This is a genomic window from Nocardia sp. NBC_01730 (assembly GCF_035920445.1).
Classification (GTDB): Bacteria; Actinomycetota; Actinomycetes; order Mycobacteriales; family Mycobacteriaceae; genus Nocardia.
This window is the reverse complement of record NZ_CP109162.1, coordinates 6,262,883-6,320,553: the sequence shown is the minus strand read 5'-3', so window position 1 is coordinate 6,320,553 and position 57,671 is coordinate 6,262,883. Positions and strand designations below refer to the sequence as shown.

Below are 57,671 nucleotides of genomic sequence, written 5' to 3'. Positions count from 1 at the left end.
AAAAGAGATAGCGGAAGGCCCTGCCCTTATCAAGCTTTCGAGGTGCAGGGCCTTTGCGTTGGTTGAATCAGCAGACGGCATGCACTGTCCTGTTCGGAGTTGGTTTGCGGTGTTCGGGGATAGGTTGCGGAGTTCGGACGTACCTTGCCGGTTCTCAGGACGTGGGCCATGTCGGGGAGAATGCGGTGGTGACGCTGTCTCGACTCAACCGGTTCAACCAGCGACATCCGTGGAGCCACAACGACCACTACGGCCCGTGGGTCGTCGGCCAGGTGGCAGCGTCGGGGGCTCGTCATGTCCTTGATGTCGGATGCGGCACAGGCAATCTCATCGCCCGGCTCCGCCGCCGAGCCATTACCGTCACCGCGCTCGAACCCGACTCCGCGACCGTCCGCGTGGCGGCGCAGCGCTTCGCCGACGACCCTGCGGTGACCATAGCGCAAGCCGACTTCGCCGGGCGCGACCCTCAGCGGCGCTGGGATGCTGTAACCCTCGTCGCCGTCCTGCATCACCTCCCCTTGATGCCGACCTTGCGCGAGCTGCGCCACTGTCTCGCCCCGGGCGGGCGACTGGTGGTCGTCGGCTGCTACCGCGGGGCCGGACCCATCGACCTGCTCACCGGCTTGACTGCCATGCTCGTCAACCCTGTCATGGGACTGGTCAAGCACCCAGCCCGCGCTGATGTGCCGCCCCAGCACATGACGGCACCCACCGCCGATCCAGAGGAGACACTGGCAGATATCCGGGCCGCTGCCGCGCTGGCACTGCCGGGCGCCCGAATCCGGCGTCGCCTGTTCTGGCGATACACCCTGGTCTACGACGCACCCTCCGGACGTGGCGCCGATTCCGCAAACTAGGGCCGAACAATCCGCATGTCCTTCGTCCGCACCTGCCTTGCGGGCCGCAGGTCAGCCGCCCCTCGCTCCGCAAGGTTCGCGAAACAGTTCGAAGAACCCAGCTGGGTCGGCCTGGTCTTCACCGCCGGTGAGTGGAATGCATTCACCGGTGTTGCGTTGCGAGGTCTCAAAAGTCTTGGCGGAATCTCAGAACGTTTGGCGAGGACGTGGCGGTTCGACAGCCCCGTAATACCGATGAGCGAGCAGTTTCCGATGCTCGATAACCCGCAGGCTGATCCGAGCCTGGTACTCCGGTCTGATGTGCTGCAATACTGCAATCCGATGTGTTTGCCGAGGTTCAGTCCCTATTGTCGGATCATGGGTATACGAGCCTTCGTTCTCCCGATCTGCACAGCCGCGATGGTCCTGTCTGCCTGCACGACGAGCTCGGTCGAGCCCGCCCCCGTACCTTCAGTTGCCCCCGCCCGCGTGGACAGGGTGCAAGGCGACCTCGACGCGGTGGTCCGCGCGGGTGCTGTCGGGGCCATTGCCACGCTCACCGAAAACGGCGCCACCACCGTCGTGACCTCCGGCCTCGCCGATATCGCCGCAGGGACCTCGATCCCTACCGATCCTCCCCAGCATGTCCGGGTCGGTAGCATCACCAAGGCTTTCACCGCCGCGATTGTGCTGCAGCTGGTGGCGGAACACCGGATCGACCTCGACCAGTCGATCGACACGTATCTGCCCGGTCTGCTCACCGGTGACGGGGTGGACGGGCACGCCATCACCGTCCGCCAGATCCTTGGCCATCGAAGCGGACTGCCCGAACTGACCGAATCCCCGGAGACGAACGAGTACGAGGCGGCACAGGAAGGCCGCACCTACACCCCAGCACAGGAGATCGCAGTCGCCTTGCGGCATCCCGCGCAGTTCGCCCCCGGCACCCAATTCAAATACACCAACACCAACTACATCGTCACCGGCATGCTGATCGAGGCGGTGACCGGACATCGCTACACCGATGAGCTGCGCGACCGCATTCTCACTCCGCTGGCCCTGTCGGACACCTACCTGCCGGCCACCGGCGAAACCGGTCTGCGCGACCCGCATCCGACCGGCTACGCCACCGTCGACGGCACGATTACCGACGAGACGCGGGTGGAGCCGTCGCTGCCGTGGGCGGCTGGCGGGCTGGTCAGCACCGGCGCCGACCTGAACCGGTTCTTCCTCGCGCTGCTGGCCGGTCAGGTGGTGCCGCAGACCCAACTGCAGCAGATGCTCGAAGGGATCGACATGGGCCACGGTGACGGCATGTCCTACGGGCTCGGCATTGCGTACACCCAACTATCTTGCGGCGCACGATATGTCGGCCATCTCGGTAGTGTCCACGGCTTCTCCGCCATCTCCGGTGGCACCACGGCCGGGCTCGCGGTCACCTTCTCCTACACCGGTACACCCTCCACCGTGGATGTCCGCAACTTGCTCACGCACGCACTATGTGGGTGAACAACCCAGTCTGCCTCTCCCTCACCCAGCCAGTAGCATCACGATGCATGCTGTGCCGAGCAAACGACTCCTCGGCACCGGACACGACACCACTCATCGGGCCCGCCGGCTCGACTGTCGGGCAACGCATCGAGTCCCGCGGTTCGTGACGGCGCTGAGGAGGTCCGGCCGTTTCCGGATGCTACGGCAGAATCAGGTCCGGGCTGTAGATACGAGCAATCCCTTGGCCGTCTTTGGTGATTTCGGTGAAGCTGCGATAGCGATGCCCAGGCTTGGCCAGTGCCTCGTCCACAGTCAACGGCGGGGAGGGATACCTCCCGTTCATGCAACGAAATGGGCCACTGATCGCGACCTCTTCGTTCGCCCCGGTCTCATACGCGTTGTAATCCACAACCTTCACAACCATGGTGCAATCAGTTTCGAGCGTGATGGCCCCATCTTTGATGGTGAGGCCGCCAAATGCCCTGGGTACCCCATTCTCGGCGTAAATACATGACTCTACTTCCGCGGAGCCATCACTCGACAGAAATGAGCCCGAGCAGCTGTAAGGGCTATCCGGAGCTGCGAGAGCGGCGGGTGCGATCAAGAGCAGTGGTGCTGCACTGGCCAAAACGCAAGACAGGACACGTGATAACGAACCGATGGGCATATGAGACCTTTCGATACAGATTTATCAGATTCCCGATGAATGACCTTGTACCAGCCTACGTGTGCCACCGGCAGGCCACATGACCCTAGCAGTCGAGGCACCTTGCCGTGCTCGGCTATGCACCATCCCACCAGTCTCCACACCCTCCCTCCGCGACAGAGGCGTACCCCTGCGCGACAACGAATTTCGGCCCAGCTCCACGCACAATGCTTGACGCGCAACGTGTTCGTTCGGTGCAGCCACCGCCGCAGCTCGAGTCACGACCGACACCGAAGCGCATGGCCTTCTGTGTTGGTTGAATCAGCGCAAGATGTCGACGACCACCTTGGCGGTGTCGGCAAGAAGGGCGTTGTCCGCCTCCGCGTTCGGCGCGGACTTGCGGGTTTGGATGGCGATCACGATCGGCGCGTGCCCGCCGTCCGGCCAGGTGATGGCGACGTCATTGGCGGTTCCGTAGTCGCCGGTGCCGGTTTTGTCACCGGTGGTCCAGCCGGCGGGCAGCGCAGCACGAATTCGCTTGTCTCCCGTGGTGTTCGCTTTCAGCCAGGCGATGAGCCGGTCGCGCTCCGGCGCGCCGAGCGTATCGCCGAGCACCAGCGCGCGGTAGTCGGCCCCGAGCGCGGCGGGGGTGGTCGTGTCCCGCTCGTCACCGGGAATGGCGGTGTTGAGCTCGGTCTCCCAGCGGTCCAACCTGCTCACCTGGTCGCCAAGCGTGCGCAGGAAGACCGTAAGTTTTTGGGGGCCACCGAGTTCGCGGAGCAGAAGGTTGCCCGCGGTGTTGTCGCTGCGGGTGATCGCGGCCTCGGCGATTTCGGAGACCGTCATGCCGTCTGCCACCCGGGTGCTGGTGACTGGTGAGTTGGCGACGAGGTCCGCCTCGGTGAAACGGATAACCTGGTCGAAGTATCCGGTGTCGAGTGGGTGCGCCTTCAGCAGAGCGGCAGCCGCAAGCGTCTTGAAGGTGGATAGCAAGGGGAATCGTTCGTCGGTACGGTTGCCGAGCGTCCTGCCGGTGCCGGTATCGACAGCGAACAGTCCCACCTGTGCGTCGTACTGCTTCTCCAAGTCGACCACCCGCGCCGCGGCGGCATCCACCGCCTGCACACCGGTGGTCGAAGTCGCGCGAGCCGCATCGGAATCAGTGCCACACGCCGCGAGCGACGGCACCACGAGAGCGACTGCCACAGCCATTCGGTAATCACGCCACAGGTGAGTCATCCCATCACTCTGCCAGGCCGTCGCACCCAGTCCAGTCGTAGATCGTGATGATCACGGCGTGGTGGCGGATCGGCGCTGGGACTGGCTTGCGCGGGAGCGGTATCGGTGTTGATCCTGGTGTTCGGGCCGGTCTCCGGCGCACATTTCAATCCGGTCGTGTCCGTGGTGGACTGGTTGGCTGGGCGCCGCCACGGCACCGGCCTGTCCGGCGGCGCCGTCGGCGGGTATATCGGCGCGCAGACCGTCGGCGCGGTCGCCGGGGCCATCTTGGCCAACGCTATGTTCGACCAGGCCGCGATCCAGCTCGCGACGCACCATCGGATCACCGGTGGGCACCTGCTCGGTGCGAGCGTAGCCACCGCGGGACTGATCACCGTCGTCTTCTGCTTGGCCCGCACCGGTCGCGCCGCGTTGTCGGCGGCCGCGGTCGCGGCGTGGATCGGCGCGGCCTACTGGTTCACCAGCTCGACCTCCTTCGCCAACCCCGCCGTCACCATCGGGCGCATGTTCTCCGACACCTTCGCCGGAATCTCCCCCGCCTCGGTGCCCGGGTTCGTCGCCGCCCAGATCGCCGGAGCCGGGCTCGGTCTGGGCCTGGTCGCGCTGCTCTACCCCACTGCCGCGGTAGCGGTCGCCGACGACATCGTCGTGCCCCACACCACCGACAATCCCGCCCGATGACCCGAAAGGTGCCCGCGCTCATGGCTTCCGCACCGAGTGTGCTGTTCGTCTGCCTTCACAACGCCGGACGCTCCCAAATGGCCGCAGCGTTCCTCACCCACCTCGCCGGCGACCGCATCCAGGTCCGCTCCGCCGGATCCACACCCGCCGACCAGATCAACCCGGTCGCCGTCGACGCCATGGCCGAGGTCGGTATCGACATGTCCACCGAACTGCCCAAAGTACTCACCGCCGAGGCCGTGCAAACCTCCGACGTCGTGATCACCATGGGCTGCGGCGACGCCTGCCCCTACTTCCCCGGCACCGACTACCGCGACTGGAAAACTCGACGACCCCGCCGGACAAGGAATCGATGCGGTGCGACCGATCCGTGACGAAATCCGCACACTCGTCGAAAACCTCGTCGCCGAATTCCTGCCCACCGGCTAGGAACCGGGCGACCCCACCCGGACGCGGTGTCTCGTCAACGTTCGCGAGACACCACGGGCGACAGGACGTCTGCGCGGGTGGAGGCTGTTCCGCAACCCGGCGATGGCCATGGTCGCCGTGCCGAGCACGGCGATACCGCAGAGCTGCGCCGAAGTTGTCATGGCTGCGGTGGCGGGCTGTTGTGAGCAGTGGGGGCCGATCCCCACCTGCAGCATCCCGGCTCCATCCCCTCAGCGCACTGGAGCTGGGGGCCAGGGGTCGGGTTTGATGTTGGCGGGCTTGCGCGCGGGGTTGTCGTCCCAGTCGAAGTGGGTGCCGACCCATGCCGTCGGGTTGTCGAAGCGGATTTCGCCGGCCGCGAAACGGGTGGTGGCGAAGGAGATGTCACCGAAGAAGTCGGCTTCGGAGAAGTCGACGGTGCGACCGCCGAATATGGTGGCGGCAAAGGTCACCGTGCCATGGAATTCGGCACGCGTGAAATCCGATCCGCGGGTTCCGGTTGCGCGCCAGCGTTGCTGCGCGCCGATTCGAGCGCGGTCGAATTCGGTCGTGGTGGCGTAGAGTTTGGCGTCGCTGAAGGTTATTCGCGGGCTGATGAACTCGGTGCCGTGGAACGAGGTGTGCTCACCGTCGAAGATCGCATTCTCGAAGGTGGTGAGCGCGGCACGGAATGTGGCCCCGCGGAACGATGTTCGGGCACCGACCAATCGAGCGCCGAGGAAGGTGGTGCGACCTCCCGAGTAGCGGGTGTCGGTGAATGAGCTGTGTGGGCAGTCGACGGTCATCCCGTCGAATGTTGTGCGGTCGCCGCGGAACTCCGCACGGTCGAAGTCGACGAAGCGGCTGGTGAACGTGGCATCCCGGAAAGTGACGTGCTCGCCGGTGAAGCGAGCGTTTTCGAAGGTGGTGTGCCCATCGCCGACGAACCGCGCCCTGTGGAACGTCGTGCGCCGACCACCGAATTCGACGTTCTTGAAGTAGGCGTTGACGAACAGCGCTCCGGTGAAATCGAAATCGCAGTCCGACCAGGACACCTCGGCGGGACGGCGCAAGCGTGCCGTGATCACCTCCAGAATCGTCCGGCGCACCTCATGATCGTTCTGGCGGAATTGGTAGACCCGCTCGACCTTGGTTCCGAACTCTTCCGACGATTCGGCCCGCGACACAAGATGATTCGTCCCGGCATCGGGATCATAGGGCAGCCGAATGTAGCCGCACAGCACATCGACGCACTGCTGTCGGTGACCTGGTGCCGAGAACTCGTCAGCCACCCCGGCCATCGCGTATACACCGGCGATCCGCACAGCCACGTCGGTATCACCCAACTGCCGCGCCGCCGCCCCGAACAGGTCGGCGAACCTGCCGCGTTCCAGATCGCGCTGCCGACGATAGGCCACCACCAGTCCGACCGCGCCGCCGACGCCCGCCGCCACCGACAGCGCAATCTTGGCGAGTTCCACCTGATTCGGCGTCTCGGTCTTCGCCCCCAGCACGGACCACAGCAGCCACCAGGTCAGCGCCGCGATCCCGAGCCCGCACACCACGATTGTCAGCACCGACAGCAACAGCGCCGCGCGGTGTAGCCGGTCGCCCAACCACCCCCATCGCATGAGGTGCATGGTAGCTCGGACGATCCGTCCGAGCCCACCGGACAACCCACGGCCGCCGCGCTGCCCCAATCTATTTCACCCGTCGCATGACACCGACCGAGTGGCACGGCACACCGGGCACGCCCGCGATTCGCCGCCCTTTTGCCGATCGGCGAGCAGCCGAAAAGCGTGGTGCGAGTCGCAGGGATGCGCGAATGCTTGCGAAGGCGACTGGTCAAAGAACACCATCGCAGCCAACTCGCCACGGATCGGGCGGACCAGGCGGCGCCGTGTCACATGCGGATGCGTCGTCATTGAGGTGCCGGATTCCGTGTGTCGATCGCGACGCCCAGCGCACCGGGAAGCCGGGGGATCCAGCGTGGCACGGCGCGCCGATACTCCTCGTAGGGCCGGCCGAACCTGGTCACCAGCTTCGGCTCCTCATCGAGTCGGATATAGATGTTCTGGGCGAGCACGAACAGCAGAAACCAGCCCAGAATCCACCACGACCCGAGGACGGCCGCCGCACCGGCGAGAATCGCGAAAATGCCACTGATCATGGGGTTTCGGACGTATCGGTACGGGCCGCCGATGACCAGATCCTTGGGCGGGTCCCAGGGAGCGAGTGTGCCGCGAGCCCGAGAGAACAGTCCGATCGTCACGGTCACAGTGACGATTCCGACCAGTGCAAGGCCGATCCCGACGACTACCAAGATCACATCGAACGGGCTCGGCAGGTTCCAGCCAGGTCGAACTCCGCCGAGGATCGACATCACCGTCGGTATGACGATGACGACCGTCCCCGGTAGGGCCAGGATTACCCGAGTCTGGCGCCTAACGGACATAATGCAACCTCCAATACATCGAACATGACTTTGCCGCGCTCCCTCGCTGGTCAGTGGGTTGGGCGTGTCCGCTCGACGTGCCCGGTGATGCAGCGAAGCAGGCCGGCGTGAGCTGGTGATCCCCGACAGTCATGCGGGCGGCGGATGTGGTCGCTGGTGCGGTTTCTTCAAAGTTTCGCTAGGCCGCTCGCCGTACGCCATTCGGTAGGTCCCCGCGAAATCGCCGAAGTGCGTGAAGCCCCACCTGAGCGCGATCGCGGACACGGTCGCCTGATGTGGGTCGGCCTGTTCCAACTCGGTCCTGGCGTGTTCCAGCCGCACCCGCCGCAGGTAGGCCATGGGAGTCGTATCGAGGTGCCTGCGGAATCCTTCCTGCAAGGCCCGTACACCGACGCCTGCCTCGGCGGCCAGCTGCGTGACGGTCACATGCTCCGCCGCGTGTGCATGGATGAAAGCCACGGCCTGCTTGACCGTTGTCGAGCCCGCTGGCGTGGCGCTGCCGTTGTGCAGCTGCTCTGAGTAAGAGTGACGCGTGCTGAGGAGAAACCCCGTGGTCATCAGGTCTTGCAGATGGGGCACTGCCAGGGGGTGCGTGGCGACCTGCTGGCCCTGGTCGATTTCGCGGACCGCGAGCCTTACCTGATCCAACCAGGCCCGCATCGCGGGGGTCGTGAGGTCTTGACCCAACTCGAACCGCAGCCTGGTTTTCATCTCCTGACCGATCATCCGTTGCAGCGTCGACTCCATGCCCGACGCGTCGAACCACACCAACAGCATCGGACTGTCAGCGGGCCAATCCAGCATGAACTGCTCATGCGGCTGGGCCATCGTTGCCGTCCACCGCGTCGCGGTCTCCCGCTCCCTGCCGCTGAATGTGTCAATAGCTCCGGCCAACGGGATGTGGACCAAGTAAAAATTGTCGGTGTGGCGCGGGGTAACCAGCACCTGCGCGCCAGCCCCGTAGTCGAGCGCGGCGAGCGCGACCGGCCCTAGCGACACTGCGTTCTTGCGGGCCTCGAACCTGCCTGCCGCACCGATGATCTTCGCATCATGGGGAGCGCGGAGGACCCTGCCGATGACTTCACGGGCCTCGTCCACATCACGGGTCCGCAGCACGCTGTGGTTGGCCAGCGGTAGCGCGTTCTGTTCACGTCGCCCTCCCCATTCGAAAAGGATGCAACGTGTAGCCGCTCGCACGCCACGCAACTGCGCCATTCCGATAGCGCGGTCCGCGCCTATCCGATAACAACAGCCCGTGGCGTCGAACAGATCAGCCACCGCGACACGCCATCGGACCAGCGCACCATGTCGTCCCCCTTGGCCACCACCGGCGGAACCGCCCACCACCACTGGCGCTCCCGGCCCAATCAACCACATCAATTCCGACCACGACTCGATGTCGAGCTATCACGAACTCGACGACCCCGACCCCATGCCAGCTGGCATCAGCTTCTTCCGGAGCACATGTGCCACCCTGTCGTGGGTTTTCCGACGACAGGGTGGTGCACATGGCCCGCACCCGGTGCTCCAACGCCGGGTCGTTCTTCTCGGCACCGGTAACGGTAAGCACGCCATCGACTTCGGCATTCAAACGATCAGACATGACGAATTTGCCCTCACAGACCGATCGACGCGCCGCATCGGGCAGAATCAGCGCTACAGATCCGGATACTGACGATGGGCCTGGCGGTAGTGATGACCTGCGACTGCCCGGGCGTCACCGAGATCCTCTGGCGATTCCTAGCCTCTTCGTTGTCCCCCGCGTGGGTGTAGAACACCGTAGCGCCGTCGGTGCCGTCCGAGGCCCAGACCCACAGCCACGTATTGCCGTTGTCCACCTGGGCTTGACGCTGCTCGAATTCATACACCGGCGGCGCGGCGGACGCGGTCGCAGACATACCGAAGGTGGCAGCGGCGCCGATCGCCAGACCAGCCAAGATTGCACCAGTGTTGATCATTTTCCCGCTTTCGGGTTTACGAACCGGTTTGGAGGTGATTGGTTCCGGTATCAGTGTTGTCATTACATTTCTAATTTTGCCAGGCCACGTTGCACCTGTTATCTTGCCGTTGATACTTGTCCCTTTCTTTCGAGTGCACCACCTATAGCGGTGCCGCTCAGTCCTAGGTCTCGCCTGCCGAAACGAAGGCAGGAAACGGTTTGATTGGCCAGCGGTAGGCACCTTCTGGTCACCGTCTCACTCCTTCATACAAGAAGGATGCAACGTGTAACCGCTCGCGCGCTACGCAGATGCGCCTTTCCGATAGCGCGTCCGCGCTTATCCGATAACAACCATGAACCGGACTCGGCATCGTGCAGATCAGCACAGGACAGACATCGATCTGCGCTTATCCGATACCGGCGTCTCGCCCATTCGATAGCCACCCCGGCGTCACACACCTAGCATTATCAACACCCCGTGAACACGTTTCCCCGGCCCGCACAGACACCAGCAGCGAACCTCCCCGGCGGGAGAAGCGTGAGAATGGGAATACCGGTCGAAATGAGAGCGTTCGTCGATATGGACAATACATTCAATCAAGATCCACAGGATTGGCGCAGACTGCGCGACGTCAATCATGATACGGCTCACACCTTCCTCGAGCGGGCAAAAAACGATCCCGACTATGAGGCCGACTTCTATGCGGAAAAGGGTTACGCGGCCTACGCATTTTTGGAGATTTTAGCCCGGCCGTACCGGCGTGCTCGTGAACTCGGTTGGACCTCGGTCGCGGATGGCCGTCGAAATGCGGGCGACAACTCACACACGACCGCAGATGCCATCGAGAACATCGATAGCGAGGGTGGCGCGTCGGTTCGGCGGACGGCGCCGGAGGCGTAAGGCCGTAGCGTCCGACGGGCATCTGGGTAGGGGGATTCGAAATGACTGTTGCCGACTCGCAATCAGTTCGGCATGGCGCGTGCGATAAGGGAAGTTCTGATGACTGACAATAAGAGCGGCATCCTCAAACCGGACGATACCCTCAAGGAGGGGGACTGGCTGTACTCGCCGAACGGTCAGTACAGGCTGGGGCTCCGGGACGGAAAGATGGTCACCGAGCACGTCCCGAGTGGAGATATTGTCTCGACAGTGGACGCAGGCGACGCCACCGAAATCGTATTCGAAACCGAAAGCTGGACGGGTCACGGCGAGTATCGGCTCGAGCTCCACAATAAGGATGACAACGAGATCTGGGCAGCGGATCCTGGCGACAAGGAAAACCGAGGGGGCGGCTACGACGATGACGATAAATATGATGACTGGGACGATGATAACAGTGACGACCAGCACGTTTCACAGTTCGCTCTTACAAACGACGGCCACATCGTTGGGGTCAAACACGATCTAGGCGACAATTGGTCCGGCAATATCAGCAAAGACGATAAAAACGTTCTCTGGTTCGACCGAGACGCAAGTTCCGAAAAAATCGCCTACGAAGATTACGCGAGAAGCATGTCTCGTGATCCAAAGAAAGGCAGCAAACTCAAAGACTTCCCGCTAAAGATCAAAGTCCCCCCCGGCAAGGCGTCGGACGAGCTGAAGACGTTCATCGATTTGGCGAACTCTCAGCTCAGCTATTTGATGTTCCAAATGGGTGCGGGCAAGAAGCCGGAGGCCTTGCAGTCTCCAGACGAGGGCGAGGACAATAATCCCTGGGATGACAACCTAGGCGATTTCGTCGATCCGCAAACAGCGGCAGAGCTCGAACTCAGGAACTCCGAATCCAGCGCAAAGGGCGCAGCCGTAGAGGCATACCAATCAGCCGGAGATTTTCTCAGCGATCTGGCAGGTCGGTGGCACGACATGGACGAGGAATTCAAACTAGCGGACGAGAAACTCGAGCTAGAAAATTACCGTACATACAAGAGTATGTACGACACGATTCAACAAGCCCATGAAGATGTCTGGGCCACACTTAAAGATGGCGTCGACGTCGATGAAAAACAGCCGGCTTACACCGAGTTCGGTATCCAAAATGTTGCCGAGGAAACGCAGGTTTACCACATCGTCAAACTAGCTGTCCAGGACTGCGTAGACAAAGTCGTCGACTACGCCAACCGGTCCGAGGAATACGCGAAACGGTTCGGGGACTTCCCGGGGTACCCCACCGAAAAGGAAGGCCAGGGCGGGGACGGCAAAGACAGCGACGACAGCAAAGACAGCGACAGCGGCGGCGACGGCAAAGACAGCGACAGCGGTGCAACGCCACCAACACCAACACCAACGCCAACGCCAACGCCAACGCCAACGCCAACGCCAACGCCAACGCCAACGAGTGACCCTTACGTTGCACCGACCAATTCCACACAATCAGTCGGTGCCCAGAACGAGGATCTCTCGTCGAACTTCGACGACCTTCTTTCGGGCTCCGCGGAAGAGCCCTCGGATATTCTGGGGGGCAACGGTAGTGGTGATACATCGTCGAGCGCGGACCTTGGTTCTCTTGTGCAGGCGGAGCTGCAGCCTGGTTCCGGAAACGGGTCGGGGATCGGCGCGATCCCGCCCGCCAATACTGCCGCGGCCCCACCTCATGGCGGTAGCGCCCCCGATCTGACGCCGCTGCTGATGGCGTCCACTCTGGGGCAGATGGGGAATCAAATGCGTCCCCAACCCAGCGACGACAAAGGCTCCGATCACATGGATTCGTCCGGGGACCGGAGCCGCGACCAGCACCGCGCCGCGACCGCGCCCACCTATCCCGCCGCTCAGGCGCCTACTGCTCCCGCGGTGACGGCGCCGACCTACGCGGGTGCCCCGCCGGCGGTAACGTCGCCGGGTGCGATGGTGGATTACGCATTGCCGGACACGTCGACCGTGCAGGTATCGTCGACCGTCGCGGAGGCTTTGCAACGGCAGCAGCAAAATGTCGCCATCGATGCGGCAGCCGCGTATTCGGGAACCCCGGGTGAGTCGACACCGAACCATCCGTGGTCGACGATAAACGATGTCGCCCAGCTGAAGACGGGCGATGTCGCGCAGTGGGAGAACCACAGCGCGCTGATCGTCAACAACCAGAACGGTCTACAAATCCTGGACAACGGTCAACTCGTTCCATTGGATCCCAACAATCCCCCTCTGATCGAGAAGTACCGGAATTTCGCGGGCTACTTCCACCCAACCGGTATGGATGTCGGCACCAATACCAACCCTGGATCCGCGGCACCACCGCCGCCGACCGTGAGCCGAGCACAGCCCGCCGGTCCATCACCCATTACGCCACCGAAGATCTAAGGTTTGGGGCCAGCCACGATTTATCGTCCCCGCCACGCTTCTAGTGTCGTGGTCCTGAAATCTTCGCCATATATTTGGCGAGAGAGTCGAGGATTTCCTCGGCGGTCTTGTGCCAGGTGAATGGTTTCCGGTCATTGTTCCAGTTGGCGATCCAGGTGCGGACGTCCTTCGCTAGTGCCGGCCGAGACGGCGCGCCGACCTGATCGCCGCAAGCATGAGACCACCTGCTTCGAAGAACAAGTTCGCCCGAATCGCCCCGCCTGTTGCCCACTGCCGCAGGGCCCGGGGCGCTAGCCTCATCAGCATGTGGCGTTTCGGTGGACTCCTAGTGGGGATCGCGACGTTTTCGCTGGTGGCGGGCAACGTGTTCACCGCGACCGCGCACGCCGCGACCGACGACCAGGTGCGGTGCGCGGTCACCTCGGGACGCGACCCGGAACGGGCCGCGCCGGAGCAGGTCGGGTTGGACGCCGCGAGGCTTCAGGATGCGCTGACGTTCGCGAGCGAGCGAAACCGTTTCAATGTGCAGGTGTTCCGGCACAACTGCCTGATCGGCGAGGGGCCGACGAACGATCAGACCGGCGACGTCGCGTGGAACATCTGGAGCGCGACCAAGAGCGTTGTCTCCGTTATCGCCGGAATCGCCTGGGACCAAGGAAAACTCGATCTTCAGGCGCCGATCGATCGCTATCTGCCCGCAGGACTCGGCGACGCGGAACACCGCTCCATCACCGTGGAGAACCTGCTCACCGAGACGTCGGGCATGCGGGTCGGGGTGCTGACGGAAGGCATCACCGGCGTGATTCCGATCGACCCGAACAGTGCGGTGCAGGCACTGGGCGTGTTGCTGGACAATCCGCCTGGCACCGTCTTCACATACAGCCAGCGCAATGTCGACCTGCTCTCGTACGTGATCGAGCTGGCCGTCGGGGAACCATTGCAACAGTTCGCACAACGTGAGCTATTCGAGCCGCTGGGCATTCCTCGCAGCGACTACTACTGGGCCCGCGACCGCGCCGGACACACCTACGGCTACGCGCATCTGATGATCCCGCCGAACGATTTCGCCAAGCTCGGTCTTCTGGTGAGCAACAACGGGCAGTGGGGCGCGCAGCAGATCGTATCCACCGACTACCTGCGAAAGGCCCGCGAGCCCTCGCCCACGAACCCGTGCTACGGGTACCTGTTCTGGCTCGGGCCTGGCTGTATCGAGATTGCCGACTTCCTGCCCACCGACATATATGCGATGTCGGGACTCGGCCTGCAGGACGTATTCATCATTCCGAGCCTCGATCTCACCGTGGTGTGGACGGGCGTCTTTGGAAACGTCAGCGGCCACGGCGTCAGCGGGGTCGTACAGAACACCCAGGAACTGCCCTACGAGTTCTTCCGCAGACTGTTCGCCGCGTTCTACGACCGACCGGTGCCGGATCCAGGCCCCTACATCGAACCGCCGGTCCGGCTGGACCCTCGCCGCTTCGTCGACGTGAACATCCTGCTCGCGGTGTTCGGCATCGGTCCGTCCGCCTACCCGAGCTGCAACGTCTTCGCCTGCCTGAGCTACCCGCTGGCGCCGCCGTTCGCCGACACCGCACCAGGCTGCGCCATCCTCGCCTGCCTCGGACCCGAACCGTGGACCCCCGGCATCCGCTGAGTCACGTCACCACATGCGGCCGGACGCAGACCATGACGGTTTCGCCTGGCCCGGCCCTGCGCGTCAGGGAGCCCGTTCCTACTGATCTGGTTCGTTATCGGCGCAGGCCGACAGCACGACCGAGCCCGGACGCGTGCCTTCCGGCCCGCTCAGCGGGCGGCGAGACCTGCGAACCGCGCGGTGTTCATGTAATCGCGGAACAGCACCACCTTGCCGTCTCTGACCCGAATCACGTTGACCGATGTGCGAACGCGGGCTCGCTCGGCGCCGGGGTGCGTCATGTCGACCTCGTTCTCCACCAGAAAGACCCCGGGGTCGGTGGTCTCGTAGACCTGGGGTTCAAAGCTGCTCGCTTGTTCTTCTGTGTTTGTCTATGTTTCTCGGCTATCGTCTGTATGTTCGATTCGGTGCGGGCCTGGGGGATCGCGGGGTGTGGGTGAGTCACAAGCAGGGGGTGCGTTTCGAGCTCGCTCCCGATCCGGAGCATGCGGTGTTGATGGGTCGGCATGCGGGGTTGTCGCGGGTGGTGGAGAACTTCTGTTTGGAGACGGTGGTCAAGAAGTGGGCGCAGCGCAAGGCCGAGGAGTCCTACGGTTTCACCGGTGAGCAGTTGACCAGGATGCCGTGGACCGCGCCCGCGCTGGAGAAGGAATGGCGCGCGACGCATCGGTCCCGGTTCCCGTGGTTCACCGAGAATATGCTGTCGTCGCGGGTGCCCAAGGAGGCGTGTCGGGTGCGGGCGGCCGGGTTCGCCAACTACCTGCAATCCAAGACCGGCAAACGCAAGGGTCCGCGAGTCGGGTTCCCGACCTGGCGTAAACGCAAGGACAGCAGCCGATTTCGCTACGATGCCGACCGCGCCAAACCCCTCAGCCCCCGCAGTGTGTGGCTGCCCGGGATCGGACAGGTGGCCACCCGGGAGGACATGTCCTGGCTCACGCACAGAGTGACCGACGGGCGTGCCCGGATTCTCGGGGCCACGGTGCGTGAACAGACCGGGCGGTGGTGGATCTCGTTCCAGATCGAGGTCGACCGCGACAAGCTCAACACCCGCCGCCGGGTGCCCGGCGGCGCCCCGAAATCCGGGATCGATCTGGGGTTGAAGACCTTCGCGGTGATTGCCGACGACGACGGAGGCCGCGAGGAGATCCACGCGCCCAAACCCCTGGCCCGAGCGCAGCGGGCGTTACGCCGCGCGAACCGGAAACTCGCACGCTGCCGACCGAAGTCGAACAACTGGAACAAGACCCGGGTACGGGTGGCGCGGCGGCATCTGCGGGTCGCCGACCAGCGGAAGGATTTTCTGCACAAAACCACTACGAGGTTGGCGAGAACCAAGACGGCCATCGCGGTGGAGACATTGAATGTCAAAGGTATGGCCGCCAACCGGAGACTGGCGCGCGCGATTTGCGATGCCGGGTTCGCCGAGTTCGTGCGTCTACTGGAGTACAAGGCCCGCTGGTACGGGTCCAGGGTGTGGAAGGCCGACCGCTGGTTCGCCTCGTCGAAGACCTGCGGTGCCTGCCGGCGAGTCGAACACGGCTTAACCCTGGCCGACCGGACCTGGGAATGTCGCGGCTGCGGTGTGGTGCATGACCGTGACCACAACGCGGCCGGGAACCTGCTGGCCGCGATGCTCGCCGACACCGAACCCGAACATGTGGTCCTCGCCGGGAAGTTCCCCGGAGAGGTGAAACGCCTCGCCGAGACCGCGTAAGACCACGGCCTTTTCCGGGCCGGGCAGCAGTCGACGACGCAGGAAGAGCCTCAGCGCCGACAAGCGCTGAAACTCACGCAACGGATGGATGCCGTGCACTGCCGGACAGCCCCGACCACCGCTGCGCCAGGTGCTCGCGAATCGCGTCACGCCCGTCCAGCCGAGCTGGGATGCCCGGAACTACGAAGGGGATCTCGAACACCCCGTCGGGCGCGAACAGCTCGACGAACGCATCCGCATCACGATGCCGGAGCCGACCGAACAACTTCTCGACCAGCTCACGCGAACTTTCCACCGACTCTGTCGCCACCATTCGTACGGCAATCGGCACGCTGCTGACTCGCGCCCAGCAAGCGGGCGCCGTCCGCACCGACATCGAAACCGACGACCTGATGCGAATCCTCAAAGGCGCTTTCCTCGCCACCCACAGCACCAGCGCCACCCCTGCCCAGCGCAACCGCACATTCGCGGTCGTCTTCGACGGGCTGCGCGCCCGCTGAACACAGCGTCTCCGGCCGTCGGCGATCCAGGTCTACGCACAAGCCGACGACATGAGTGCGCCCCGATACCCATTTCTCAGCGGTCGCTGAGCAATACCTCGGCGATCTGAATGGTGTTGAGGGCGGCGCCCTTTCGCAGGTTGTCACCCGAGATGAACAGGGCGAGTCCGCGGCCGTCAGGGACGCCGGGGTCCTGGCGGATACGGCCGACGAGGGAGTCGTCGATGCCCGCGGCGGCCAGCGGGGTGGGCACGTCGACCAGCTTCACGCCGGGGGCCTTCGCCAGGATCTCCTTGGCGCGCGCGACCGAAAGCGGCTCGGCGAACTCGGCATTCACCGACAGCGAGTGGCCGGTGAAGACAGGGACGCGCACGCAGGTGCCGCTCACCGCGAGATCCGGGATGCCGAGAATCTTGCGGCTCTCGTTGCGCAGCTTCTGGTCCTCGTCCGTCTCGCCGGAGCCGTCGTCGACCAGCGCCCCGGCCAACGGAAGCACGTTGAACGCGATCGGCGCGACGTACTTGTTCGGTGCGGGAAAGTCGACGGCGCGGCCGTCGTGGGTCAGCTTCTCGGCATCGTCGATCACCGCACGTGCCTGGCCGGCCAGCTCGTCGACTCCGGCAAGGCCGCTGCCGGACACCGCTTGATAGCTGGACACGATCAGGCGACGCAGGCCCGCGATGTCGTGCAGCGGCTTGAGCACCGGCATGGCGGCCATGGTGGTGCAGTTGGGGTTGGCGATGATGCCCTTGATCAGGTTGCGGGCCTGCTCAGGGTTGACCTCGCTGACCACCAGCGGGACCTCGGGGTCCTTGCGCCAAGCCGAGGAGTTGTCGATCACCGTGACGCCGGCCGCGGCGAAGCGCGGGGCCTGCACCCGGGACATGGTCGCCCCTGCGGAGAACAGCGCGATGTCCAGCCCGGATGGATCGGCGGTCTCGGTGTCCTCGACGACGAGCTCGCGGCCGCGCCAGGGCAGCGTCTTGCCCGCCGAACGCGAGGAGGCGAAGAACCGCACCTCGTCGGCCGGGAAGTTGCGCTCCTCCAGCAGTTTCCGCATGACGGCGCCGACCTGTCCGGTCGCGCCGACGACGCCTACTCGAATTCCCATGGCTTACCGTCCTGTTCCCGCGTGGACCACGGCCACCTCGTCGCCGCCCAGATCGAAGGCCTTGTGCAGCACCTTGACCGCCTCGTCCAGTTCGGTGTCCTTGACCAGAACGGAGATCCGGATCTCCGACGTGGAGATGAGGTCGATGTTCACACCCGCCTTGGCGAGCGCCTCACAGAAGGTGGCCGTGACGCCGGGGTGGCTCTTCATACCGGCGCCGACCAGGGAAACCTTGCCGATGTGGTCGTCGTAGAGCACCTGGTAGAAGCCGATCTCGTCCTGGCGCTCGGTCAGCATCTCGACCGCGCGGGCACCCTCGCTCTTCGGCAGCGTGAAGGTGATGTCGGTCTTGCCGGTCTCGACCTTCGAGATGTTCTGCAGGACCATGTCGATGTTGATCTCGGCGTCGGCGACGGCGCGGAACACCTTGGCGGCGAAGCCCGGTTCGTCCGGCAGCCCGACGACGGTCACCTTGGCCTCGCTGCGGTCGTGCGCGACGCCGGTGAGGAGTGCTTGCTCCAAGGGGATGTCCTCCATCGATCCGTAAACGTAGGTGCCCTGCTTGTCGGTGTAGGACGAGCGCACATGCACGGGCACGTTGTAGCGGCGGGCGTATTCGACGCAGCGCAGCATCAGCACTTTGGCGCCGCAGGCCGCGAGTTCCAGCATCTCTTCGTAGGAGACCTGCTCGAGCCGCTGTGCGTCGGGCACGATCCTCGGGTCGGCGGTGAAGACGCCGTCCACATCGGTGTAGATCTCGCAGACGTCCGCGTGCAGCGCCGCGGCCAGCGCGACCGCGGTGGTGTCCGAGCCGCCGCGGCCAAGCGTGGTGACGTCCCTGCTGTCCTGACTCACCCCTTGGAAGCCCGCGACCAGCACGACGAGGCCCTCGTCGAGCGCGTCACGGACGCGGCCCGGGGTCACGTCGATGATCTTGGCGTTGCCGTGCGCGCCCGTGGTGATCACGCCCGCCTGCGAGCCGGTGAACGAGCGGGCCTCGGCGCCGAGGGAGTGGATCGCCATGGCGACCAGCGCATTGGAGATCCGCTCACCGGAGGTGAGCAGCATGTCCATCTCGCGGGCGGGCGGCGATGGCGCAACCTGCTGCGCGAGATCGAGCAGCTCGTCAGTGGTGTCGCCCATGGCCGAGCAGACGACCACCACCTCGTGGCCCTGCTTTCTCGTCTCCACGATCCGTTCAGCGACGCGCCGGATGCGCTCGGCGGTCGCCACCGAGGATCCTCCGTACTTCTGAACAACGAGAGCCACGACAGGGTCCTCCCCGATCGACGATCAGCAGGTAACAGTCACCCAGACTACCGGCCGGGGCCCAGCGGTTTTATTACTACCTGCCCGGCCTGTGCAAAAGACCACAGTCGTATCGGATCCCGACGACGCCGCCCACGCCACCGAAAATGAGGGACGATGTGCAGATGATGAGCATGCTGCTCGACGTGCGAACGGGCCACAGCGAGGTGGTGCGGGACATCACTCCGCAGTGCGCGACATTCGTCCGCGAGGCCGGTGGCGACGGGCTGTTGCACATCTTCGTGCCGCATGCCACTGCCGGGATCGCGGTACTGGAGTTGGGCGCGCACAGCGACGACGACCTGCTTGCCGCGCTGCGGGATCTGTTGCCCGCCGACGACCGGTGGCGGCACGCCCACGGCTCACGCGGGCACGGCCGCTCGCATGTGATGCCCGCGGTGATCGCGCCCTACGCGACGATTCCGGTGCTCGACGGCACGCTTGCGCTGGGCACCTGGCAGTCCATCGCGCTGGTCGATCTCAATATCGACAATCCGGACCGACAGGTGCGGCTGTCGTTCCTCGCCGACGCGGGCTGACGCACCCCGTCGTCGGGGTGCCGGACGGCGCCCTGGCCGACATGCGCGGAACCATTCCCACATGTCGTCCGCGATCGGTAAGAAGTCGATCTCACCGTTCGGGCCAGCGATATAACCGTCGAGCGAGAGGCCGACGTAGTAGACGAGTTTTCGCATGGGATACCTCTTTCGATGGACGTCGTGTGGCAGAGGGTCAGGCCCTGGTGAACCACGTGACCTGTGCGCCGTTGCCGAACTCCCTACGCTGGGCCGGGGTGAACAATGTCGGTCGGAACGCACCCGAGAAGGCGGGGACGCCCCCACCTGCTACGACCGGGTAGCTCTTGATGATCATCTCGTCGAGTTCGCCGAGCAGTTCGGCGGCGAGCTTGCCTCCACCCGCGAGCCAGATATCGCCGCCGGCTTCCCGCTTGAGCCGTTGTACGAGCTCGACCGGGTTCCGCTCGATAAGTTCGACAGCCGGGTCGTCGATCCGGCCCAGCGTCCTCGACACCACGTACTGCTTCATGTGGGCGTACGGACTGGTCACGTCGATCGACAGCGCGGGCTCGTACGTCCCGCGGCCCATCACCACGGTGTCACACCGTTTATTCGGCTCGTCCACCGCCATTCCGGCATCCGAACGCACATGGGTGGGGACGAATTCCGGATATTCGGACTTGCCCCAAGCCACCATCTCGGCGTCGAACGGATAGAAGTCCCACTCCCCTGCCGGGCCCGCGATATAGCCGTCGAGGGACATACCGACGTAGTAGACAAGCTTTCGCATACCAGTACCGCCTAAACCGTTGTACTCTGACTGTAGTGATTTGAAGATAGTACTACGAATGGAGTGGTGTCAAGTGCGGACCAATCCGGAGCGGCGGCAGGCGCTCGTCGACGCGGCGATCGAAGTCCTCGCGCGCGACGGCGCGCGGGGCCTGACCTTTCGCGCGGTGGACAAGGAGGCGGCCGTGCCCGCGGGCACGGCGTCGAACTACTTCGCCAACCGCGACGACCTGCTGACCCAGGCGGGCGGCCGGTTCTACGAGCGGTTGCAGCCGAGCGCGGCCACCATGGCCAAGCTGACCGGAGGACCGAAGAACCGCGCGAACATCACCGAACTGATAAAGGAGACGGCCGGGCGCATCGAGGCGTTCCGCACCGGCTATCTGGCACTGCTCGAACTACGCCTGGAAGCGACGCGACGTCCGGAACTACGCGCGGTGCTGACCGAGCGGGTGCGCAAGGACATCGAGTTCAATGTGCGCAACCACTTGGAGGCGGGCCTGCCTGGCGACGAGAAGTCGGTGCTGCTGCTCTACCTAGCGCTGAACTGGCTGATCGTCGACCGGCTCACCCTGCCGGAAGTGTTCACCGAGGAACAGAGTCAGGATCTGATCGAGGCCGCCGTCGAGCGCCTGATCAGCACGGATGCCTGAGGCGCGCCACGCCGCCTGCCCCGGGGTGGTTGTGACTCGCCGCACTCCGTTCGATAATGGGGCGATGATGGCGAATGTCGGAGACCGACTCTGCGTGCACGGCCACGTTGTGGGAGAAGGGGACCGCCAGGGCGAGATCATCGAGGTCCGCGGGCCGGACGGGACGCCACCCTACGTGGTGCGCTTCACCGACGGCCACGAATCGCTGGTGTATCCCGGACCCGACGCGATCGTCGAGCACGACGTAGCGAACTGAGCTAGGCGCGTCGCCTGCCGAGGCGCACCACCGCGAAGGCAACGATCCCGGCGATCAGCACATTGCCGACCGTCGCGATGATCGCGTTGACGTCCACGGCCGGGTGCCAGGTGAGCTGTCCGTCACGCAGAGCAAACGCGCCGACGGGCTTGGCACCCATGCCGAAGGCCAGGCCTTCGCCCTCGCCTTGACCGTCGGCGCCGTTGCCGGTGCCACCACCCCCGCCACCGCCGCCACCGACCGAGGCGGCGGGAATTACCAGGGCCCCGTCGGATTCGTACGGCTCCCCGAAAACCCGGCGCACGGTGATCGCGTCTCGCGCTTGCCCCAGTAGTTCGGCATATTTCATGACAACCTCCCGCCCCGACGGACGGCCTCACACCGTCCGTGCACCGATTCGTTTCCGATAGTAGGCGGATGGTCCCAGCGTCGGATCCGCTTCGGTTGAACCTTCCAGGTCGATAGCGCATAACAAAAGGTGAGCGCGCGCCTCGCGTGAAATCGAGCATCGAGCGGCGAATCGAACCGACGTCGAATCGACCGGGGTGCGACGATGTGCACCATGATCGGTTCCAAACGGGTTCGGTTCCAGCCGGTGGCCGAAGGCGCCTCGGTAACCCAGCTCGAGCTGTTTTTCGACCTGGTGCTCGTCTTCGCGTTCACCATGGTCACCGACCTGGCCGCGGAGGAGACCAGCGCGAAGAACATGCTGCGTGCGCTGCTCGTGCTTGCCCTGATGTGGTGGCTGTGGATCGCCTATTCCTGGCTCGGCAACACGGTCCGCGCGGACGAGGGCATCGCACGGGTCGCGATGTTCGCCGCGATGGGCGGCGGGTTCATCGCCGCGCTCACCATTCCCGAGGCATTCCGCGACCTGCCCGGCGGCTGGTTCGGTCCGTTGGTTTTCGCGATCGCCTACCTGATCGTGCGACTGGTACACGTCGGTATGTACTGGCTGGCCAGTTCCGAGGACTCGCAACTGCGCAACCAGGTGCTGCGCTGGGCGCTCGGCTCGATCACCATCGGCACCACGCTGCTGGTCATCGCGGCGATGACATCGGGTGTCGTGCAGATCGTCTTGTGGATCGCCGCCATCGCGGGTGACTATCTGTGGACGCTGTTCGCCGGCACCGACTGGCGGTTGAACTCGGCCACCCATTTCGCCGAGCGATACGGGTTGATCGTCATTGTCGCGCTCGGTGAATCGATCGTTTCGATCGGCATCGGAGTGGCCGGGCTGCCGATCTCCTGGCCGATCGCGGTCGGCTCGATGCTGGGTCTCGCTATTTCCGGGCTGCTGTGGTGGGCGTATTTCGACGTGGCCGCCCTGTCGGTGGAACACGAACTCGTGCGCGCCGAGGGTGCGCGACAGATCAAGATCGCGCGGGGTTCCTATACCTTTTGGCATTTCCCGATGATCGTCGGGATCATCGGGTTGTCACTCGGACTGAAGAAAGTGCTCTACTACGTCGGCGACTCGTCGCACCACACCCTGACGGACGCGCTGTATGGAATTCCGCTGTACGCGCTCTACGGCGGTGTGGTGGTGTATCTGATCGCGTTGGTCGGTTTCAAGCACTACGCGACGGGCACCGTCACAGTGTCCCGAGTGGTCACCGTCGTGGTGCTGCTCGCACTCCTCCCGCTGGCCTGTGCGCTGCCCGCACTGGCATCACTTGCGCTGCTCTGCGTGGTGCTGATCGCGCTGATCGCTTGGGAGACCGTCCGATTCGCGCAGCCGAGGGACGAGATCAGGCACGCGACACACGACTGAGCTGGTGCCGGACGCCGTTCTCGGCGGGCGTCGGACCATACGCGGATGGCGGCACCCGAACTCCGTCGCGGACCGCGTCACGGATCTGATCGATGTTCTCGCGCAACATATCCGAGACGAGTTCGTCGGTGCGCGGATCCTCCAGAACCTGGAACACGATGCGGAACGTCGTGTCGGCGATCAGCCGGATGATCTCGTCGTGGAACGGGATGTAGCGCACCCGGCCTGCCTGCGGGTCCTTCTTGATCAGGTCGACGATCATCTCGTCCAGCTCGGCACGGTTCTCCGCCAGCGCGGCCGCGATATTGCGGGTGTAGTGGCCGGTGCGCAGGACCTGCACCACCTCGTCCATCACCGCGATCGTCATCGGACGGCGGATGGTGTCCACGATGGTCACCACGAACCGGTTCACCACCGCGGCGGTCACCCGGTCGCCGAAGACGCGGTCGGCCACCCGGCCGAGCCGGACGACGATCACCACGATCCGCAACAGGCGGAAACCGCGGAAGAACGGGCTGGTCACCGGGATCATGCCGAGGACCTCGTACCAGTAGATGAACGGGAAGGTCCACGGCCAGCCCGCGCGCCGCCAGCGCCACAGGAACTCCGCGGCGAACACCGCGCACACCGACCAGTCGACAATCACGATCGTGTGATAAGTGTGGCCGGAGACCGGGAAGAAGGTGATCCAGGCGACCAACACCACGGAAACCACGGCCAGCGTCAGCATCAGGAAATCGGTCCACAGCGTAGGCGGCTTACGTGGAAAGTCCTGTGGCTCCGACACTTCCCGGAGACCGTAGCTGTCTATGCGCGAGCTGGTGGTGGGAGCGGACACTGAGGATCCCTTCGACGCCGAACGGTGTCGCCGACAGTAGTACGCCGACAACCCGCTCGGCACTGCTGGCAATTCGGGCCGGTAGGTGTGGTTGCGCCGCCGCTCCGGACTCAGCGGCCCGCGCGGATGATCGCCTCGATATTGCGCTCGGCCAATGCGGTGATGGTGAGCGACGGGTTGACCGTTCCGGTGCTGCCGGGCACCGCGGCGCCATCCATCACATACAGGCCGGGATGGCCGTGCACGCGCCCGTAGTTGTCGGTGGCCCTTCCGAGCACTGCTCCCCCGAGCGGGTGCGCGGTGAACAGCGCGTTCGCGTCGTAACCGAGCGCGCTGTACTCGAGGAGCGCGCCGGCTCGTTCGGCGATCCGGTGGTCGACCGCCTTCGCCGCGGCCACGATGTCGTCCCGGTTCTTCGCGGACCAGCTGAGCCCTACGCCGTTCGTGGCCCTGTCGTAGCCGAACCTGGTGCGGGTCGGGTCGAGAACCATGCCGAGCGAGGCCAGCGCGCCGGTCTCGAACGGGATGCCGGGGATGTACCAGCTCTCCAGGGTCAGCGGCGCGCCTGATTCGTCGAAGATGCGACTCGCACTCGGCACGCCTTGGCCATGGCCGGCCAGCGCACTCGCGCCACGGGCGAGCACCACGTCGCCGTTGGTGCCCCACCCGTCGCCGATGTGTTCGTTGAGATGCGGCAGCGCACCGATGGCCTGAGCGCGGACCAGCAGCTCCGAGGTGCCGACCGAGCCCGCGCCGAGAAAGAGCCGATCGCAGGTGAGCGTGCGTATTGCGAGCACGTCGCCGCTGGGCGCCAGTTTCCGCACGGTGACCGAATAGCGGCCGCCGGCCTCCTGCGCGATGGCGTCGACCCGATGGCCTGGGTAAACCAGGCTGCGCCCGGTGTCCTGCGCATACTTCAGGTAGTTCTGGTTCAGGTCGAACTTGGCGCCGTTGGAGTTACCCAGATTGCTCCGCGCCGCCGTGGCCGAGGCCCTGCTGGCTCCGGCGAGCTCGGCGCGCAGGATGTCCCAGGTGAAGATCGAGTCGTTCGCCTGCGGCTCGTAGCCTGCCCTGCGGACCTGGTCGTCCCAGGCCCGGGAATGCGCGAACGGCGAGGAATTGTAAATGTCCGCGGGCATCGGGCTCAGCCGCAACATGTCCCGCACCCGCGGGTAGTACACGCGGTCCATTTCGCCGTAGTCGACGGTGCCGCCGAAGACGTGGTCGAAGAAGCGACGTTCCGGGGCGACCATGGCTCCGGTGAAGATCACCGAGCCGCCCCCGACGGCAGCCGCCCGCCACACATCGATACCCGGGTACTCGGTGCAATCCAGCACGCCGCCGAAGTCGGCGCACCCGATCGGCATCTTGGTGACGCCGGTGAAGTGCGTGCGATGCCAGAAACCGCGGCCGTCGGGCAGGTCGTCGCCGGTGAAGATCTCCCGCCACGGATCGTTGGGCCAGCGCGAACCGCGTTCCAGCACGGTGTTGGCGATCCCGGCCTGGGCAAGGCGCAGCGCCGTCACCGCGGCACCGAAGCCGGAGCCGATCACGATCGCGGGCGAGTGCTCGGGCGGGTCGGGAAGCGGCGCGAATATCTCCGGCACCCAGGTGCGAAACAGCCCCTCCCACATGGGATCAGCGGATGCGACGCTCGTGCCGAAGGACGATCCAGCAACACCGAGCAGCGCGGCGCTGCCCGCCGCCTTGAAGAAGGCGCGTCTACGCAACCCAGGTACCTCCGTCATCAGGTTCTAGCGGTGCGCAGATTACCGGCATTCCCGTTCGGTGAACAATTATTCGCGCGGAACCTAGGCGCCGAACGGCGGCTCGTCGGCCCGGCAGGTCGCGCCGGGGGCGGGAAGTTGCCGGTGAACTTCCCACCGGTGGTGGGCCCTCGAATCTGGTGAACTCCGTCAAAGGCGTGTTTCCCGAAGGCTTCAGCAGGAATTCCCAGACGTGGTGCGTCACTACTGGCGCACTCAGCGGTTGTGGTCGGGCTCCTACTTCGCCGGATCGGCTGACAGCGGCCCGATTTCGGTATTGCGGCACTATCCAGCTGCAGGACCAGCCCGTCTAGGACGACAACAACCGGACCACCGCGATGACGCCGACCACGACGATGACCGCGCGCAGCACGGTCGGCGGCATCCGCCTGCCCATCCGCGCACCGAGCTGACCACCGATGATCGAACCGAGCGCGATCAGCACAGCCGCCCGCCAGTTCACGTCCGCCACCACGATGAAGATCAGGGCGGAAACCCCGTTCACGATCAGCGCGAGCGCGTTCTTCACTCCATTGAGGCGCTGGATGTCCTCGTGCACGAAGACGCCGAGCAACCCGATCAGCAGCACGCCCTGGGCGGCGCCGAAGTACCCGCCGTAGACACCCGTCGCGTAAATCGCGGCGAAGAGGATCGGACCGCCGTGTGCCGGGGCCGGAGTGCCGTCGTTCTCCCGCTGTCGCTTGACCCAGCGCGCCAGCCGCGGCTGCACCACAACCAGCACAAGTGCCGCGATGATCAGAATCGGCACGATAGCCTTGAACGCATCCGCGGGCAGCACGAGCAGCAGCACAGCCCCGGTGATGCCGCCGAGCAAGGACGCGGTACCCAGCCGCAGCAGCCTGGCCTGCTGGCCGACGAGTTCGCGACGGTAGCCGTGCACACCGCTGAGCGAGCCGGGGACCAGGCCTATGGTGTTCGAGACGTTCGCGGTGACCGGCGGCACGCCGAACGCGAGCAGAACGGGAAAGGTGATCAAGGTGCCTGAGCCGACGATCGTGTTGATACCGCCCGCCGCGATGCCCGCACCGAAGACGGCCAGTTGCTCCAGCCAGGTCATAGCAAAATCCTCCGACGTCCCACTATCGGACCGAACGCTAGCGGTGTTGTCGGATGCCCCGACGACCGGACCGCCCTTCCCGGCGGTATGGCGGCACGGTAAACTCGCCGACATCATGCAGCGGGCACTTCTTCTCGGCCGCCGCGACGGGGTCTGATCGGACCGGCTCCCGTCGCGGGGTATTGCCGCGCCGGTCGACCCAACAGTCCTTTGGGATACACCACACCCTCGGAGAAAATCGCCCATGTCCCCTGCTGACGCCTTCGTATCGAGCACCCGCACCATCACCGTGCCGAGCAAACCCACCCCCACCGACCAGCCTGCTTGGAACAAGCAGAAGAACTCCTCGATGCCGACCTTCCGCTATCGGCCGTTCGCCGAGGAGGTCGAGCTGGTCACGCTGCCCGACCGCACCTGGCCGAACAAGGTCATCGACCGGGCGCCGGGCTGGTGCGCCGTCGACCTGCGCGACGGCAATCAGGCGCTGATCGACCCGATGAGCCCGGCCCGCAAACGCCGCATGTTCGACCTGCTGGTGCGGATGGGCTACAAGGAGATCGAGGTCGGCTTCCCTTCGGCGAGCCAGACCGACTTCGACTTCGTCCGCGAGATCATCGAGGACGGCGCGATCCCCGACGACGTGACCATCCAGGTGCTCACTCAGTGTCGGCCCGAGCTGATCCAACGCACCTTCGAGGCCTGCGCGGGCGCGCAGAACGTGATCGTGCACTTCTACAACTCCACCTCGATCCTGCAGCGGAAAGTGGTGTTCCGCGCCGACCGGGCGGCTATCAGGAAGATCGCCACGGATGCCGCGGCGCTGTGCCTGGAGATCGAGCGGCGCTACCCGGACACCAATTGGCGCTACGAGTACAGCCCGGAGTCCTACACCGGCACCGAGCTGGAGTATGCCCTGGAGGTCTGCGACGCGGTCTCCGAGATCATCGCGCCGACGCCGGACAAGCCACTGATCATCAACCTGCCCGCCACCGTCGAGATGGCCACCCCGAACGTCTACGCCGACTCGATCGAGTGGATGAGCCGCAACCTGGCCCGCCGCGACTCCATCGTGCTGTCGCTGCACCCGCACAACGACCGCGGCACCGCGGTCGCCGCCGCCGAGCTGGGTTACCAGGCGGGCGCCGATCGGATCGAGGGCTGCCTGTTCGGCAACGGTGAGCGCACCGGCAACGTCTGCCTGGTCACCTTGGGGATGAACCTGTTCTCCCGCGGCGTGGACCCGCAGATCAACTTCTCCGACATCGACGAGGTCCGACGCACCGTCGAGTACTGCAACCAGCTGCCCGTGCACGAACGCCACCCGTACGGCGGCGACCTGGTCTACACCGCCTTCTCCGGCAGTCACCAGGACGCCATCAACAAGGGCTTGGACGCGATGAAGACCGGGGCAGACGCCGCCGGGTCGGACGTGGACGACATCATCTGGGAGGTGCCCTACCTGCCGATCGACCCGAAGGACGTGGGCCGCACCTACGAGGCCGTCATCCGGGTCAACTCGCAGTCCGGCAAGGGCGGCGTCGCCTACATCATGAAGACCGACCACGGATTGGCTCTGCCGCGGCGGCTGCAGATCGAGTTCTCCCAGGCGATCCAGCAGATCACCGACGGCGAGGGCGGCGAGGTCACACCGAAGGAGATGTGGGACGTCTTCCACGAGGAGTACTTGAGTCCGATCCGCCCGCTGGAGCGGATGCGCCAGAAGGTCACCGCGTCGGAGACCGACGGCGGAGTCGACTCGATCGTGGCGGTGGTCAAGGTCGACGGCGTCGAGCAGGAGGTCACCGGCGCCGGCAACGGACCGCTCGCGTCGTTCGTCGACGCGATCGCCGCCGTCGGCTTCCACGTTCAGGTGCTGGACTACTCCGAGCACGCCATGTCCGCGGGCGACGACGCCCAGGCCGCCGCCTACGTGGAATGCGCGATCGGCGACAAGGTGGTGTGGGGCGTCGGCATCGCCACCTCGATCACGACCGCGTCGCTGCGCGCGGTGGTGTCCGCGGTCAATCGCGCCCACTGATTCCGGGGACGGCGTGAGAGCCGGGTGCCGCGGCAGGTCGACTGCCCGGCGCCCGACTCTCGATCTTGCTGGCGGAGGGCACATGTGGGCCGTGTGTCGCTCGGCCCGTCCGCCGCGGATACCGCGACACGAGGCATCGAACCCCGTGCTAGCGTGGATCCGCACTCAAGCGCCGAGCTCTCTGCTCGAATTCCCGAGCAGATGGGGGAACCGTGACACCAGACGACCAGAACCCGACCTCTCCGCCCTGGCTGCAGAGTCATTCCGTGGACACGGCCGACGTCACCGGGGCGGAGTCATCGGCCGCCGACCCGTCGACCGAGCAAACCGGCGGCGCGGAAGCGAAGGAAACCGACGTGGCGGATGCGCCCGACCAGCCGGACGCCGATCAGGGACCGCCCGAGCCGCAGGGTTCGATCGACCAGACCACGGCCTACCCGCAGACCGCAGGTCCCGCACAGGGCTACGGCCCATTGCTCGGACCCGAATCGTATGACCCGTACGCCCAGCCGAACTCCGGACCGTACGCGCAGCCGACGTTTCCAGCGGAGCCGTACGCGGCCGGCGCGTTCCAGCCGTCATCCGGCCCGAGCGGTAGCCAGCCCAGTCCCCCGCCGACGGAGCCGCAGGGGCCGAACTCCGGTTACAACGAGTACTTCCAGCAGGAGATCGGCAATGACGGCTTGGTGCGGCGAGCGCCCCAGGACGCCCCACCTCCGGAAGCCGGTGCGCCACAGTCCGATCAGCCGAGCGGCCCGATCTACAGCTGGGCGCCGCCTCCTCCGCCGGTGACGCATCAGCCGCCGCCCTCGCATCAGCCGCCGCCCTCGCTTCAACCGCCACCCTCGTATCAGCCGCCGCCTCCGATCGGACAGCCTCCGGGGCTGAGTTGGCAAGGCGGGCAAGGCGGACCGAATCCGCACCAGTCCGCGCAGCCGTTCCAGCCGCAGCATGTGCCGCAGCCCGGCCAGCCGGGACACTCGGTGAATGATCTGAACCTGCTCAAACGGGCCCGCAGGTCGCCGCGCAGCGGGTGGCGCCGTGCGGTACACAAGGCCTCCGGCGGCATGATCAACCCGGGTGAGTCGGCGGCCGACCTCGTCTACCGCGACCTCGTAGAGCGGGTGAACCAGCCGGTCCGCGGTGACTACCGGATCGCGATCCTCTCGCTGAAGGGCGGCGTCGGCAAGACCACCACCACAGTCGGCCTCGGCTCTACATTCGCGTCGCTGCGCGGTGACCGGGTCATCGCGATCGACGCCAACCCCGACCTGGGCACGCTCGCGCACCGGGTGCCGCGGCAGACCCGCTCCACCGTGCGCAACCTGCTCGAGGACGACCACATCACCAGGTACTCGGACGTGCGGGCGCACACCTCGCAGGCACCGAGCCGACTGGAAGTGCTTGCCAGCGAACAGGATCCGGCGGTCTCCGAGGCGTTCAGCGAGGCGGACTACCGCAAGGCGATCGGCGTACTGCAGTCGTTCTACAACATCATCCTGACCGACTGCGGCACCGGCCTGATGCACTCGGCGATGGCGGGCGTGCTGGACATGGCCAGCTCGCTCGTGCTGGTCACCTCGCCCGCGATCGACGGCGCGCGTAGCGCATCGGCCACGCTGGACTGGCTCGACCACCACGGGTACCGCAACTTGGTCGAGCGCACCGTAGTGGTGGTGAACGCCTCACGGCGCGGCGCGTCCACCGTTGACCTCGACCAGCTGCGCAAGCTGTTCCTCGACCGCACCCGCGCGGTACAGGTGGTGCCGTTCGACGACCACCTCGCCGAGGGCGCGGAGATCGACCTCGAGCTGGTGAGCAAGCCGACGCAGCGGGCGCTGCTGGAGCTGGCTGCGATGGTGGCCGACGACTTCGAGTACATCGGCTCGCAGCCGCAGCATCCCTACCGGTACCAGGGGCCGCCCGGGATGTGATCCCGGTTCGACCGGTCCGACGCCCCGCAAGCGGACCCAGTCGCAGGTCGCGAGTTCCGCTGCACAGCAGCGTGTCGTCGACGTCGGCTGGCCAGGCGGCTGCCTCGCCTTCACCCCGCCTGACGCAGGCTGATGGCGGACACAGTCCGGCTGCGTCTGATCTGCGGCTGCCTTCGCTCGGCCCGGGCGGCAGGCAGCCGGCGGACACAGTCCGGCTGGGTCCATCAAGCATCCGCCGTCACGATCGCAGCGGCCGACTCGAAGGCCGCGAGCACGGCGGCAATGGCCGGACGGTTGTCGGCACGCGGCCTGGTCGCCAGTTCGTACCTGCGGGCGGCGCGGACATCCGAGAGGCGCAGCACCGACAGATCCGGATCTCCCACCGCGTAGCGCGGCATCAGCGCCACACCGTAGCCCGTGGCCACCAGGGCTTCGATGACGCGGAAATCGTTGAGTCGCTGTGCAATTCGCGGTTGAACTCCGGTTATGGTGGCGATCGAGCGGAGCACGTCGTCGACCGGGAAACCGCCACGTACGCTCAGCCACGTCTCGTCGGCCAGTTCCTCCGGCGTGACGGCCGTGCGACCGGCAAGCCGATGCGTGGGCGCCGCGACGACATCGATCGGTTCGCGCATGAGCACCCGGGTCGCGACGCGCGGGTCGGCGATCGGCGCGGCGCGTTCGTCGCGATGGGTCAGCACCACGTCGTAGTCGGCGAGTAGCCGCGCCACATCGGACGGGGGCACATCCTCGTCCCGTGCGACTACGTCGACACCGCTGTCCGCCAGGCCGGGCAGCACGTGCGGCAGCAGCAACGCGCCGCCCGAGGGGAACACCGCGACGCGCACCCGGCCACGCGGCGAGCCGCGATAGTGCGCCATTTCGGCGACCGCGCGATCCATAGCCGCGAACACCTCGTCGGCGCGCATCACCAGCGCGCGGCCCGCATCGGTGAGCCGGACCCGCCTTCCGTCGGGTTCGAGCAGGGCGACGCCCGCCTCCCTGGCCAGTACCTTGAGCTGCTGCGACACCGCCGACGGAGTCATCGACAGCGCGGCGGCGACAGCCGCGACGGTTCCACGATCGGCAAGCTCACGCAGCACGCGCAGTCGCTCCAGTGCCATCGGCGGCCCGGGCGTGGCCGGCTCGGCTGACAAAACCATTAAGTAATGCTACATCGATGATCCATATTTATTCGATTGTTCTGATGATTCATCGGACCCACGATAGCGGATGTGACCAATCGCGACCGCCTGCTCGGCCTCACCGTCGTCCTGCTCTGGGGGCTCAATTTCCTCGCCATCCGAGTAGGGCTCGACCACTTCCCGCCATTCTTCTTCGCCGCACTGCGCTTCGCTGTACTCGCGGTCCCCGCGCTGCTGTTCATCCCGCGCCCGCGCGTCCCGGTGCGCTGGATCCTGTTGTACGGCACCGGTTTCGGCATCCTGCAGTTCGCGTTCCTGTTCACCGCGATGCGGGTGGGGATGCCGACCGGGCTCGCCTCGCTTGTACTGCAATCCTCCGCGCCGTTCACCGTGCTGCTCGGCGCGCTATTCCTGCGTGAGCGGATCCGGCCGGCGCAGACCGCAGGCATCGCCGTCGCGGTCGCGGGCATGGCGGTGATCGGCTGGGACCGGCTGGAACACGCCACCCTGCTGCCGGTGCTGCTGACCCTGGCGGGCGGGCTCGGCTGGGCATTCGGCAATATCGGCGCGCGCCTGGCAGGCACCGAATCTCCCAGCGTCAACCCGCTGCACCTGATGCTGTGGACCACCGCCGTTCCGCCGTTGCCCATGTTCGCCCTTTCCGCGTTCGCCGAAGGGCCGACCACCGGCCTGCGCGCAGTGGCCGACTCGTTCTCGCTCGCGGGCCTGCCTGCCCTGGTGGCGTTGAGCTATATCGCCATCCTGGCCACGGTCGTCGGCACCGGGCTGTGGACCTACCTGATGGGCCGCTACCCGGCCGGGATGGTCGCGCCCTTCTCCCTGCTCGTTCCGGTCATCGGGATCGCCGCCGCCTGGGTCTTCCTCGGCGAGACCCCGACCCTGCTGTCGCTGGTCGGCGGCGGCGTCGTCATCGCGGGCGCCTTCGCCGCCACCTCGAACAAGCCGCGCACGGCCGAGGCGCACGCCGCGGTGGGCACCGCCCCGCCGACGACGAAAACACTCGTCGCTTCGGGCCGACCGGCAGCGGGCTGAGTAGGCGCACTCGTACCGCGCAGGCGCCCTCGGAATCCCGATGCTGTGGTCCACGTCACCTATTCCGCATGTCCACCTATCGGTTTGCGGGGTCGATGTGGACCGAAGGGCCTGCCGCCTTACAGTATTGCTCGGCGTGAGAATTTGGTCCAGAGGCTAGGCAGCAGATCAGCGTGGCAGAAAATCGATGGACCGTATCGCGGAGGGCACTGCTTCGTGGAACGGTTGCAGCGGGGGTAGCAACAACGGGGGCGCTGACGGCAAGCGGGCTGAGACCGACGCAGGCCACGGCGAGTCCAGGCGGCAGGCAGGTCGCGGTACTCGGTGGCGGTGTCGCCGGACTGACCGCGGCACACGAGCTGGTCGAGCGCGGATTCCAGGTCACGATCTACGACAGACGCGCGTGGGGCGGCAAAGCGCGCAGCGTTCCGGTGCCCGGCACCGGGTCGGGAGGAAGACCGGACCTACCCGGCGAGCACGGTTTTCGCTTCTTCCCCGGCTTCTATCAACACGTGCCGGACACCATGCGCCGAATCCCGTTCCAGGACAACCCGAACGGCGTCTGGAACAATCTTGTCCCGGCACCCGAGGCGCGGTTCGCCCGGCGCGACGGCGATGACTTCCGCGTCCCGATCGGTCCGCACGCCCGCGCCGGGTTCAGCCCGGAAAGCTTCCGCGAAACACTCGGCGCGGCATTGGCCACCGCGCTGAAAATGCCTGCCAACGAGGGGCTCTACTTCGCCGACCGGCTGCTGGTCTTCAACACCAGCTGTGATGCCCGCCGCCACGGCCAGTGGGAGCACACGTCCTGGCGCGACTTCGTCGGCGGCCACGCGCGCTCGCACGAGTTCCGCGCATTGCTCTCGCGCACCCTCACCAGCATCATGGTCGCCGCGAAGGAGGACGTGGCGAGCGTCCGCACCATCGGCACCATGGGTGAGCAGTTCCTCGGCAATCCGTTCGAGATAGGCAACGACGGCGCGCTGGACCGGGTGCTGAACGGCCCGACCAATGCGGTCTGGATCGATCCATGGGTCGCGCGGATCCGCGATCTCGGCGGGCGATTCGCACTCGGCGCCGAGGTCCGCGGGCTGGAGGTGCGTGACCGCAGGATCACCGCGGCACATATCGTGGACGAGACAGGCGTCCATCGCACCGTCGACGCCGACTACTTCGTCGTCGCGCTGTCCGCCGAGCAGGCTCGCACGCTGTGGTCACCGCAAGTACTGGCTGTGTGGCCGGAATTGGCCGCGATGGATGGTCTTTTCACCGACTGGATGAACGGCATCCAGTTCTATCTGCGCCGACCGGCCGACATCTCCCGCGGCCATACCGCCTACATCGACGCGCCGTGGTCGCTCACTTCGATCGCCCAGAACCAGATGTGGAGCCGGAAACTCACCGAGTTCGGCGACGGCACCGTGCAGGACTGCCTGTCGGTGGACATCTCCGACTGGAACTCCCCCGGCATGCTGTTCGGCAAGACGGCCAAGGAGTGCACGCACGAGGAGGTCGCCCGTGAGGCCTGGGCCCAGATGACGGCCCATCTCGACGATCGCGGCGAGGTGCTACGCGACACCGACCTGCACTCCTGGTTCCTCGACCCGGGCATCACGTGGCAGGAGGGGCAGCGGCGCAACGCCAACGCCGACCCCCTGCTGATCAACACGGCCGGTTCGTGGGAGCACCGGCCGGAACCGCACGGCACGCTGGAAAACCTGTTCCTGGCAGGCGATTACGTGCGCACGAACGTCGATCTGGCCACCATGGAGGGCGCCAACGAATCCGCACGCGCCGCGGTGAACGCGCTGCTCGACGCGGCAGGCTCGAACGCGGAACGCTGTCGGATGTTCACGCTCTACCGCGCGCCCGAACTGGAAGCGCTGCGCAGAATCGACGCCGACCGGTACGCGGCGGGACAGCCGAACCTGTTCGACCTGCCGATCTGATTCCGCCGACGACCTCTGGCCGCACCACACCTGCTTGGTCGAAGAGGCGTAGACGAACATCACCGAGACGGTCGACGAGTTGGAGCGCTACTACGCGCCGGAGGATTACGAAGCCGCGCTCTCCCGCGACTGAGCCGGCGTGGGCCAGACCACTGGACCGCGACGCGCCCGGATCTCGGGGCGAACATAGACTCGCGACGTGGCAGATATATCGGTGCGCGGCCGGCTCGCGCTGACGGCAGCGGCCGCGGCGTCGTGGGCGTCGCAGAAGGCGGGTCGCGGCAAGGGTTCGATGATCGGCGGCCTGATCGCGTTGAAGATCGACCCGACGGTGCTGGACCAGCTCGGACGTCAGCGTCGCACGGTGCTCGTGACCGGCACGAACGGCAAGTCCACCACCACCAGGATGACCACCGCGGCGCTAAGCACGCTCGGCGAGGTCGCGACCCAGGCCGACGGCGCCAATATGGACGCGGGCATCGTCGCCGCGCTCAACGCGCACCGGCGCGCGCCGCTGGCCGCGATCGAGGTGGACGAACTGCACCTGCCGCACGTCACCGACTCGCTGAACCCCTCGGCGGTGGTGCTGCTGAATCTCAGCCGCGACCAGCTCGACCGGGTCGGCGAGATCAACATGATCGAGCGCAGGCTGCGCGCGGGCCTGGCGAAGCACCCCGCCACCGTGGTGATCGCGAACTGCGACGACGTTCTGATCACCTCTATCGCCTATGACCATCCCAACGTGGTATGGGTCGCCGCGGGCAGCGGATGGGCGATGGACGCGACCAGCTGTCCGCGCAGCGGTGAGCCGATCATCTGGGAGGGCGCGCACTGGCGCAGCACCGGAACGGATTTCGAACGGCCGGAACCGGATTGGTGGCTCGACGGTGACGATCTGGTCGGCCCGGCGGGCCTGCGGTTCCCGTTGCACCTGGCCCTGCCCGGCCGGGCCAACCGCGGCAACGCGGCGCAGGCGGTGGCAGCGGCGGTCGCGCTCGGCGCCGATGCGGGGCAGGCCGTGGCGGCCGCGGGCACGGTGCGCGAGATCGCGGGCCGCTACCGGACGGTGCAGGTCGGCGAGCACGACGCCCGTCTGCTGCTGGCGAAGAACCCGGCGGGCTGGCAGGAGGCGCTGTCGATGATCGAGCCGACCTCGGCGGGCCTGGTGATCGCGGTGAACGGCCAGGTACCCGACGGCGAGGATCTGTCCTGGCTGTGGGACGTGCGGTTCGAACACTTCGAAGGCGTTCAGGTGGTGGCAGCGGGCGAGCGGGCCACCGACCTCGCGGTCCGACTCACCTACGCGGGCGTCGAGCACACCACGGTGCCAGATCCGTTGCATGCCATCACCTCCTGTCCCGCGGGCCATGTCGAGGTGCTGGCGAACTACACCGCGTTCCGTGATCTCAACCGTGACCTCGAGGAGCGGACGGCATGAGCCAGTCGACAATTCGCATCGGTCTGGTGCTGCCGGACGTAATGGGTACCTACGGCGACGGCGGCAACGCGCTCGTCCTGCGCCAGCGCCTGCGCATGCGCGGCTACGACGCCGAGATCGTCGAAATCACACTGCCCGAACCGGTTCCGGAGTCGCTGGACATCTACACCCTCGGCGGCGCGGAGGATTCCGCGCAGCGTCTGGCCACCCGGCACCTGCGCCGCTACCCCGGCTTGCAGCAGGCGGCCGCGAAAGGTGCTCCGGTGCTGGCGATCTGCGCGGCCATCCAGGTGCTCGGCCAGTGGTACGAGACCTCGGGGGGTGAGCGGGTGGACGGCGTCGGACTGATCGACGTCACCACCTCGCCGCAGCACAATCGCGCCATCGGCGAGGTGACCACGACTCCGCTGCTGCCCGGGCTCGCCACTTCGCTCACCGGCTTCGAAAACCACCGTGGCGGAACCAAGCTCGGCGGCGATGCGACCGCTCTCGCCCGGGTCACCCGTGGCGTCGGCAACGGGGTCGGTGATGGGCTGGAGGGCGTCGTGCAGGGATCGGTGATCGGCACCTACATGCACGGCCCCGCGCTGGCCCGCAACCCCGAACTGGCCGACCTGCTGCTGATGCGCGCGCTCGAGGTCACCGAGCTGGCGCCGCTGGAGCTTCCCGAAGTCGACCAGCTGCGCCGCGAACGCCTGCGCGCCTGAGCCGCGGCGTCCGGACCGGTAAGGCCGAATCAGTTCACCGTGCCTGCTACACCGCCACCGGAGAGACATCGACCGAAACCGTAATCGCGCTGTCTTTCGCGTGGGTATAGATAATCCCGCGCAGCGGAGGCACATCGGCGTAATCACGACCCCATGCGACGACGATGTACCGCTCGTCGCCGAACTGGTCGTTGGTGGGGTCGAAGTCGATCCAGCGGCCCGCACGGTCGCGCTCGTCGTCGCCGGGCACCCACACGGACGACCAGGCATGCGTGGCGTCGGCGCCGATCATGCGTTCCTTGCCCGGCGGCGGGTCGGTGGCCAGATAGCCCGAGACGTACCTGGCGGCGAGACCATGCGACCGCAGGCAGGCGACGCCGATCCGCGCGAAGTCCTGGCAGACGCCCGAGCGTGCCGCGAGCACGTCGGTCACCTTGGTGGACACCGTGGTAGCTCCGGACCGGTAGGTGAAATCGGTGTAGATGCGGCTGTTCAGCTCGGCCACCGCCGCTAGCAGCGGCCGACCGGGAGTGAGGGATTCGGCCGCGTACGCGACGACCTCCTGCGTGACCTCCGGCGGGTGCAGGTCAAGGGTGAATTCCACGGCGAGCGGTCCGTTCGCGCTGGTCGGGCGGGCCTGCTCCCACGGCTCGACGGCAGGTCCGGTCGGGTCGCGGTCGGGCGCGTCCACCTCGACGAGGGACTCGCCGATGATGACGAGGTTGCGATGTTCCGCGGTCACGTGGAAATAGGAGGTGGTGTTGCTGTACACGTCCGCACCGATCGACCGATCCGACGGCGCCGGGTCGATGTGGATGTCATGCGCGAGCAGCCGCTGGCCGGGGAAGTCACGCGGCGTCAGGTACGCACGCCCGTAGGAGCTGGTGACCTCGTCGGAATACGAGTACGCGGTGCGGTGCCGCACGAGGTAGCGCCGGGTGGGACTGTCGCGGCCGATCATCCGACAACCCGCGTACTACCCCACAGCGGCTGGATGCCAACCGGTAGCGACAGTTTCGTGGTCTCGAATGATTCGGCTACCTTGCGCAACCGAAAGTGCACCCCCTCCAGGAGTTCGGCCAGTTCGGTTCGCCTTCCGTCCTCGTCGGTGACCTCGAGGTCGTCGGGATCGAGGCGGCGCAGCATGCGTTGCGCGTCCGCGAGCAACCGCTGCGGGCGCGACGATGCCGATGTGCCGGGCAGCGCGTGGAAGTCGGCATCGAGCCGGTCCAGCTGGTAGGCCAGCGACCGCGGGTTGCCAGTGTCGAAAAGCAGCAGTCCGGCCACCGCCGAGATACGCACCGAATCCCGATGTCGCCGACGATAACTCACTGACGACTCGGTGGCGCGCAGCACCCATTCGGTGACCACCCGCTCGATCTCCTCCGAATACTTGCGGGTGAGCGCGGCCGACAGCACCGAGGTCAGGGCCAGCCCGCGCTCGATCCGCTTGCCGATGTCCATGACGTACCACCCGGTATCGCGCACCAGCGACTCCGCGCCGATTCCGGACAGCGCGAGCAGCGCGGCGAGGGTCAGCGAATGCACCTCCGACAGCTCGGCCTCCTGGTCCCCCGTCGCTCCGCGGTACTCGGCCAGTGCCCGATCGACGGCGCTGAGGATCATCCAGGTGTCCGCCGACAGCTGGTCGCGCACGGCGCGCGCCGCACTGCCGTACCGATCGATCGCGAAAGCCAGCGATCCGGGCGACTCCCGATCGATCGTCAGCGCCACAAGGTAGTCATGTCCCGCCCGCGAGGCTTCCTCGACCGCGGGCCGATCGGCCACGGCTTCGACCCTGGCCACGGCCGGCTCGGCTCCGGAGACTTTCGACGGTTTCGCCTCTTCGTCGGCATTCGATGCGCGGATACCCGGTTCCCGCTCGCGCGCATCCTCCTGCCGAGGCCCTGTCGGCTTCGCAACCGAACCGACATCGCCGGCATGACCTTCCGCAGTGGACTGCGCCCGACCCTGTGACGACGGTGCATCGGCAGCGCCAGAACCCGCTCGTTCCGACGAATGCGACTGGTTGGCTGCCGCAGCATTCGAGGCCGCATCGCCCGTAACAGCATCGGCGTCATGTCGCGCGGAATTCTGTTGCACTGCAAGAGTTTTCGACTCCGAGACGAACAGGACCTTGGTCGGCGCGACGGTGGCGGTGGTGTGAGCCACGGCGGCAAAGAGAATCGGCAGCGCGTCCGCGCCCTCCAGCCAGGGCCGGTAATGAAAATCCTGGTAGCAGCCGTGAGTGGCGATCAGGAGGCGGGCGGCGGCCTCGGCGCGTTCGCTGTAGCGGCCCATCCAGAACAGGTCGTTGAGGACGCGCGGGGAGCGAACCGCCTCCACGACCGGGACGCCGCGCCGTTCGCGTTCCTCGTGCGGTGGCTCGGTGCCGATCGCGGCGGCAGGCGTGGGCGCGGCCCGAACCCAGATGTCCTTGGCGGCGATCTGGAGCACCGCACGGTCGGGAATCGCGCGCCGGCGCAACTGGCCGAGACCGCCGGACATCGCCGTGTAGCCGGCACGGCGGGCCAGCGAGAACAACCGCATGGCGACCGGCGCCGCGGCGAGTCCACCGTAGCCCCGCACCGCGGGAGCGACGGAGAACTGCGCCGGTTCCTGGCCGACCCATTGCCACCCGCGCTCGTCGATCCTGGCCTTCAGTTCGTCGCGCTGATCCCGGGTCAGCCCCGGTCCGAAGACCGTGGTGCCGTCGACCGCCGAGCGGATGATCAGCTTGTCCATGTTCGCTATCAGATGGGTGCGCTCGCTGTCCTCACCGCCCCAGTACGACGCCGCGCTCTCCAGCAACAGATCCTCGCCGAGCAGCGCGCGCGACAGCCTTGGCAGGAAGCAGGCCAGCGCCGGATTCTCCAGCAGTCCGCTGCCGAGCGTGTTCACTACGGTCGCCGCCCCACGACGCAGCACCTCGACGAGTCCCGCCACGCCGAGCCGCGAATCCGACCGCAGGTCGAGCGGATCGGAGAACTCGGCGTCCACCCGCCGCAGTACCACGTCGACCCGCTCGAGCGTACCGAGCGATCGCATCCACAACGCACCGTCCCGCACCACCAGATCCACGCTCTCCACCAGCGGAAAACCCAACTTCGACGCCAGATAGGCCTGATCGAACGCGGTCTCGGAATGCGCACCGGGACTGAGCACCACTACCACCGGGTCGTCGTCGGTCTGTGCCGACTCGATCAGCATCGATCGCATGGCCCTTGCGAAGGGTGTCAGGGGGCGTGGATTGGAATGCTCGAACGCCTCCGGGACCGCCGTCGACACGACGTGGCGATCGGCCAATGCGTAACCGACGCCGGACGGCGCCTGCGCCCAGTCCGCGATCGCACGGAACTGCCCGTCGCTCCAACGGCTGACATCGCAGGCGTGCAGGAACAGCTGATGCCGTCCCGGCACCGTGATGCCGTGCGCGGCTCGCACGTAACCGGTGTTGCCGAACACCACCTCCGGTGGAAGCAGCCCCGAGACGAGTGTCCTGCGCGGGCCGTAGATATCGGTGAGCACCTCGTCGAGCACCCGGGAACGCTGCACCAGCCCGGCTTCCAACCGGGCCCAATCGTCCGCGGAGACCAGCAGCGGGATCGGATCGAGCCGCCACGGCGTCGGAGTGGAGTTCTCCACCGCCCCGACCTCGGTGTAGGTGATGCCGTCGTCCTCGATCAGTCTGCGCACCCTGTTGTCCAGCCTGCCGAGACCGCTGATGCCCAGTTCGACGAAATCGGCGGACAGCTCCGACCACATGGTCCGCACCTGGCCACCTGGATCGACCAGTTCGTCGTGGTAGCCGTCGGTGGGGAGACCGCATTCGTCGTAGGCGGCGGTGTCGTCGCCCTCCGTGCGGTAGCGCGCGAATTGCTCGACCACTTGCTCGCGCACACTCTGACGGGTTTCCTTCTCCCGCGGCGCATCCTCGCGCATTGTCACCGTGCCGACCTCACTTCCGCTGCCAGACGTATCTCTAGGTTGTTGACCAGGCGATACAAGCCCGGCGCGAATCGGGAATGCCAGGCACACCCGCGTCGGTGTACCGTGCCGCCATTTTCGCACGTAGCCAGAAAGGTCCATTCGGCACCGATTCGCCAAACATTTGCCTCGACACACGGGCGCAGGTCACACCACCTGTACAGCGAGGGTGGTATGACCGGATAACGAACCGATCTCATCCGGGAGGTGATATGCGAATATCAAGTTGCTTGTCCTGTGAATCCACCATCGACCACTGCCACGGCACTCTGATCGTGCACGTCAACCGGATCGCCGAATGCACCGACGAGGAGTGCATCGATCTGAACCACGCCCGGCACACCTTCGTCGTCGATTGCGGGGCCCTTGCGGGCAGCTGCCGGTGCATCAGTGCCGACGTGGCCAGCCGACCCAGCTGAGCAGTTCCGTACCCTGTGCCGAGTGAGTTATGACCACGTGTTGCTGCCGTCCGGTGTCGCGTCGTCGATCGCCGAGGTCGACGCCTACCTGAGCACCCAGCAGGGGGTCCCCGAGTCGGGAGTGGTCGCCCAGATCGCGGCCGAGCTGAACAGACGCGACGCGGAACTACCGGATGAGGACAGTTTCCTCAGCACTGTTCCGGTGGGCGGCGCCCCGACGGGGACAGTGCTGCACGTGCCATGCCCATACGACGCCATCGGTTTTGTTCGCCACCTCCTGTTCGAACTCGCGACGCCACATGGTTATGCCGTCTACGACCCGCAACTGGCCTGGCTGATGGATCCCGCGGGTCACGTGCCCGCCACCGTCACCCACGGGGGCGCGGGCGAGTTTCCCTATCTCACCAAAGCGCTCGTCGACCAGTGGGTTTCCGAACTCGAACTACCGAACCCGTACCTGGTCGTCGAACGCGGCGAGCAGTTCTACATCCAGACCTACCGGGAGAGGTCGGGCGCGTACACCCTCGAATACCGCGACGGGTCCCCCGACCGGCATTTCGGCACCACCGTCCCCGACCCGACCACCGTAGCCAGCCTCATCTGGGGCTGGGCCAACGACGACCGCACCTGCCTGCAAACCCTCCCCTGGTCCCGCCTCGACCTGTAACCCCTCGCACCGGGGAACCGGACCGGTGCGAGACCGCGGTCGCTCATCGGGTTCTGGACGGCCAGGCGGCCGACGAAGGCATGGCGGTGGGCTCGCGCGCCGGTTCCGGCGGGTTACAGCGCGCGACGCCCGGACAGCGCACGGCCGAGCGTCAGCTCGTCGGCGAACTCCAGGTCGCCGCCCATCGGCAGGCCGGAGGCCAGCCTGGTCACGCTCAGGCCGGGGAAATCGCGCAACATCCGGACCAAGTAGGTGGCGGTGGCCTCGCCCTCGGTGTTCGGGTCGGTCGCGATGATCACTTCGGAGACGTCGACGCCATCCTCCTGATTTCCGATGCGCGCCAACAGTTCCCGGATACGCAGCTGGTCGGGGCCGACGCCGCTGAGCGGATCGAGCGCGCCGCCGAGCACATGGTAGCGACCACGAAACTCCCGGGTGCGCTCGATCGCCTGCACGTCCTTGGGCTCCTCGACCACGCAGATCATGGTGCGGTCACGGCGCGGGTCGGCACAGATACGGCACAGCTCGCCGTCGGAGACCGTGCCGCACACCACGCAGAACTGCACGCCGTCGCGCACCTTCTGCAGTGCGGCCTGCAGCCGATCGATCTCCGGCGACTCCACTTGAAGGAGATGAAAGGCGATGCGCTGCGCGCTCTTCGGACCGACGCCGGGCAGTTTGCCCAACTCGTCGATCAGATCCTGCACCGGACCCTCGTACAACTGCCGCGTCCTCGCTCAGAAACCGGGCAGCGAACCGCCGCCAAGGCCGCCCGAGAGCGGCCCGAGCCGTTCGGAGGCGAGCTCCTGCGCGTTGGCCATCGCGTCGTTGATCGCGCCGATCACCAGATCCTGCAGGGTCTCCACGTCGTCGGGATCGACCGCCTTCGGGTCGATAGTCAGCGACACCACCTCACCCGTCGCCTTGATGGTGACCTGCACCAGGCCGCCGCCCGACGCGCCCTCCACCTCGGTCGCCGCGATATCGGCCTGCGCTTCCATCACCGCCTGCTGCATCTGCTGCGCCTGGGCGAGTAACTGCTGCATATCGAACTGACCACCGGGCTGCACGGGATGTTCCTCTCTGCGGAAGGGTTATCGGCCAGCCTAGTCCTGCCGCACCGGGTACCCAGCGCGGCATCGGCTGTGCCGGCCCACCGGTCGAAGGCCCGAACAGTCCTGGTTTCTTCGGGGCAACGCCTGGTAACAGGTTGGGTAGTTCGGGTTATGCCCGACCAAGATCGTCCCTACCATCGAAAGGTGGGTCGGGAGACCAGTTTGGCGATTGTGGAGAAAAAGCGATGAGCACATACCGAGCACGTCGGCTGAGCACCCTGGTGCTCATGCTGGGCGCGCCCACCATCTTCCTCGGCGTCAGCGGCCCCACGGCCTCCGCCGACTCGGATATCACCCAGGCCGTCATGGACTACGGCGACGGCTGCGTGCTCTACCCGGACGACAAGGCTATGACCATTGATTCGCTGCGCTTCCGATGCTCGGCCGACCAGCAGGTTTCCATCTTCCGCGATGCGCCCCTCGGCGCGGTCCCGGTGGGCGTAAAGGACGGCTGGGTAACCAGCCCGCCGGTCATGGAGGACATCGCGCCCAACCTGTGGCTCGGCAAGATCTTCTACACCGGCCCCGACGGTGGTTACCTGACCAACCGCGTCACGGGCGCGGGCATCGAGGCCTGGCAGGCCGACGTCTACAGCGCGCCCGCCCTGACCGACGGCCGACCGACCTGGGCGCTCGACTACGCTCCCTCGCCGACACCGCAGGTCTACGACGAGATCCGCGAGATCACACCCGGCGTCTGGTTCGGGTACTCGTGGTGGCGCGGCGCGTTCCAGACCACCCTGTTGTTGACCTTCATGCTCGCCTAGCAACCGCCGTTCTCGACCCTCCCGGTACGGGAGGGTGTTGGCTGGGGCCATGACAGCGACCGTCCCGATCGGGGAGTTCTCCAGGCTGAGTCAGCTCACAGTGAAGACGTTGCGGTACTACCACGAGATCGACTTGCTCACGCCGATCGACGTCGACGCGAGTTCGGGCTACCGGCGGTACTCGACGGCGCAGGTGGCGCAGGCGCAGCTGATCCGGCGGCTACGGGGATTGGACATGCCGCTCCCGGAGATCCGAGCGGTGCTCGCCGCGCCGGACGAGGGCGTCCGCGACGAAGCGCTGCGTGCGCATCTGGCGCGGATGGAGGCCGAACTCACCCGCACCCGCGTGGTGGTGGCGTCGTTGCGTGCGCTGCTGACGCCGGCGCCGCCGGTCGCCGTGACGTACCGCACGATCCCGGCGTTCCGGGCCGCCGCCGTCGGCGCGGTGGTGCCACAGGCACAGATCGGCGACTGGTGTGCCTCGACGTTCCCGATGCTGTATCAGGGGCTGGCCGCGGCGGATATCGCGCCCGTCGGTGTCGCGGGCGCGACGTATTCCACCGAGTTCTTCGAAGAGGACGAAGGCGAGGTCGTCGCATTCATTCCGATCGCCGACGCGAATATTGCCCTGCCACAAGGACTTTCGGTTGTCAACTTGCCCACTCGCCGTTTCGCCGTCGCCGTGCACGACGGGCCGTTCGTCGATTTCGACCGCACCTACGGGGCGCTGGGCAGTCATGTTGCCGAACACGACATCGCGCTGCCGGAGCCGATCAGGGAGCTCTATCCGCACGGCCCGGACCATTCCGACGATCCGACCACCTACCGGACCGAAGTCTGCTGGCCGATCGGCCTGCGGTGAACCACGAAACCCCCTGACGCAAGACAGCCCGGCGCCATCGCGGCGCCGGGCTGTCGGCGTACTCGGCGGATCAGGCCAGTTCGCGTTGCAGGTTCGCGAGCACCTCGGCCTGGATCTTCTTCAGACCCAGCGGCGCGAAGATCCCCTCGAAGATGCCCGCGACGCCGCCCGCGCCCTTCCAGGTGGTGCGCAACGTGACCTGCGCTCCGGGGCCGTCCGAGGTGACGGTCCAGGTATTCACCAGCGTCGAGTTCGAATCACTCTCGGTGACAATGGAATCCGACACCGAAACCACCGCGCGCACGTTGCGCGAACGCTTCTCGGTGGCCTGCAACGTCCACTCCGCGACGGTACCGGCACCCTTGCCGCCCTCGACAACCTTGTAGTCGCGGTAGTGCGCGGAGAGAATGCGCGGACGCACCGAGTCGTAGTCGGCGATGGCCTCGAGTACGCGCTGCGGCTCCGCCGCGACGACGATCGAACTACTGGCGCTGACCTGTCCCACAATGAGCTCCTTGTCCGGATGCGGTGTCTCGACCGGCCTCCATCCTGCCCTGTCCACGCCAAAGGAAAGCACGCAGGGCGCGCCGTGTGGCGAACTTCTCCAGACAATTCGGTATTCCATTTCGCAACATATGCGTGACATTTCTCCCGTGACCGTGCCCTCGCGGTAGCCCCGCCAAATCGTCCGTACTAGCGTCGAGGGGTGGCAGTGAGTCTGTTGGGGAAGGCCGGACACGCACCGGCCGCACGCGAATCAGGATTTGCCGCGTATCGAGCGGGCGTGGACCGCCTCTTGGCGAGTTACCGCGCCATACCCGAGCACGCCGACGTCCGACTGGCGAAAAAGACTTCAAATCTTTTTCGGGCCAGAACAAAGAACACCGCACCCGGACTTGATGTGTCGGGCCTGACCAAGGTCATCGCGGTGGACCCGATCGCGAAGACCGCCGACGTGGCGGGCATGACCACCTACGAGGAACTGGTGGCGGCCACGCTCCCGTACGGGCTGGCGCCGCTGGTCGTTCCGCAACTCAAGACGATCACACTAGGCGGTGCGGTCACCGGGCTAGGCATCGAGTCCACGTCGTTCCGCAGCGGCCTACCGCACGAGTCGGTGCTGGAAATGGACGTGCTGACCGGTGCGGGCGAGATCCTCACCGCCACACCGGACAACGAACACGCCCCTCTGTTCCGCGGTTTCCCGAACTCCTACGGCACGCTGGGCTACACCGTCCGGCTGAAGATCGAACTGGAGCAGGTGCCGCCCTACGTCGCCCTGCGGCACGTGCGCTTTCACGATCTGCGCGAGCTGGAGGCGACCCTCGCGGCGATCGTCACGGACCGGTCCTACGACGGCGAACAGGTCGATTACCTGGACGGCGTCGTGTTCACCGCCGACGAGAGCTACCTGACGCTCGGTCGTCGGACCGACGAGCCCGGCCCGGTCAGCGATTACACCGGAATGGAGATCTTCTACCGATCGATACGGCACGACGCCGCTGCGTCTTCCGGCCGCTCCGCAGGCATCGAGCGCGACCGGCTGACCATCCACGATTACCTGTGGCGCTGGGACACCGACTGGTTCTGGTGCTCGCGCGCCTTCGGCACGCAGCACCCGAAGATCCGCCGATTCTGGCCGAAGCGCTACCGGCGCAGCAGCTTCTACTGGAAGCTCGTGGCACTGGACCGCAAGTACGACATCGGCGACAGGCTGGAGGCCCGGAAGGGCAATCCACCGCGTGAGCGTGTGGTACAGGACATCGAAGTGCCGGTGGAGCGCACTGCCGACTTCGTCGAATGGTTCCTTCGCGAGATTCCGATCGAGCCGATCTGGCTGTGCCCGCTGCGGTTGCGCGACACCGGAAGGCCAACGGACGCCCACGCTGTGCTCGATGCGGCCGCTTCGCGGACGTGGCTCGATGCGGCCGCTTCGCGGACGTGGCCGCTATATCCCTTGGAGCCGAACCGGACCTACGTGAACGTCGGGTTCTGGTCGGCCGTCCCCACCGTCCCCGGGCAGCGAGAAGGAGCGGCCAACCGCGCGATCGAGCGCACGGTGACCGATTTCGACGGGCATAAGTCGCTGTACTCGGATTCCTTCTACGACGAGGATGAGTTCGCGGCGCTGTACGGCGGAAACACCTACACCGAACTGAAGAAACGCTACGACCCAGACCAACGTTTGCTGGATTTGTATTCGAAGGCGGTGCAACGCAAATGACGACATTCAAGGACCGTTCCGACGTCTTCGCGGACCTCGGAGCCAAGCTCAGCATTGCCGAGATCTTCGCGACCCTGATCGAGGGCACGATCCCGATCCGGCTGACGGCCTACGACGGCAGCGCGACCGGACCGGAGGATTCGAAGTTCGCGCTGGACATCAAGACGCCCCGCGGCATCAACTACCTGGCGACCGCTCCTGGCGATCTCGGCATGGCCCGCGCCTACATCTCGGGCGACATGACCGCAGGCGGCACGCATCCTGGCGACCCGTACGAGATCCTGAAGGCGTTGGACGAGCTGAAGTTCCGCCGCCCGTCCGCGTTGGCGCTCGTAGCCATCGCGCGCTCGCTCGGCTGGGAGCGGCTGAAACCGATAGCGCCGCCCCCGCAGGAGACCCTGCCACGCTGGCGCCGCATCGCCATGGAAGGCCTGCGTCACTCCAAGACCCGTGACGCCGAGGCCATCCACCACCACTACGACGTATCGAACGCCTTCTACGAGCACGTGCTCGGCCCGTCCATGACCTACACCTGCGCGGTCTACGGCGACGAGAGCCGGTCATTGGAGGAGGCGCAGGAGAACAAGTACCGCTTGGTCTTCGAGAAGCTGCGGCTGAAGGAAGGCGACCGACTGCTCGACATCGGCTGTGGCTGGGGCGGCATGGTGCGCTACGCGGCCAAACGCGGCGTCCGGGTCATCGGCGCGACGCTGTCGGCCGAGCAGGCGGACTGGGCGCGGCAGAAGATCGCCGAGGACGGCCTGTCCGACCTCGCCGAGGTGCGCCACTCCGACTACCGCGACGTGCCGGAGGGCAATTTCGACGCGGTGTCCTCGATCGGGCTCACCGAGCACATCGGCGTGCACAACTACCCGTTCTACTTCGACTACATCAAGAGCAAGCTGCGGGACGGCGGCCTATTCCTGAACCACTGCATCACCCGCCCGGACAACACCCGCACCACCAAGGCCGGTGACTTCATCGACCGCTACGTGTTCCCGGACGGTGAGCTGATCGGTTCCGGCCGGATCATCTCCGAGATCCAGAACACCGGGCTCGAGGTGCTGCACGAGGAGAACCTGCGCGAGCACTACGCGCTGACCCTGCACGAATGGTGCAAGAACCTGGTCGCCAACTGGGACGCCTGCGTCGCCGAGGTCGGCGAGGGCACCGCGAAGGTCTGGGGTTTGTACATGGCCGGTTGTCGACTCGGTTTCCAGCGCAACGTAGTTCAGCTGCACCAGGTGCTCGGCGTGAAGCTGCCCGAGGACGGCGACTGGACCGTGCCGTTGCGCCCGTGGTGGCAGTCGTAATTCAGTAGGCCCCGCTGCCCGCCCCGTTCAGGACCTCATCCAGGAACAGGGCGGGCAGTTCGGTGTCACCGACGTGGGTCGCCGCCGCGGGCAGATCGCCGCGCAGCACACGCAGGATGCCCACCACACCGGGCCCCGCGTCCAGCAGCGGCCTGGTCCATCCGAGGTCGGCGCAGGTCGCCACAGCGGGAAGCAGCAGGTTGGTGGCCTCGCCGACCCAGCCGGAGGCGGCCAAGCATTCGGCGAGGAGTAGCGCGGCATCCAATTGTGCGCGCGGCCGGTGTTTCTCGAGCATGTGGCCGCGCAGCGCGCGGGCCCTGCGCACTGCCCGGTCGTCGGAGCCTTCCCGGCGTTCGGCGAGCAGCGCGCGGATCGCGGCGATCTCCTCCGACTCGGCGGCGAGCACTGCCGCGCCGGTCATCCGGTGGATCGCCTGCAGCGGCGTCGACTCGGTGAGGTCCGTGTACTGCCGGTCCACGGCGTCCAGCGGCAGACCGAGCCGCAGCCGTTCGGCGCGAATGTGCGCGCCGAGCCGGACCAGCCGGTTGTCGGTGGCTATGCGGGCACCCTCGTCCAGCCGAATGGCCGCCGTGTACAGATCGCCACGCACCGCCTTGACCCTGGCGCCGACGACGAAGGTGGAGATCAGAAAGTCCACCGTGCCCACCCTGGTGACCAGCTCGTGGCTCTCGTCGAGCAGCCGATCGGCGGCGTCGAGATCACCGCGCCGGTAGTTCACTTCGCCGAGCAGAGCAGCGGCGACACGCGCCGCGTGCGAGTGCGGGCCCGAACGCGCCCGCGCGGTCTCCCACGCCTGCTGAAAGCACCGAGTGGCCGTCTGGATGTCGAGCTGCTCGTAGGCGGCATCGCCCTGACAACAGAGACCGAAGACCATGTTGAGCGGGTCTTTCGAGCGCGCGTGGTATTCCTCGGCCCATACCTGTATCTGCCGCGCGCCCTCGAAGTCGAACTCGCACAGCCGTACGAACGCGGACACGTTCGCCGCGGTCGATACCGTCCAGGCGGGCAGCTCCTCCGGTCGTTGCAGGCAGTCGGCGACCCGATCCAGCACGCCCTCGGTGTGGTCGCGGGCGATCTGGTCCGTCGCGGCGAGCACCATGGCCTGGCAGCGCTGCACATACACATCGGCGTCGGTGGACGAACCGCGAGCCAGGATGTTCGACAGCCTGCCGAGCGCGTTGCGCGCCGCGCCGGACTGCTGCAGGTTCACATTGGCCCTCGCCACCGCCATCAGCAGTTTGGAGCGCGAAGCCACCTGCTGCATCGGCAATTTCGACACGCTGCCGAGCAGCGTGGCGAGGCGGGATCCGTCGATCAGGTCCATGCCGCCGCTCTCGAGCAGGTCGAGCGCCATCTTCAGATCGGCCGCGGCCAGCGCGTGATCGACCGACTTGCGCAGCGACTGGTGCTCGGCGTACCAGAGGGAAGCCTTGCGGTGCAGTGACTTCAGCCTTCCCGGGTGGACGCGGTCCAGCCGGGTCCGCAGGTGCTCGGCGAACAGCGGCTGCATCCGGAACCACTCGGGGTCGTGCTCGATGCGCCGCAAGAACAACTCACGCTGTTCGGCCTGCTCCAACAGCTGTTCGGCGTCCGCCGCACCGGACAGCGCCGCGGCAAGCGAAGCGGATATCCGCTCGGTCACCGCGATCGACATCAGGAACTCGAGCATCTTCGGTTCCAGGGCGTCGAGCACGTTCTCGGCGAGGTACTCGCGAATGCCGTGGTCGCCCCCGGAGAGGGTGGCGATCAGTTGCGCTGGATCGGCGTTGCCGCGCAGCGACAGGCTCACCAGCTGGATGGCCGCCGGCCAGCCGTCGGTGGCCGTGTGGATCTCGGCCACCTGCTCGGCGGTGAGCGCGAACCCGTTGCGCTCCACCAGGATCTGCCGCGTCTCGTCCACGGTCAGGCGCAGCGCGGCCGAGCCGATCTCGACTAGCTCGTCGTGCACGCGCATCCGGCTCGTCGGCAGCCCGGACTGCTCCCGGCTGGTCACGACAAAGCGCAGATGATGGCAGCCGTTCTCCAGCATGGCGTTCATCGCGCGGTGCACGCCCGCGTCACCGACCCGATGCCAGTCGTCGACGATCACCACGATCGTCTTGCCACTCGCGTGGATCTCATCGATCAGTGTGGAGATCACGAACGCGGAGGCGTCGGCAGGGCACTCCTCCAGCACTTGGACCAGGCCGTTGCCGATGTCGGGGCGGACACGGCGGATCGATTCGACGAGGTGAGCGAGAAACCAGATCTCGTTGTCGTCGTCGTGGTCCACGCCGATCCAGGCGACCGCCACGTCCTGCTCGGCGAGCGCGGCCCGCCATTGCGCGGCCACCGTGCTCTTGCCGAATCCCGCGGGGGCGTGGATCATCGCGAGCCTGCGACTGCCTCCCGCACGCAGGATGTCGAGCAGGCGCGGTCGCGGCACCGGCTCGCGGGCGGGTGTCGGCGGACGGAATTTGGTTTCCGGTTTCGGGGGCATCGTGATCGCGGACGTGCCCGTGGCGCCGGAATGCTGCGATACCGCGGGCCGCAGCGTCAGTGGCCAGCTGCGTCGCGCCGTGACGCCAGGACGGGACCTGGTCACCGTTGCCGTTGGCTCGCCGACGGTGGTCGACTCGGATTCGGGCTTGGTGTCGAGCAGCGCCATCTCGTCGGGCAGCTGGTCGTGGTCACGCTGCACGGCCCGCAGCATTTCGCCGAACTCGTAGGCGGTGGACGGGCGGTCGCGCGGATTCGGGGACATGGCCTGCTCGATGACGGCAGCCACGTCCGAGGGAATGTCCTGGGCGCGCAGGTCGGGCACCGGCTGGGTGGTGATCCGCAGAAACTGCGCGACCACCCTCTCCCCCGCCTGCCTCTCGAAGGCCGCATGCCCGGTGAGCAGCGCGAACAATGTCGAGCCGAGGCCGTAGATGTCGGAGCGCACGGTCGGTTCGTCGCCCTTGAGCACCTCCGGCGCGGTGAACGCGGGCGAGCCGGTGATCAGACTGCTGGACGTGCGGAACCCGCCGGGAATGCGGGCGATGCCGAAATCCGTTAGCTGTGGCTCGCCGTAGCCGCTGAGCAGGACGTTGGCCGGTTTCACGTCCCGGTGCAGGATTTCGGCTCGATGCGCGCTCTCGATCGCACCCGACAGCTTCACCCCGGCCCGCAGGGAGTCGGCCCAGGTGAGCGGGCCCTGATCCCGGATGAGCTGTTCCAACGACCCGCGGTTGCAGTACGGCATCACGATCAGCGGCATTCCGGTGGCGGTGACGTCCACCTGGAGGATGTCGACTATGTTCGGATGACCGGACAGCCTGCCCATGGCTTGCTCCTCGCGGAGAAAGCGCTCCCTGCTCTCCTGGTCGATCTCCGAGGAGAGCACCTTCACCGCGACGACGCGGTCGAGCGCGGTCTGGATACAGCGATACACCACGCCGAACCCGCCGTGGCCGATCTCCACCGCACCGGACAGACCCATCGCTTCGAGCTCGTCGCCGATATCGATGGGCGCCTGACGCTGCGTATTCGCTTCGGCCGCAGTCGATCCGGTGCCCGCCCCGCCCGACTGCATCTCTGGATTCATGCGATCACCTCGAACTCACATCGAATCGGTGTCGCCGGCGACCAGCTTCGCGCCGACGTCGGACAGCCGGGCAACCTCTTGGTGTCCGATATGTCTGCGCATACTCCAACGTAGCGCGGCGCGAGATTTCGTGGGAGATGTTTCGAAACAGGACAGGTTCGTGTTGCCTGACCAGGATGTTCGAGCTGGTCAGCGCTCTGCGGAGGGCTCAGTTTCCGGCGCGACACGAAGCAGGCTATGCCCCGAACAGCGCGAGGTGCTTCTACGACTGCTTCACTCGCGCGACAGCCGCCTACCAGGCCACCGGCCGAAGACGCCGCACCGGCTAACCGACGGCGAGTGCGATGACCTGAGTGATCTGGTTGGCGAGGAAGTTGTTGTCGCTCACCAGCACGAGGGTGCGTTCGCCGGAGGGCAGGCGCGGACCCCAGGTCATGGCCTCGATGTTGTCGATCGCGGCGGGCCCGACGTCGGCGAGGTCGACGAGCAGCCGCTTGGCGACCGGACGTGCGGCGCCGATCGGCGCGTCGAGGACGTTGCTCGCCGCGCCCAGATCCGCCTCGTAGATACGGACCGCGTTGCCGACGCCCTTGACATAGGACCTTTCCAGCACAAGGAGTTTCGTCGGGTCCAGCGGGTCGGCGGCCAAGATGGACGAGATCCCATTCATGCCGAGGCCAGCTTCGGGACGCGACTCGGCGAACACCGGCTCCATCGGATACACGTATTGGGCAAGCGGCGGTCCGAAGCGCGCCTGGACGGTGATCCGGGCGGGCGCGCCACTGGTCGTGGTTGCCTCCGGTCCGTCCTGCAGCAGCGGTCCCTCCACCGACGTCAGGAACAGTGCACCCCCGGCGGCGAAGGTCGCGCCCTCCAGCGCCAGGTTCTGCCGCGGCCCCGCATTCGGCAGCATCCGTTCGTCGCCAGGGATCGGCAGGTCACCCGCGAACGTGCCGTCGGGCCGAGCGATCCGCACCGAGGGGTCCGCACGGACAGTGTCGGTCCGTTCGCCCTCCTGCGTCCAGTAGTAGTCGCCGGTCCACGGATCGACCCGGATCTCCTCCGGGTCCACCGACTTCGGGGCGTAGGGGGTCCCCGTCGACGTCAAGAGCGGACGCGTGCCGGTGAACGTCACCGGACCCACCCCCTTCTCGCCGACCTCGAAGCGCGCGGTGTAGTACCGGGCAGGGTTCCTGTCGGACTGGTCGTCGCTGATCAGCACATACTCGCCGGTGCGCTCCTGGTAGTCGATCCCGGACAGGCCCCCCACGGTGGTTCCCGCGAAGTTCAGGTCGTGCTCGATCACCTGCTCGCCGAGCAGCCGCACCAACGGGCCCGCCGCCGGATCGGCGGCAGCCTCCGGCACCGTCACAGCGGGGGCTGACACGAACGCGAGGGCACAACTGGCGACCAGGATGCGGCGGCTACGTCTCGGCACGGCTCCCAACGTATCCGCAAGGGCGCGCGCCACAGCGAACGGAACTGAAATCCGCCGATCACCCACCCGGAAACGGCGAAAGCCCGCCACCGCGAAAAGCGATGGCGGGCTTTGACGTCGGGTTCGAGCGATGACTACTTGCGCAGCGAGGCAGGGACCTCGAAGCGCGCGCCATAGGTCTTGGCGAGGTAGTCGGCGCGGGCCACGAAGGCCTCGTGCCCGCCTGGGTAGCCAACGATGTACTGGTGCACACCGCCGGTCCAGGCCGGGAAGCCGATGCCGAAGATCGAGCCGATGTTGGCGTCGGCGGTCGAGGTCAGCACACCCTCGTCGAAGCAGTTCTGGGTCTCGATCGCCTCCGCGAACAACATGCGGTCGACCAGATCCTGCAGCGGAACGCTGAAGTCCGCCGTGGTCTTGAAGTGCTCACGCAGCCCCGGCCACAGACCAGTGCGCTTGCCGTTCTCGTCGTACTCGTAGAAGCCCGCCTTCTCCAGACGGCCCGGCCGCCCCTCGGACACCATGTAGTCGATGACGTCCTGCGCCGGGTGACGCTTGGCGCCCATGGTGGTGTCGCCCGACTCGGCGGCCTCCTTGGTCTCCTTGGCGATCTTCTGCATGAGCTTCATGTTCAGCTCGTCCGACAGCTGCAGCGGCGCAGCCGGGTACCCCGCCTGCAGACCGGCCTGCTCGATGGTCGCGGGCTCGATGCCCTCGTCGAGCATGGCGATCGCCTCGTTGACGAAGGTGCCGATCACGCGCGAGGTGAAGAAGCCGCGGCTGTCGTTGACGACGATCGGCGTCTTGCGGATAGCGAGTGTGTAGTCGAACACCCTGGCCAGCGCCTCGTCCGAGGTCTTCTCACCCTTGATGATCTCCACAAGCGGCATCTTGTCGACCGGCGAGAAGAAGTGGATACCGATGAAGTCCTCCTGGCGCTTCACGCCGGCCGCGAGGCCGGTGATCGGCAAGGTGGAGGTGTTCGAGCCGAGCAGCGCGTCGGGGGTGACGACGTCCTCGATCTCCTGGAACACTTTGTGCTTCAGCTCGGTGTTCTCGAAGACGGCCTCGACGACGAAGTCGACACCGGCGAAGTCGGCCGCGTCCGCGGTCGGCTTGATCCGGTCCAGCAGCGCCTTGGACTTCTCCTCGGTGGTCTTGCCGCGGGAGAGTGCCTTGGCCTCGATCTTCTCGGAGTAGTTCTTGCCGCGCTCGGCCGCCTCGATCGTGACGTCCTTCAGCACGACCTGGTAGCCCGCCTTGGCGGAGACGTACGCGATGCCTGCGCCCATCATGCCCGCGCCGAGCACGCCGACCTTCTTGATCTCCTTCTTCGGCACGTCCTTCGGCCGCGAACCACCGTTGTTGATGGTCTGCAGGTCGAAGAAGAACGCCTGGATCATGTTCTTCGCGACCGGGCCGGTGAGCAGGTGCACGAAGTAGCGGGACTCGATCAGCGACGCGTTGTCGATGTCGACCTGCGCGCCCTCGACCGCGGCAGACATGATGGCGCGCGGAGCGGGCATGTTCGCGCCCTTGATCTGCTTGCGCAGGTTGGCCGGGAAGGCGGGCAGGTTCGCCGCGAACGCGGGCGAGGACGGGGTGCCGCCCGGGATCTTGAAGCCCTTGACGTCCCAGGGCTGCACACCCTTGTCCGGGTTGGCCTTGATCCACGCCTTGGCGGCGGGCACCAGCTCCTCTGTGGCACCGACGAGCTCGTTGACCAGGCCGATCTCCTTGGCCTTTGCCGGCTTGTTGCGCTGGCCCTGCAGCAGCACCTGCATCAGGGCGTTCTGCAGACCCAGCATGCGCACGGTACGGATGACGCCGCCACCGGCGGGCAGCAGGCCGAGGGTGGCCTCCGGCAGACCGATCTGCGAACCCGGCACGTCGGCCGCGATGCGGTAGTGCGTGGCCAGCGCGATCTCCAGGCCACCGCCGAGCGCGGCGCCGTTGATGGCGGCGACGACCGGCTTGCCCAGCTGCTCCAGTCGGCGCAGCGCGCCCTTGATCTCGCCGAGCTCCTCCATCAGTGCCTGCGCGTCGTCCGGGCCGACCTTCATCATGTTCTTCAGGTCGCCGCCTGCGAAGAAGGTCTTCTTCGCGGAGGTCACGACGACACCGGCGATGGTGTCCTTCTCCGCCTCGAGCCGGTCGACAGTGGCGGTCATCGACTTCTTGTACAGCTCGTTCATTGTGTTGGCGCTCTGGTTCGGGTCGTCCATCGTCAGCGTGACGATGCCGTCCGAATCCTGCTCCCAACCGATCATGTTGGTGTCGCTCACAGCTCTATGTCTCCTTGTCGATTCGCGGCGTTCGCAGGCCCTCCGCGGTTACGCAGGCTGCCGCCTCCGGGCCTGACGCTCACGCCGCTGTGTTTATGAGCGGCGTTCGCAGGCCCTCCGTGGTCACGCAGGCTGCCGCCTCCGGGCCTGACGCTCACGCCGCTGTGTTTATGAGCGGCGTTCGCAGGCCCTCCGTGGTCACGCAGGCTGCCGCCTCCGGGCCCGACGCTCACGCCGCTGTGAATTCTCATCTGTCGGTTGGGATTCAGACCCGCTCGATGATGGTGGCCACACCCATGCCGCCGCCGATGCACAGGGTGATCAGCGCGTAGCGGCCATTGCGGCGCTCCAGCTCGTCGACCATGGTGCCGGTGATCATCGCGCCGGTCGCACCCAGCGGGTGGCCCATTGCGATCGCGCCGCCGTTCACGTTCAGCTTCTCGTCCGGGACGTTCAGGTCCTTCTGGAACTTCAGCACCACGGAGGCGAACGCCTCGTTGATCTCGACCAGGTCGATGTCATCGAGCGTCAGTCCGGCCTTGGCCAGCGCCTTCTTGGCGGCCGGGGTCGGACCGGTCAGCATGATGGTCGAGTCGGCGCCGCTGGTGGCGGTCGCGACAACGCGCGCACGCGGGGTGAGACCCGACGCCTCTCCCGCTTCCTTGCTACCGACGAGCACGAGCGCGGCACCGTCGACGATGCCGGAGCTGTTACCGCCGTGGTGGACGTGGTTGATCTTCTCGACGAAGTAGTACTTCTGCAGCGCCACCGCGTCGAAGCCACCCATCTCACCGATCACGGCGAAGGACGGCTGCAGCTTCGCCAGGTCCTCTGCGGTGGTGCCGGGACGCATGTGCTCGTCCTTGTCCAGCACGATGATGCCGTTCTGGTCCTTGACCGGAACGATCGACTTGGCGAAGTAGCCGCCGGTGGTGGCCTTGGCGGCCAGCTCCTGCGAGCGCACCGCGTAAGCGTCGACGTCGTCGCGGCCGAAGCCCTCTATGGTGGCGATCAGGTCGGCGGACACACCCTGCGGAACGAAGTAGGTGTCGTAGTTGGTGGCCGGGTCGAGCGCCCACGCGCCGCCATCCGAACCCATGGGCACGCGGGACATGGACTCGACGCCACCGGCGAGAACCAGGTCGTCGAAGCCGGAGCGGACCTTCTGCGCGGCCAGGTTGACGGCCTCCAGGCCGGAGGCGCAGAAGCGGTTGAGCTGGAAGCCGCCGACGGTGTCGGGCAGTCCGGCCACGGTCACCGCCGTGCGAGCGATGTCGGCGCCCTGGTCGCCGACCGGCGCGACCACGCCGAGGATCAAGTCGGAGATGCGGTCCTCGTCGAGGTTCGGGAAACGGCCGCGCAGCTCCTGGATCAGACCAACAGTCAAGTCGATCGGCTTGACCGAGTGCAGCGAGCCATTCTTCTTGCCGCGGCCGCGCGGAGTGCGGATGGCCTCGTAAATGTAGGCCTCTGTGGTCATATCGGAGTGTTCCTTCCTTAAAGGTGCGGCGGCCGGACCCTCGTCCGTCCGGGCGCTCTGTGCGGCAACACCGCGTGCTGCGGCATGGCTGCGGCTGACCTCATCGACCGGCCCTGCGACCGACCGTCCTGACGCTGTACAAAACAGGGCAAGCGACAGCGGACGCATATTCCCGGTCGCCCGTACGTCTGGGCCTACCATAGAACCTCGTCGTACCTGAGCTCACGGCCGCCCATTCATACTACCGGCGGTGTGCGAACTCTGGTTAACTTAACGTCGTCGGAGCAGTGGTTGTCAACCGTCCATCCGTGT

At 66.3% G+C, this 57,671-nt stretch carries 51 protein-coding genes and 1 pseudogene (2 of these 52 running past the window's edge); 26 read left to right on the top strand and 26 right to left on the bottom strand.

Translation table 11 applies throughout. From position 1 onward, the window contains the following. The 3 genes from OHB12_RS26510 to OHB12_RS26500 all read left to right on the top strand — a co-directional run. Positions 1-2: a 2-nt sliver of a DUF397 domain-containing protein gene (locus OHB12_RS26510; protein WP_327111714.1), read on the top strand. The gene continues 205 nt to the left of window position 1, outside the view; just 2 of its 207 coding nucleotides fall inside the window; its start codon lies beyond the left edge, outside the window; the stop codon is cut by the window's left edge — 2 of its three bases fall inside, at positions 1-2. 186 nt (positions 3-188) lie between these two features. Then, complete coding sequence (locus tag OHB12_RS26505; protein WP_327111712.1) at positions 189-857, top strand: class I SAM-dependent methyltransferase; 669 nt, start codon at positions 189-191, stop codon at positions 855-857. 357 nt (positions 858-1,214) lie between these two features. After that, complete coding sequence (locus OHB12_RS26500; protein WP_327111710.1) at positions 1,215-2,345, top strand: serine hydrolase domain-containing protein; 1,131 nt, start codon at positions 1,215-1,217, stop codon at positions 2,343-2,345. 181 nt (positions 2,346-2,526) lie between these two features. Here the strand turns inward: OHB12_RS26500 and OHB12_RS26495 are convergent, their stop codons facing one another. After that, the gene (locus OHB12_RS26495) at positions 2,527-2,751 is read right to left on the bottom strand and encodes a hypothetical protein (RefSeq protein ID WP_327111708.1); all 225 of its coding nucleotides are present in this window, start codon (positions 2,749-2,751) and stop codon (positions 2,527-2,529) included. Between the two features lie 543 nt (positions 2,752-3,294). Next, on the bottom strand, positions 3,295-4,185 hold the full coding sequence (gene bla / locus OHB12_RS26490; RefSeq protein ID WP_327111706.1) for a class A beta-lactamase: 891 nt from the start codon (positions 4,183-4,185) through the stop codon (positions 3,295-3,297). 102 nt (positions 4,186-4,287) lie between these two features. Here bla and OHB12_RS26485 point away from each other — a divergent pair, with 102 nt between their 5' ends. Together OHB12_RS26485 and OHB12_RS26480 are read left to right on the top strand one after the other, a co-directional pair. Beyond that, a complete protein-coding gene (locus tag OHB12_RS26485; RefSeq protein WP_327121492.1) occupies positions 4,288-4,893 on the top strand; it encodes an aquaporin in 606 nt (201 codons plus the stop codon). 20 nt (positions 4,894-4,913) lie between these two features. After that, a pseudogene (locus tag OHB12_RS26480) lies at positions 4,914-5,322 on the top strand (arsenate reductase ArsC). A 230-nt stretch (positions 5,323-5,552) separates the two neighbouring features. Here the strand turns inward: OHB12_RS26480 and OHB12_RS26475 are convergent. From OHB12_RS26475 to OHB12_RS26460, 4 genes are all read right to left on the bottom strand, one after another. After that, positions 5,553-6,932 (bottom strand): pentapeptide repeat-containing protein, encoded by a 1,380-nt coding sequence (locus OHB12_RS26475; RefSeq protein WP_327111704.1) that lies wholly within the window; start codon positions 6,930-6,932, stop codon positions 5,553-5,555. A 290-nt stretch (positions 6,933-7,222) separates the two neighbouring features. Then, entirely contained in the window at positions 7,223-7,756 is a 534-nt protein-coding gene (locus OHB12_RS26470; RefSeq protein WP_327111702.1) for a methyltransferase family protein, read from the bottom strand. A 129-nt stretch (positions 7,757-7,885) separates the two neighbouring features. Beyond that, on the bottom strand, positions 7,886-9,034 hold the full coding sequence (locus OHB12_RS26465; protein WP_327111700.1) for an AraC family transcriptional regulator: 1,149 nt from the start codon (positions 9,032-9,034) through the stop codon (positions 7,886-7,888). A gap of 338 nt (positions 9,035-9,372) precedes the next feature. Further along, a complete protein-coding gene (locus OHB12_RS26460) occupies positions 9,373-9,777 on the bottom strand; it encodes a hypothetical protein (RefSeq protein ID WP_327111698.1) in 405 nt (134 codons plus the stop codon). Between the two features lie 462 nt (positions 9,778-10,239). Between OHB12_RS26460 and OHB12_RS26455 the strand changes: the two genes are divergently transcribed. The 3 genes from OHB12_RS26455 (at position 10,240) to OHB12_RS26445 (ending at position 14,641) form a co-directional block, all read left to right on the top strand. Beyond that, positions 10,240-10,596 carry a hypothetical protein gene (locus OHB12_RS26455; RefSeq protein ID WP_327111696.1) on the top strand — a complete coding sequence of 119 codons (357 nt, stop codon included), beginning with the start codon at positions 10,240-10,242 and terminating at the stop codon, positions 10,594-10,596. A gap of 99 nt (positions 10,597-10,695) precedes the next feature. Then, on the top strand, positions 10,696-12,987 hold the full coding sequence (locus OHB12_RS26450; RefSeq protein ID WP_327111694.1) for a hypothetical protein: 2,292 nt from the start codon (positions 10,696-10,698) through the stop codon (positions 12,985-12,987). A 304-nt stretch (positions 12,988-13,291) separates the two neighbouring features. Beyond that, a complete protein-coding gene (locus OHB12_RS26445) occupies positions 13,292-14,641 on the top strand; it encodes a serine hydrolase domain-containing protein (RefSeq protein WP_327111692.1) in 1,350 nt (449 codons plus the stop codon). 149 nt (positions 14,642-14,790) lie between these two features. Here OHB12_RS26445 and OHB12_RS26440 read toward each other — a convergent pair whose 3' ends face one another. After that, positions 14,791-14,922, bottom strand: a complete 132-nt coding sequence (locus OHB12_RS26440) for a hypothetical protein (RefSeq protein ID WP_327111690.1) — start codon at positions 14,920-14,922, stop codon at positions 14,791-14,793. A 155-nt stretch (positions 14,923-15,077) separates the two neighbouring features. Here OHB12_RS26440 and OHB12_RS26435 point away from each other — a divergent pair, with 155 nt between their 5' ends. Beyond that, entirely contained in the window at positions 15,078-16,358 is a 1,281-nt protein-coding gene (locus OHB12_RS26435; protein ID WP_327111688.1) for an RNA-guided endonuclease InsQ/TnpB family protein, read from the top strand. A gap of 73 nt (positions 16,359-16,431) precedes the next feature. Here the strand turns inward: OHB12_RS26435 and OHB12_RS26430 are convergent, their stop codons facing one another. Next, positions 16,432-16,671 carry a nuclear transport factor 2 family protein gene (locus OHB12_RS26430; RefSeq protein ID WP_327111686.1) on the bottom strand — a complete coding sequence of 80 codons (240 nt, stop codon included), beginning with the start codon at positions 16,669-16,671 and terminating at the stop codon, positions 16,432-16,434. Between OHB12_RS26430 and OHB12_RS26425 the strand changes: the two genes are divergently transcribed. Further along, positions 16,670-16,858 carry an SbtR family transcriptional regulator gene (locus tag OHB12_RS26425; RefSeq protein ID WP_327121490.1) on the top strand — a complete coding sequence of 63 codons (189 nt, stop codon included), beginning with the start codon at positions 16,670-16,672 and terminating at the stop codon, positions 16,856-16,858. The genes OHB12_RS26430 and OHB12_RS26425 overlap by 2 nt on opposite strands. A gap of 76 nt (positions 16,859-16,934) precedes the next feature. Here OHB12_RS26425 and OHB12_RS26420 read toward each other — a convergent pair whose 3' ends face one another. Next, positions 16,935-17,969, bottom strand: a complete 1,035-nt coding sequence (locus OHB12_RS26420) for an aspartate-semialdehyde dehydrogenase (protein ID WP_327111684.1) — start codon at positions 17,967-17,969, stop codon at positions 16,935-16,937. A 3-nt stretch (positions 17,970-17,972) separates the two neighbouring features. Beyond that, complete coding sequence (locus OHB12_RS26415; RefSeq protein WP_327111682.1) at positions 17,973-19,238, bottom strand: aspartate kinase; 1,266 nt, start codon at positions 19,236-19,238, stop codon at positions 17,973-17,975. 164 nt (positions 19,239-19,402) lie between these two features. Here OHB12_RS26415 and OHB12_RS26410 point away from each other — a divergent pair, with 164 nt between their 5' ends. Next, positions 19,403-19,816, top strand: coding sequence for a secondary thiamine-phosphate synthase enzyme YjbQ (locus tag OHB12_RS26410; protein ID WP_327111680.1), 414 nt, complete (start codon positions 19,403-19,405; stop codon positions 19,814-19,816). 193 nt (positions 19,817-20,009) lie between these two features. Here the strand turns inward: OHB12_RS26410 and OHB12_RS26400 are convergent, their stop codons facing one another. After that, complete coding sequence (locus OHB12_RS26400; protein ID WP_327111678.1) at positions 20,010-20,585, bottom strand: dihydrofolate reductase family protein; 576 nt, start codon at positions 20,583-20,585, stop codon at positions 20,010-20,012. Between the two features lie 73 nt (positions 20,586-20,658). Here OHB12_RS26400 and OHB12_RS26395 point away from each other — a divergent pair, with 73 nt between their 5' ends. Next, positions 20,659-21,237, top strand: coding sequence for a TetR/AcrR family transcriptional regulator (locus tag OHB12_RS26395; RefSeq protein WP_442799852.1), 579 nt, complete (start codon positions 20,659-20,661; stop codon positions 21,235-21,237). Between the two features lie 64 nt (positions 21,238-21,301). After that, complete coding sequence (locus OHB12_RS26390) at positions 21,302-21,493, top strand: DUF1918 domain-containing protein (RefSeq protein ID WP_327111674.1); 192 nt, start codon at positions 21,302-21,304, stop codon at positions 21,491-21,493. Between the two features lies 1 nt (position 21,494). On the opposite strand, the gene OHB12_RS26385 is transcribed toward OHB12_RS26390, so the two are convergent. Beyond that, positions 21,495-21,842, bottom strand: coding sequence for a sporulation protein (locus OHB12_RS26385; protein WP_327111672.1), 348 nt, complete (start codon positions 21,840-21,842; stop codon positions 21,495-21,497). A 213-nt stretch (positions 21,843-22,055) separates the two neighbouring features. Here OHB12_RS26385 and OHB12_RS26380 point away from each other — a divergent pair, with 213 nt between their 5' ends. Then, positions 22,056-23,267, top strand: coding sequence for a low temperature requirement protein A (locus OHB12_RS26380; protein ID WP_327111671.1), 1,212 nt, complete (start codon positions 22,056-22,058; stop codon positions 23,265-23,267). Here OHB12_RS26380 and OHB12_RS26375 read toward each other — a convergent pair. From OHB12_RS26375 to OHB12_RS26365, 3 genes are all read right to left on the bottom strand, one after another. Then, complete coding sequence (locus tag OHB12_RS26375; protein WP_327111669.1) at positions 23,245-24,105, bottom strand: ion transporter; 861 nt, start codon at positions 24,103-24,105, stop codon at positions 23,245-23,247. The genes OHB12_RS26380 and OHB12_RS26375 overlap by 23 nt on opposite strands. A gap of 110 nt (positions 24,106-24,215) precedes the next feature. Further along, entirely contained in the window at positions 24,216-25,853 is a 1,638-nt protein-coding gene (locus OHB12_RS26370) for a GMC oxidoreductase (RefSeq protein ID WP_327111667.1), read from the bottom strand. Between the two features lie 328 nt (positions 25,854-26,181). Then, entirely contained in the window at positions 26,182-26,949 is a 768-nt protein-coding gene (locus OHB12_RS26365; protein WP_327111664.1) for a sulfite exporter TauE/SafE family protein, read from the bottom strand. Positions 26,950-27,193: 244 nt separating this feature from the next. Here OHB12_RS26365 and leuA point away from each other — a divergent pair, with 244 nt between their 5' ends. Beyond that, a complete protein-coding gene (gene leuA / locus OHB12_RS26360) occupies positions 27,194-28,987 on the top strand; it encodes a 2-isopropylmalate synthase (RefSeq protein ID WP_327111662.1) in 1,794 nt (597 codons plus the stop codon). Between the two features lie 212 nt (positions 28,988-29,199). Next, entirely contained in the window at positions 29,200-30,921 is a 1,722-nt protein-coding gene (locus OHB12_RS26355; protein WP_327111660.1) for a MinD/ParA family ATP-binding protein, read from the top strand. 224 nt (positions 30,922-31,145) lie between these two features. Here the strand turns inward: OHB12_RS26355 and OHB12_RS26350 are convergent, their stop codons facing one another. Continuing rightward, positions 31,146-32,045, bottom strand: coding sequence for a LysR family transcriptional regulator (locus OHB12_RS26350; protein WP_327121488.1), 900 nt, complete (start codon positions 32,043-32,045; stop codon positions 31,146-31,148). A gap of 111 nt (positions 32,046-32,156) precedes the next feature. Here OHB12_RS26350 and OHB12_RS26345 point away from each other — a divergent pair, with 111 nt between their 5' ends. The 4 genes from OHB12_RS26345 (at position 32,157) to OHB12_RS26330 (ending at position 37,213) form a co-directional block, all read left to right on the top strand. Then, positions 32,157-33,119, top strand: a complete 963-nt coding sequence (locus OHB12_RS26345; RefSeq protein ID WP_327111658.1) for an EamA family transporter — start codon at positions 32,157-32,159, stop codon at positions 33,117-33,119. 173 nt (positions 33,120-33,292) lie between these two features. Beyond that, positions 33,293-35,068 (top strand): FAD-dependent oxidoreductase, encoded by a 1,776-nt coding sequence (locus tag OHB12_RS26340; protein ID WP_327111656.1) that lies wholly within the window; start codon positions 33,293-33,295, stop codon positions 35,066-35,068. Between the two features lie 199 nt (positions 35,069-35,267). After that, complete coding sequence (locus OHB12_RS26335; RefSeq protein WP_327111654.1) at positions 35,268-36,506, top strand: Mur ligase family protein; 1,239 nt, start codon at positions 35,268-35,270, stop codon at positions 36,504-36,506. Beyond that, the gene (locus OHB12_RS26330) at positions 36,503-37,213 is read left to right on the top strand and encodes a type 1 glutamine amidotransferase (protein ID WP_327111652.1); all 711 of its coding nucleotides are present in this window, start codon (positions 36,503-36,505) and stop codon (positions 37,211-37,213) included. Before OHB12_RS26335 ends, OHB12_RS26330 begins: the two co-directional genes overlap by 4 nt. 46 nt (positions 37,214-37,259) lie before the next feature. Here the strand turns inward: OHB12_RS26330 and OHB12_RS26325 are convergent, their stop codons facing one another. Continuing rightward, positions 37,260-38,174 carry a transglutaminase family protein gene (locus OHB12_RS26325; RefSeq protein ID WP_327111650.1) on the bottom strand — a complete coding sequence of 305 codons (915 nt, stop codon included), beginning with the start codon at positions 38,172-38,174 and terminating at the stop codon, positions 37,260-37,262. Next, positions 38,171-41,155 carry a circularly permuted type 2 ATP-grasp protein gene (locus tag OHB12_RS26320; protein ID WP_327121486.1) on the bottom strand — a complete coding sequence of 995 codons (2,985 nt, stop codon included), beginning with the start codon at positions 41,153-41,155 and terminating at the stop codon, positions 38,171-38,173. Before OHB12_RS26320 ends, OHB12_RS26325 begins: the two co-directional genes overlap by 4 nt. Positions 41,156-41,412: 257 nt before the next feature. Here OHB12_RS26320 and OHB12_RS26315 point away from each other — a divergent pair, with 257 nt between their 5' ends. Together OHB12_RS26315 and OHB12_RS26310 are read left to right on the top strand one after the other, a co-directional pair. Continuing rightward, complete coding sequence (locus OHB12_RS26315) at positions 41,413-41,619, top strand: hypothetical protein (protein ID WP_327111648.1); 207 nt, start codon at positions 41,413-41,415, stop codon at positions 41,617-41,619. A gap of 22 nt (positions 41,620-41,641) precedes the next feature. Next, positions 41,642-42,286: a hypothetical protein gene (locus tag OHB12_RS26310; RefSeq protein WP_327111646.1), complete on the top strand. Its 645-nt coding sequence runs from the start codon at positions 41,642-41,644 to the stop codon at positions 42,284-42,286. 113 nt (positions 42,287-42,399) lie between these two features. Here OHB12_RS26310 and recR read toward each other — a convergent pair whose 3' ends face one another. Together recR and OHB12_RS26300 are read right to left on the bottom strand one after the other, a co-directional pair. Further along, complete coding sequence (recR, locus tag OHB12_RS26305; RefSeq protein ID WP_327111644.1) at positions 42,400-43,008, bottom strand: recombination mediator RecR; 609 nt, start codon at positions 43,006-43,008, stop codon at positions 42,400-42,402. A gap of 15 nt (positions 43,009-43,023) precedes the next feature. Continuing rightward, the gene (locus OHB12_RS26300; protein WP_327111642.1) at positions 43,024-43,356 is read right to left on the bottom strand and encodes a YbaB/EbfC family nucleoid-associated protein; all 333 of its coding nucleotides are present in this window, start codon (positions 43,354-43,356) and stop codon (positions 43,024-43,026) included. Positions 43,357-43,586: 230 nt separating this feature from the next. Between OHB12_RS26300 and OHB12_RS26295 the strand changes: the two genes are divergently transcribed. After that, a complete protein-coding gene (locus tag OHB12_RS26295) occupies positions 43,587-44,168 on the top strand; it encodes a hypothetical protein (RefSeq protein WP_327111640.1) in 582 nt (193 codons plus the stop codon). Positions 44,169-44,217: 49 nt separating this feature from the next. Continuing rightward, positions 44,218-45,030 (top strand): MerR family transcriptional regulator, encoded by an 813-nt coding sequence (locus OHB12_RS26290; RefSeq protein WP_327111638.1) that lies wholly within the window; start codon positions 44,218-44,220, stop codon positions 45,028-45,030. A gap of 70 nt (positions 45,031-45,100) precedes the next feature. Here the strand turns inward: OHB12_RS26290 and OHB12_RS26285 are convergent, their stop codons facing one another. Beyond that, positions 45,101-45,535, bottom strand: a complete 435-nt coding sequence (locus OHB12_RS26285; RefSeq protein ID WP_327111636.1) for an SRPBCC family protein — start codon at positions 45,533-45,535, stop codon at positions 45,101-45,103. Positions 45,536-45,742: 207 nt separating this feature from the next. Between OHB12_RS26285 and OHB12_RS26280 the strand changes: the two genes are divergently transcribed. Then, positions 45,743-47,254 (top strand): FAD-binding oxidoreductase, encoded by a 1,512-nt coding sequence (locus OHB12_RS26280; RefSeq protein WP_327121484.1) that lies wholly within the window; start codon positions 45,743-45,745, stop codon positions 47,252-47,254. Next, positions 47,251-48,567, top strand: coding sequence for a class I SAM-dependent methyltransferase (locus tag OHB12_RS26275; RefSeq protein ID WP_327111634.1), 1,317 nt, complete (start codon positions 47,251-47,253; stop codon positions 48,565-48,567). Before OHB12_RS26280 ends, OHB12_RS26275 begins: the two co-directional genes overlap by 4 nt. 1 nt (position 48,568) lies before the next feature. Here the strand turns inward: OHB12_RS26275 and OHB12_RS26270 are convergent, their stop codons facing one another. From OHB12_RS26270 to OHB12_RS26250, 5 genes are all read right to left on the bottom strand, one after another. After that, positions 48,569-52,156 carry a protein kinase domain-containing protein gene (locus OHB12_RS26270; protein WP_327111633.1) on the bottom strand — a complete coding sequence of 1,196 codons (3,588 nt, stop codon included), beginning with the start codon at positions 52,154-52,156 and terminating at the stop codon, positions 48,569-48,571. Between the two features lie 325 nt (positions 52,157-52,481). Continuing rightward, positions 52,482-53,594 (bottom strand): esterase-like activity of phytase family protein, encoded by a 1,113-nt coding sequence (locus tag OHB12_RS26265; protein ID WP_327111631.1) that lies wholly within the window; start codon positions 53,592-53,594, stop codon positions 52,482-52,484. A 134-nt stretch (positions 53,595-53,728) separates the two neighbouring features. Then, entirely contained in the window at positions 53,729-55,879 is a 2,151-nt protein-coding gene (locus OHB12_RS26260) for a 3-hydroxyacyl-CoA dehydrogenase NAD-binding domain-containing protein (protein WP_327111629.1), read from the bottom strand. A 265-nt stretch (positions 55,880-56,144) separates the two neighbouring features. Then, positions 56,145-57,359 carry an acetyl-CoA C-acetyltransferase gene (locus tag OHB12_RS26255; protein WP_327121482.1) on the bottom strand — a complete coding sequence of 405 codons (1,215 nt, stop codon included), beginning with the start codon at positions 57,357-57,359 and terminating at the stop codon, positions 56,145-56,147. Positions 57,360-57,653: 294 nt separating this feature from the next. Further along, positions 57,654-57,671, bottom strand: partial view of a DNA polymerase III subunit gamma and tau gene (locus OHB12_RS26250; RefSeq protein ID WP_327111627.1) — the 3' portion only. It continues 2,949 nt past the right edge of the window; only the last 18 of its 2,967 coding nucleotides appear in the window; the start codon falls outside the window, past its right edge; it ends in the stop codon at positions 57,654-57,656.

What these genes read in the sequence shown, in the direction of transcription:
- OHB12_RS26500 (WP_327111710.1), top strand. Translation starts at nt 1,215, where the DNA reads ATGGGTATACGAGCCTTCGTTCTCCCGATCTGCACAGCCGCGATGGTC.
- OHB12_RS26495 (WP_327111708.1), bottom strand. Translation starts at nt 2,751, where the DNA reads ATGGTTGTGAAGGTTGTGGATTACAACGCGTATGAGACCGGGGCGAAC.
- bla (WP_327111706.1), bottom strand. Translation starts at nt 4,185, where the DNA reads ATGGCTGTGGCAGTCGCTCTCGTGGTGCCGTCGCTCGCGGCGTGTGGC.
- OHB12_RS26475 (WP_327111704.1), bottom strand. Translation starts at nt 6,932, where the DNA reads ATGCGATGGGGGTGGTTGGGCGACCGGCTACACCGCGCGGCGCTGTTG.
- OHB12_RS26470 (WP_327111702.1), bottom strand. Translation starts at nt 7,756, where the DNA reads ATGTCCGTTAGGCGCCAGACTCGGGTAATCCTGGCCCTACCGGGGACG.
- OHB12_RS26460 (WP_327111698.1), bottom strand. Translation starts at nt 9,777, where the DNA reads ATGACAACACTGATACCGGAACCAATCACCTCCAAACCGGTTCGTAAA.
- OHB12_RS26455 (WP_327111696.1), top strand. Translation starts at nt 10,240, where the DNA reads ATGGGAATACCGGTCGAAATGAGAGCGTTCGTCGATATGGACAATACA.
- OHB12_RS26450 (WP_327111694.1), top strand. Translation starts at nt 10,696, where the DNA reads ATGACTGACAATAAGAGCGGCATCCTCAAACCGGACGATACCCTCAAG.
- OHB12_RS26445 (WP_327111692.1), top strand. Translation starts at nt 13,292, where the DNA reads ATGTGGCGTTTCGGTGGACTCCTAGTGGGGATCGCGACGTTTTCGCTG.
- OHB12_RS26440 (WP_327111690.1), bottom strand. Translation starts at nt 14,922, where the DNA reads ATGACGCACCCCGGCGCCGAGCGAGCCCGCGTTCGCACATCGGTCAAC.
- OHB12_RS26430 (WP_327111686.1), bottom strand. Translation starts at nt 16,671, where the DNA reads ATGGTGGCGACAGAGTCGGTGGAAAGTTCGCGTGAGCTGGTCGAGAAG.
- OHB12_RS26420 (WP_327111684.1), bottom strand. Translation starts at nt 17,969, where the DNA reads ATGGGAATTCGAGTAGGCGTCGTCGGCGCGACCGGACAGGTCGGCGCC.
- OHB12_RS26410 (WP_327111680.1), top strand. Translation starts at nt 19,403, where the DNA reads ATGATGAGCATGCTGCTCGACGTGCGAACGGGCCACAGCGAGGTGGTG.
- OHB12_RS26400 (WP_327111678.1), bottom strand. Translation starts at nt 20,585, where the DNA reads ATGCGAAAGCTTGTCTACTACGTCGGTATGTCCCTCGACGGCTATATC.
- OHB12_RS26390 (WP_327111674.1), top strand. Translation starts at nt 21,302, where the DNA reads ATGATGGCGAATGTCGGAGACCGACTCTGCGTGCACGGCCACGTTGTG.
- OHB12_RS26385 (WP_327111672.1), bottom strand. Translation starts at nt 21,842, where the DNA reads ATGAAATATGCCGAACTACTGGGGCAAGCGCGAGACGCGATCACCGTG.
- OHB12_RS26380 (WP_327111671.1), top strand. Translation starts at nt 22,056, where the DNA reads ATGATCGGTTCCAAACGGGTTCGGTTCCAGCCGGTGGCCGAAGGCGCC.
- OHB12_RS26370 (WP_327111667.1), bottom strand. Translation starts at nt 25,853, where the DNA reads ATGACGGAGGTACCTGGGTTGCGTAGACGCGCCTTCTTCAAGGCGGCG.
- OHB12_RS26365 (WP_327111664.1), bottom strand. Translation starts at nt 26,949, where the DNA reads ATGACCTGGCTGGAGCAACTGGCCGTCTTCGGTGCGGGCATCGCGGCG.
- leuA (WP_327111662.1), top strand. Translation starts at nt 27,194, where the DNA reads ATGTCCCCTGCTGACGCCTTCGTATCGAGCACCCGCACCATCACCGTG.
- OHB12_RS26350 (WP_327121488.1), bottom strand. Translation starts at nt 32,045, where the DNA reads ATGGCACTGGAGCGACTGCGCGTGCTGCGTGAGCTTGCCGATCGTGGA.
- OHB12_RS26330 (WP_327111652.1), top strand. Translation starts at nt 36,503, where the DNA reads ATGAGCCAGTCGACAATTCGCATCGGTCTGGTGCTGCCGGACGTAATG.
- OHB12_RS26325 (WP_327111650.1), bottom strand. Translation starts at nt 38,174, where the DNA reads ATGATCGGCCGCGACAGTCCCACCCGGCGCTACCTCGTGCGGCACCGC.
- OHB12_RS26320 (WP_327121486.1), bottom strand. Translation starts at nt 41,155, where the DNA reads ATGCGCGAGGATGCGCCGCGGGAGAAGGAAACCCGTCAGAGTGTGCGC.
- OHB12_RS26315 (WP_327111648.1), top strand. Translation starts at nt 41,413, where the DNA reads ATGCGAATATCAAGTTGCTTGTCCTGTGAATCCACCATCGACCACTGC.
- OHB12_RS26295 (WP_327111640.1), top strand. Translation starts at nt 43,587, where the DNA reads ATGAGCACATACCGAGCACGTCGGCTGAGCACCCTGGTGCTCATGCTG.
- OHB12_RS26290 (WP_327111638.1), top strand. Translation starts at nt 44,218, where the DNA reads ATGACAGCGACCGTCCCGATCGGGGAGTTCTCCAGGCTGAGTCAGCTC.
- OHB12_RS26275 (WP_327111634.1), top strand. Translation starts at nt 47,251, where the DNA reads ATGACGACATTCAAGGACCGTTCCGACGTCTTCGCGGACCTCGGAGCC.
- OHB12_RS26270 (WP_327111633.1), bottom strand. Translation starts at nt 52,156, where the DNA reads ATGAATCCAGAGATGCAGTCGGGCGGGGCGGGCACCGGATCGACTGCG.
- OHB12_RS26255 (WP_327121482.1), bottom strand. Translation starts at nt 57,359, where the DNA reads ATGACCACAGAGGCCTACATTTACGAGGCCATCCGCACTCCGCGCGGC.